General features: G+C 67.0%; 42 protein-coding genes (1 of these 42 cut by a window edge). 19 read left to right on the forward strand and 23 right to left on the reverse strand.

The features are described from left to right. Both ACZ9YD_RS00530 and ACZ9YD_RS00535 read right to left on the reverse strand, forming a co-directional pair. Positions 1-931: the 5' portion of a M16 family metallopeptidase gene (locus ACZ9YD_RS00530; RefSeq protein WP_465073181.1), read on the reverse strand. 491 nt of this gene lie to the left of the window's left edge; the window shows 931 of its 1,422 coding nt (coding positions 1-931); the start codon lies at positions 929-931; its stop codon lies beyond the left edge, outside the window. Between the two features lie 141 nt (positions 932-1,072). Continuing rightward, positions 1,073-2,368 carry a dicarboxylate/amino acid:cation symporter gene (locus tag ACZ9YD_RS00535; protein ID WP_465073182.1) on the reverse strand — a complete coding sequence of 432 codons (1,296 nt, stop codon included), beginning with the start codon at positions 2,366-2,368 and terminating at the stop codon, positions 1,073-1,075. Between the two features lie 219 nt (positions 2,369-2,587). Between ACZ9YD_RS00535 and ACZ9YD_RS00540 the strand changes: the two genes are divergently transcribed. From ACZ9YD_RS00540 to ACZ9YD_RS00555, 4 genes are all read left to right on the forward strand, one after another. Next, the gene (locus ACZ9YD_RS00540; protein ID WP_465073183.1) at positions 2,588-4,288 is read left to right on the forward strand and encodes an alkaline phosphatase; all 1,701 of its coding nucleotides are present in this window, start codon (positions 2,588-2,590) and stop codon (positions 4,286-4,288) included. Between the two features lie 152 nt (positions 4,289-4,440). After that, a complete protein-coding gene (locus tag ACZ9YD_RS00545; RefSeq protein ID WP_465073184.1) occupies positions 4,441-5,226 on the forward strand; it encodes a 3-hydroxybutyrate dehydrogenase in 786 nt (261 codons plus the stop codon). Further along, a complete protein-coding gene (locus ACZ9YD_RS00550; protein ID WP_465073185.1) occupies positions 5,223-6,404 on the forward strand; it encodes a patatin-like phospholipase family protein in 1,182 nt (393 codons plus the stop codon). The genes ACZ9YD_RS00545 and ACZ9YD_RS00550 overlap by 4 nt, the downstream gene beginning before the upstream one ends. 165 nt (positions 6,405-6,569) lie before the next feature. After that, positions 6,570-8,243 carry a LysM peptidoglycan-binding domain-containing protein gene (locus ACZ9YD_RS00555; protein ID WP_465073186.1) on the forward strand — a complete coding sequence of 558 codons (1,674 nt, stop codon included), beginning with the start codon at positions 6,570-6,572 and terminating at the stop codon, positions 8,241-8,243. A 472-nt stretch (positions 8,244-8,715) separates the two neighbouring features. On the opposite strand, the gene ACZ9YD_RS00560 is transcribed toward ACZ9YD_RS00555, so the two are convergent. Next, the gene (locus tag ACZ9YD_RS00560) at positions 8,716-9,174 is read right to left on the reverse strand and encodes a CopD family protein (RefSeq protein WP_465073187.1); all 459 of its coding nucleotides are present in this window, start codon (positions 9,172-9,174) and stop codon (positions 8,716-8,718) included. 135 nt (positions 9,175-9,309) lie between these two features. Between ACZ9YD_RS00560 and ACZ9YD_RS00565 the strand changes: the two genes are divergently transcribed. Next, positions 9,310-9,900 carry a class I SAM-dependent DNA methyltransferase gene (locus ACZ9YD_RS00565; RefSeq protein ID WP_465073188.1) on the forward strand — a complete coding sequence of 197 codons (591 nt, stop codon included), beginning with the start codon at positions 9,310-9,312 and terminating at the stop codon, positions 9,898-9,900. A gap of 95 nt (positions 9,901-9,995) precedes the next feature. Continuing rightward, complete coding sequence (locus ACZ9YD_RS00570) at positions 9,996-11,336, forward strand: polyhydroxyalkanoate depolymerase (protein ID WP_465073189.1); 1,341 nt, start codon at positions 9,996-9,998, stop codon at positions 11,334-11,336. Between the two features lie 91 nt (positions 11,337-11,427). Here the strand turns inward: ACZ9YD_RS00570 and ACZ9YD_RS00575 are convergent, their stop codons facing one another. Both ACZ9YD_RS00575 and ACZ9YD_RS00580 read right to left on the reverse strand, forming a co-directional pair. Continuing rightward, a complete protein-coding gene (locus ACZ9YD_RS00575) occupies positions 11,428-12,384 on the reverse strand; it encodes a sensor domain-containing protein (protein ID WP_465073190.1) in 957 nt (318 codons plus the stop codon). Further along, a complete protein-coding gene (locus ACZ9YD_RS00580; protein WP_465073191.1) occupies positions 12,381-12,755 on the reverse strand; it encodes a PadR family transcriptional regulator in 375 nt (124 codons plus the stop codon). Before ACZ9YD_RS00580 ends, ACZ9YD_RS00575 begins: the two co-directional genes overlap by 4 nt. A 91-nt stretch (positions 12,756-12,846) precedes the next feature. Here ACZ9YD_RS00580 and ACZ9YD_RS00585 point away from each other — a divergent pair, with 91 nt between their 5' ends. Together ACZ9YD_RS00585 and ACZ9YD_RS00590 are read left to right on the forward strand one after the other, a co-directional pair. Continuing rightward, entirely contained in the window at positions 12,847-13,815 is a 969-nt protein-coding gene (locus tag ACZ9YD_RS00585; RefSeq protein ID WP_465073227.1) for a peptidylprolyl isomerase, read from the forward strand. Between the two features lie 5 nt (positions 13,816-13,820). Then, entirely contained in the window at positions 13,821-14,342 is a 522-nt protein-coding gene (locus ACZ9YD_RS00590) for a GNAT family N-acetyltransferase (protein WP_465073192.1), read from the forward strand. Here the strand turns inward: ACZ9YD_RS00590 and speG are convergent, their stop codons facing one another. Then, positions 14,343-14,915, reverse strand: a complete 573-nt coding sequence (gene speG, locus ACZ9YD_RS00595; protein ID WP_465073193.1) for a spermidine N1-acetyltransferase — start codon at positions 14,913-14,915, stop codon at positions 14,343-14,345. A gap of 107 nt (positions 14,916-15,022) precedes the next feature. On the opposite strand from speG, the gene ACZ9YD_RS00600 reads away from it, so the two are divergent. Continuing rightward, entirely contained in the window at positions 15,023-15,319 is a 297-nt protein-coding gene (locus tag ACZ9YD_RS00600) for a hypothetical protein (protein WP_232137791.1), read from the forward strand. 36 nt (positions 15,320-15,355) lie between these two features. Here ACZ9YD_RS00600 and ACZ9YD_RS00605 read toward each other — a convergent pair whose 3' ends face one another. From ACZ9YD_RS00605 to ACZ9YD_RS00660, 12 genes are all read right to left on the reverse strand, one after another. Beyond that, complete coding sequence (locus tag ACZ9YD_RS00605) at positions 15,356-16,306, reverse strand: aldo/keto reductase (protein WP_465073194.1); 951 nt, start codon at positions 16,304-16,306, stop codon at positions 15,356-15,358. Between the two features lie 156 nt (positions 16,307-16,462). Continuing rightward, positions 16,463-17,230 carry a DUF4349 domain-containing protein gene (locus tag ACZ9YD_RS00610; protein WP_465073195.1) on the reverse strand — a complete coding sequence of 256 codons (768 nt, stop codon included), beginning with the start codon at positions 17,228-17,230 and terminating at the stop codon, positions 16,463-16,465. Between the two features lie 26 nt (positions 17,231-17,256). Beyond that, positions 17,257-17,601, reverse strand: a complete 345-nt coding sequence (locus ACZ9YD_RS00615; protein ID WP_465073196.1) for a GFA family protein — start codon at positions 17,599-17,601, stop codon at positions 17,257-17,259. Between the two features lie 28 nt (positions 17,602-17,629). Next, positions 17,630-19,444, reverse strand: a complete 1,815-nt coding sequence (locus ACZ9YD_RS00620) for a carboxypeptidase regulatory-like domain-containing protein (RefSeq protein ID WP_465073197.1) — start codon at positions 19,442-19,444, stop codon at positions 17,630-17,632. Then, positions 19,441-21,672, reverse strand: a complete 2,232-nt coding sequence (locus ACZ9YD_RS00625) for a hypothetical protein (RefSeq protein ID WP_465073198.1) — start codon at positions 21,670-21,672, stop codon at positions 19,441-19,443. Before ACZ9YD_RS00625 ends, ACZ9YD_RS00620 begins: the two co-directional genes overlap by 4 nt. Beyond that, positions 21,669-22,817, reverse strand: a complete 1,149-nt coding sequence (locus tag ACZ9YD_RS00630) for a BatA domain-containing protein (protein WP_465073199.1) — start codon at positions 22,815-22,817, stop codon at positions 21,669-21,671. The genes ACZ9YD_RS00625 and ACZ9YD_RS00630 overlap by 4 nt, the downstream gene beginning before the upstream one ends. Next, positions 22,814-23,743, reverse strand: a complete 930-nt coding sequence (locus tag ACZ9YD_RS00635; protein WP_465073200.1) for a DUF58 domain-containing protein — start codon at positions 23,741-23,743, stop codon at positions 22,814-22,816. The genes ACZ9YD_RS00630 and ACZ9YD_RS00635 overlap by 4 nt, the downstream gene beginning before the upstream one ends. An 8-nt stretch (positions 23,744-23,751) precedes the next feature. Continuing rightward, positions 23,752-24,753, reverse strand: coding sequence for an AAA family ATPase (locus ACZ9YD_RS00640; RefSeq protein WP_465073201.1), 1,002 nt, complete (start codon positions 24,751-24,753; stop codon positions 23,752-23,754). A 118-nt stretch (positions 24,754-24,871) separates the two neighbouring features. Continuing rightward, the gene (locus ACZ9YD_RS00645) at positions 24,872-25,570 is read right to left on the reverse strand and encodes a DUF4159 domain-containing protein (RefSeq protein ID WP_465073202.1); all 699 of its coding nucleotides are present in this window, start codon (positions 25,568-25,570) and stop codon (positions 24,872-24,874) included. Positions 25,571-26,140: 570 nt separating this feature from the next. After that, positions 26,141-27,475, reverse strand: a complete 1,335-nt coding sequence (locus ACZ9YD_RS00650; protein WP_465073203.1) for a TldD/PmbA family protein — start codon at positions 27,473-27,475, stop codon at positions 26,141-26,143. Between the two features lie 12 nt (positions 27,476-27,487). Continuing rightward, on the reverse strand, positions 27,488-29,122 hold the full coding sequence (locus ACZ9YD_RS00655) for a TldD/PmbA family protein (protein ID WP_465073204.1): 1,635 nt from the start codon (positions 29,120-29,122) through the stop codon (positions 27,488-27,490). A 797-nt stretch (positions 29,123-29,919) separates the two neighbouring features. Beyond that, positions 29,920-31,551: a TldD/PmbA family protein gene (locus tag ACZ9YD_RS00660; protein WP_465073205.1), complete on the reverse strand. Its 1,632-nt coding sequence runs from the start codon at positions 31,549-31,551 to the stop codon at positions 29,920-29,922. A gap of 204 nt (positions 31,552-31,755) precedes the next feature. Between ACZ9YD_RS00660 and ACZ9YD_RS00665 the strand changes: the two genes are divergently transcribed. The 3 genes from ACZ9YD_RS00665 to ACZ9YD_RS00675 all read left to right on the forward strand — a co-directional run bounded on the left by ACZ9YD_RS00665 (position 31,756) and on the right by ACZ9YD_RS00675 (position 35,786). Further along, entirely contained in the window at positions 31,756-33,567 is a 1,812-nt protein-coding gene (locus ACZ9YD_RS00665; RefSeq protein WP_465073206.1) for a DUF885 domain-containing protein, read from the forward strand. 390 nt (positions 33,568-33,957) lie between these two features. Further along, entirely contained in the window at positions 33,958-35,622 is a 1,665-nt protein-coding gene (locus tag ACZ9YD_RS00670) for an alpha/beta hydrolase (protein WP_465073207.1), read from the forward strand. A gap of 17 nt (positions 35,623-35,639) precedes the next feature. Next, complete coding sequence (locus tag ACZ9YD_RS00675; RefSeq protein WP_465073208.1) at positions 35,640-35,786, forward strand: hypothetical protein; 147 nt, start codon at positions 35,640-35,642, stop codon at positions 35,784-35,786. Positions 35,787-35,824: 38 nt separating this feature from the next. On the opposite strand, the gene ACZ9YD_RS00680 is transcribed toward ACZ9YD_RS00675, so the two are convergent. Then, positions 35,825-36,901: a substrate-binding domain-containing protein gene (locus ACZ9YD_RS00680; protein WP_465073209.1), complete on the reverse strand. Its 1,077-nt coding sequence runs from the start codon at positions 36,899-36,901 to the stop codon at positions 35,825-35,827. Positions 36,902-37,106: 205 nt separating this feature from the next. Here ACZ9YD_RS00680 and ACZ9YD_RS00685 point away from each other — a divergent pair, with 205 nt between their 5' ends. The 4 genes from ACZ9YD_RS00685 to ACZ9YD_RS00700 are packed head-to-tail and all read left to right on the forward strand — an operon-like array spanning position 37,107 to position 42,351. Further along, positions 37,107-38,792: an OFA family MFS transporter gene (locus ACZ9YD_RS00685; protein ID WP_465073210.1), complete on the forward strand. Its 1,686-nt coding sequence runs from the start codon at positions 37,107-37,109 to the stop codon at positions 38,790-38,792. Between the two features lie 52 nt (positions 38,793-38,844). Beyond that, positions 38,845-39,732 carry a formate dehydrogenase accessory sulfurtransferase FdhD gene (gene fdhD, locus ACZ9YD_RS00690; protein WP_465073211.1) on the forward strand — a complete coding sequence of 296 codons (888 nt, stop codon included), beginning with the start codon at positions 38,845-38,847 and terminating at the stop codon, positions 39,730-39,732. Next, positions 39,729-42,083 carry an FdhF/YdeP family oxidoreductase gene (locus ACZ9YD_RS00695; protein WP_465073212.1) on the forward strand — a complete coding sequence of 785 codons (2,355 nt, stop codon included), beginning with the start codon at positions 39,729-39,731 and terminating at the stop codon, positions 42,081-42,083. Before fdhD ends, ACZ9YD_RS00695 begins: the two co-directional genes overlap by 4 nt. Next, a complete protein-coding gene (locus tag ACZ9YD_RS00700) occupies positions 42,073-42,351 on the forward strand; it encodes a hypothetical protein (RefSeq protein ID WP_465073214.1) in 279 nt (92 codons plus the stop codon). The genes ACZ9YD_RS00695 and ACZ9YD_RS00700 overlap by 11 nt, the downstream gene beginning before the upstream one ends. Positions 42,352-42,493: 142 nt before the next feature. Here the strand turns inward: ACZ9YD_RS00700 and ACZ9YD_RS00705 are convergent, their stop codons facing one another. The 4 genes from ACZ9YD_RS00705 to ACZ9YD_RS00720 form a co-directional block, all read right to left on the reverse strand. Next, positions 42,494-43,459 (reverse strand): aldose epimerase family protein, encoded by a 966-nt coding sequence (locus ACZ9YD_RS00705; RefSeq protein ID WP_465073215.1) that lies wholly within the window; start codon positions 43,457-43,459, stop codon positions 42,494-42,496. Next, complete coding sequence (locus ACZ9YD_RS00710) at positions 43,449-44,501, reverse strand: glycoside hydrolase family 43 protein (protein WP_465073216.1); 1,053 nt, start codon at positions 44,499-44,501, stop codon at positions 43,449-43,451. Before ACZ9YD_RS00710 ends, ACZ9YD_RS00705 begins: the two co-directional genes overlap by 11 nt. After that, positions 44,498-45,997 (reverse strand): MFS transporter, encoded by a 1,500-nt coding sequence (locus ACZ9YD_RS00715; protein WP_465073217.1) that lies wholly within the window; start codon positions 45,995-45,997, stop codon positions 44,498-44,500. Before ACZ9YD_RS00715 ends, ACZ9YD_RS00710 begins: the two co-directional genes overlap by 4 nt. Positions 45,998-46,208: 211 nt before the next feature. Next, the gene (locus tag ACZ9YD_RS00720; RefSeq protein ID WP_465073218.1) at positions 46,209-49,181 is read right to left on the reverse strand and encodes a TonB-dependent receptor; all 2,973 of its coding nucleotides are present in this window, start codon (positions 49,179-49,181) and stop codon (positions 46,209-46,211) included. Between the two features lie 378 nt (positions 49,182-49,559). Between ACZ9YD_RS00720 and ACZ9YD_RS00725 the strand changes: the two genes are divergently transcribed. From ACZ9YD_RS00725 to ACZ9YD_RS00735, 3 genes are all read left to right on the forward strand, one after another. Continuing rightward, positions 49,560-50,864, forward strand: coding sequence for an MFS transporter (locus ACZ9YD_RS00725; protein ID WP_465073219.1), 1,305 nt, complete (start codon positions 49,560-49,562; stop codon positions 50,862-50,864). Between the two features lie 194 nt (positions 50,865-51,058). Next, entirely contained in the window at positions 51,059-52,141 is a 1,083-nt protein-coding gene (locus tag ACZ9YD_RS00730) for an endo-1,4-beta-xylanase (RefSeq protein ID WP_465073220.1), read from the forward strand. Next, positions 52,138-55,017, forward strand: a complete 2,880-nt coding sequence (locus ACZ9YD_RS00735; protein WP_465073222.1) for a glycosyl hydrolase 115 family protein — start codon at positions 52,138-52,140, stop codon at positions 55,015-55,017. Before ACZ9YD_RS00730 ends, ACZ9YD_RS00735 begins: the two co-directional genes overlap by 4 nt. Positions 55,018-55,522 lie beyond the last annotated feature (505 nt).

The following is a 55,522-nucleotide window of genomic DNA, read 5'->3' on the forward strand; positions in this document are numbered from 1 at the left end:
CCAGCCCCTGATAGAGGCGCGAGGCATCGCCGCCGGCCAGCAGCTGCGACAGCACCGCCATCGGCGCGTGATCGGCGTGGCCGCGCGCGGGCATCTTCCAGCCCACCGCGAGTGCCGGCACCTGCGCCAGCGCATCGCCCTGTGCTTCGCGCTTGCCTTCGGTGTTCAGCGGTTCGGACACGTCCGGACGCGCAGGCGTCGCACGCGACGGGATGTCGCCGAAGTATTCCTCGACCAGTGCGAAGGCTTCTTCGGCCGAGATGTCGCCGGCGATGCCAATGACCGCATTATTCGGGCCGTAGTAATCGCGGTGGAACGATTCGACATCGGCGAGCGTCGCGCCTTCGAGATCCTTGAAGCTGCCGTAGCCGTCATGCGCGTTCGCCCACTTGGAGAACGCCAGCCGGTTGATGTCGAACACGAAGAACAGGCCGTAGGGCTGGTTCTGCACGTTGACGCGGATCTCTTCCTTGACCACATCCTGCTGGTTCTTGAGGTTCTGCTCGGAGAAATCCAGCGTCTTCATGCGGTCCGCTTCGAGCCACAGGATCGGCGCGAGCGCGGACACCGGCGCGGTCTCGATGTAGTTGGTGTAGTCGGGACGCGTGGAGCCATTGAGCCGGCCACCGCCGCCCTGGATCACGCGATCGAAGGTGCCCTTGGGCGCGACCGGCGTGCCCTGGAACATCAGGTGTTCGAACAGGTGCGCGAATCCGGTGCGGTTCTCTGGCTCCAGGCGCATGCCCACGTGATAGACCACGCTGACGCCGACGGTCGGCGAACTGCGGTCTTCGGACACGACGACGGTCAGGCCGTTGTCGAGCTTCCTGGTTTCGATCGGCAGACGCCAATCGGCCTGTTGCGCGGCCGCGGGCGCGGCCAGCATCGCGAGCAGCACGCATGTGCCACCCAGTCCTGCGAGTCGTTTCATGGTCGGTTCCCTGTCCGCCCCGCTCCCCGGGGCACGGACTCCGACTATAAGTCGCGGCGCGACGGCTGCGCGTGCCGCTGGTCACGCGCAACGCGACATCGGGATCCACGTTGCCGCGCCATTGCAGCGGGCAGACGCGCCCTACTGCTTGCGCGCGTCGACGTCCGCGTCCACGTCGTCGAGTCCGACATTGCTGCGCGCCGACTCGTAGATCTCGCGGTCCAGCAATCCGGTCTCGCGTGCGACGAGTACCGGCACTAGCATCTGCCCGGTGACGTTGGTCATCGTGCGCATCATGTCGAGGATGCGGTCGATCGCCAGCAACAGGCCCAGGCCTTCGAGCGGCAGGCCGGCCGCAGACAGCACCACCGTCGCCATGACCACCGCCGTACCCGGCACGCCCGCGGTGCCGAAGCTGCCGAGCACCGAGGCCAGCAGGATCGCCGCGTACTGGGCGAAGCTCAGTTCGATGCCGAAATACTGCGCGATGAACACCGACGCGAGCGTGGGATAGATCGCGCCGCAGCCGTCCATCTTGATCGTCGCGCCCAGCGGCACGGCGAACGCGGCGTAGTCGCGATTGACGCCGAGGTTGTGGGTCACGCTGCGCAGCGCGACCGGCATCGACGCCAGGCTCGACGAACTGACGAACGCGACCTGCATGCCGGGCGCGGCGCCGCGGAAGAACTTAAGCGGGTTGAGCCCGTGCGCCAGCAGCAAGCCGCCGTAGACGAACACGATGTGGATCGCGCAGGCGACGTAGAGGGCGATGACGAAACTGCCGAGCGGCAGCAACTTTTCAAAACCGTAGGTACCGACCAGCGCGGCGATCAGGCCGAAGGTGCCGATCGGGGTGATCTCGAGTACGAAGCGCGTGACCTGGATCATGGCGTCACTCGCCTGTCCGACCAGCGCGCGCAGCGCGGCGACCCGTTCGCCCAGCTTCACCAGCGCGAAGCCGAGCAGGCCGGCGAAGAAGATCACCTGCAGGATATTGCCGTTCGACAACGCCGCAAACGGATTGGTCGGCACCACGTTGAGCAGCACCTCGACCGGCGTCGGCACTTCGCGCACCATGTAATCCGCGGCCGGCATCAGCGAACCCGCCTCGATGCTCAGGCCCGGATTGAAGGTGTAGGCGACGGCGAAGCCCACGCCGACCGCGAGCACCGCGGTCGCGGCGAACCAGCCGAAGGTGCGTCCGCCGAGCGCAGCGATCGACTGCTGCCCGTGCAGCGCGGCGACCGCATTGATCACCGCGAAGAACACCAATGGCACCGCGATCATGCGGATCAGATTCACGTACAGCGTGCCCAGCGGCTGCAGCCATGTCCCGGCTGCCGGCCCCATCAGCCAGCCGACCAGCGCCCCGAGCACGAATGCGCCCAGCACCCGCTGCCAGAACGGGATCCGGAACCACCAGGCCAGAGCATTCATTCGAGGGTTGTCCGCGACATCAACAGGCGACGATACGTGACGCCATCCATGTTGGCGATGCCGGCGCCAGGACGCCAGCGTCCCAGATACAGAACGATGGGCGCGGTGTCGTCGCACCGCGCGTGCAGTCATCGAAGCGCCGCGACCGTGGCGCCGCCGTGAAGCTGACATGCACGATAGGCATAATTGCGCGGCGTTTTTCCCGGAATCCTCTGCCCCATGCGCTTTCTCACTGCAGGCCTCGCCTGCTCGCTGACCCTGCTCTGCGCCGCGTGCGCGTCCTCCGGCACCTACACCGCCGGCCATGTCGGACCGATCGATGTGCCGCCGGCCGCATCCCGCGCCGACGAGACCGCGCAGTGGTGGTACCGCAGCGGCGCAGCGCGCGCGGCCGGTAACGGCGCGATGGGCGGCAACGCCAAGAACGTCATCGTCTTCCTCGGCGACGGCATGAGCCTGACCACGGTCGCCGCGGCGCGCATTCTCGAAGGCCAGCGGCTGGGCGGCAGCGGCGAGGAGCACGCGCTGAGCTGGGAGCAGTTCCCGGCCACCGGTCTGTCCAAGACCTACAACACCGATTCGCAGACCCCCGATTCGGCCGGCACGATGACCGCGGTCGCGACCGGGGTGAAATCGCATATGGGCGCGATCGGTGTCTCGTCCGGCAGGCGCTTCGATTGCGAAGACAGCCGCCAGGGCCACGTGCAGTCGTGGCTGCGCCTGGCCAGTGATGCCGGCCTCGACACCGGTATCGTCACCACCGCGCGTCTGACCCACGCGACCCCGGCGGCAACCTACGCGCACGTGCCGGACCGCAACTGGGAGAACGATGTCGATCTGCCGGACGAGGCGCGCGCCCAGGGCTGCCGCGACATCGCCCAGCAGATCCTGGACTTCGCGCCGGGCCGCGCGCCGAAGGTGCTGATGGGCGGCGGCCGCGGCATGTTCCTGCCCGCCGGCGTGCGCGATCCGGAATACGACGACAAGGTCGGCCAGCGTCTCGACGGCCGCGATCTCACCACCGAGTGGCTGGCAGCCAATCCCGGCGGCGCCTTCGTCTGGAACACCGCGCAGCTGCGCGCGGCAGCGGATGCCGACGCGGTGTTCGGTCTGTTCGAACCCGACCACATGCAGTACGAGCACGACCGCAACCAGGGCGACGACGGCGAACCGGATCTGGCCGAAATGACCCGCTTCGCGATCGAGCGTCTGGCACGCGATGGCAAGGGCTACGTGCTGCTGGTGGAGAGCGGTCGTATCGACCACGCCAATCACGAGGGCAATGCCTTCCGCGCGCTCGACGAGACCGTGGCGATGTCGCGCGCGGTGCAGGCGGCCGCCGAGGCGACGTCTGCCGAGGACACGCTGATCCTCGTCACCGCCGACCACTCGCACACACTGAATTTCGTCGGTTATCCGACGCGCGGCAATCCGATCCTGGGCAAGGTGCGTGGCCGGGTCAGCGAGGACGACGATCCGAACGCCTATGCGCTCGACGCGACCGGGCTGCCCTACACCACGCTGGTCTACGCCAACGGACCCGGCTACACCGGCGCCAGCAACCAGCAGCCGGCCGGCCCGAAAACACACTTCCACAAGCCCAGCAGCTTCGAGCCGTCTGACGGCCGGCCGGACCTGCGCGAAATCGACACCGAACATCCGGATTTCATGCAGGAAGCGCTGGTGCCGATGAAGAGCGAATCGCACGGCGGTGACGATGTTGGCATCTGGGCGCGCGGGCCGGGCAGCGCGGCGGTACGTGGCACGGTCGAGCAGAACGTGATCTATCACCTGATCGTGCAGGCCACGCCCGCGCTGCGTGCGCAGCTGTGCGCGACCGGCCACTGCAATGCCGACGGCGTTCCGGTCGACCTGCCGGCGATGACGCCGGTGGATGCGCCGGTGCGCGCGGCCGACTGAAGCCGACGCCATTGATCCGTACGCGATCGGTCACCCCGATCGCGTACGGAGCGTTCCACGCACGGCATCCTGCCTCGCCCGAAAGTACAACGCGGCCTGCCACAACGACGGGATAAGCTGGCCGCATCCCCATTCGAAGCGGAGCGGCACCCATGAATCGACTCGACGGCAAGGTCTGCGTGGTCACCGGCGCGGCCAGCGGCATCGGCAAGCGCATCGCCGAGGTCTACGCCCAGGCGGGGGGCAAGGTCGTCATCGCCGATCTCAAGCTCGATGCGGCCGAAGCGACAGCCACCGAAATCCGCGACGCCGGCGGCGATGCGCTGGCCGTGGCGATGGACGTCACCGACGAGACGCAGGTGGTCGACGGCATCGCGAAGGCTGTCGCGCATTACGGGCAGGTCGACGTGCTGGTGTCGAACGCCGGCATCCAGATCGTCAACAAGATCACCGATTTCAGTCTCGCAGACTGGAAGAAGATGCTCGCCATCCATCTCGACGGCGCGTTCCTGACCACGCGCGAATGCCTGCGCGACATGGAAACCCGCAAGACCGGCGGCGCGATCATCTACATGGGCTCGGTGCATTCGCACGCCGCGTCCAAACTCAAGGCGCCCTACGTCACCGCCAAGCACGGCCTGCTGGGCCTGGCCCGCACGGTCGCCAAGGAAGCCGCCGCCTATGGCGTGCGCGCCAACGTGATCTGCCCGGGCTTCGTGCGCACGCCGCTGGTCGACAAGCAGATTCCCGAGCAGGCGAAGGAGCTGGGCATCAGCGAGGACGAGGTGATCCAGGACGTGATGCTCAAGGACACGGTGGACGGCGAGTTCACCACCGTCGATGACGTGGCCAACGTCGCGCTGATGCTGGCCGCGTTCGAGACCAATGCGTTGACCGGCCAGAGTCTCGTCGTCAGCCACGGCTGGTACATGCAGTGAGCGAGGCCGCGGTCCGCCGGCACGTCGCGCGCTATCCCACCGTCGCCCTGGTGCTGCAGGGCGGTGGTGCGCTCGGCGCCTACCAGTGCGGCGTCTACGAACGTCTGCATGAGGCTGGCATCGCGCCGAACTGGTTCGCCGGCATTTCGATCGGCGCGATCAACGCGGCGATCCTCGCCGGCAATGCGCCCGAAGACCGCATCGCGCAACTGCAGGCGTTCTGGCACACGATCACCGAGCCCGCCGGCCCGATGTCGTTGCCGGCATTGGCGATCCGCACCGCGATCGCCGGCCTGCCCGAGGATCCGATGCTGCTGTCGTGGGCGCGCGGCATGAGCGCGATGGGCGCACTGCTGCAGGGTCAGCGTGGTTTCTTCGAAGCGCGGCCGATCTCGCCGCTGCTGTTGCCCGGCGATGGCAGCGATGCGGCGACGAGTTTCTACGACACATCGCCCTTGCGCGAAACGCTGCTGCGCTTCGTCGATTTCGACCGCATCAACCGCGACCGCGCTGTGCGCCTGACCGTCGGCGCGACCAGCGTCACTCGCGGTAATTTCCGCTACTTCGACAGCGCGCTCGAGCCGATCCGCGTCGAGCACATTCTCGCCTCGGGCGCGTTGCCGCCGGCGTTTCCGGCCGTGGAAATCGACGGCGAGCCGTACTGGGACGGCGGCATCGTGTCCAACACGCCGTTGGAATACATCCTCGACTGCCGCCCGCACGAGGACACGCTCGCCTTCCAGGTCGACCTGTGGAGCGCGCGCGGTGTGGCGCCGGCGTCGATGCTCGATGTGCTCGAGCGGATGAAGGACATCCGCTTCTCCAGCCGCACGCGCCACGGCACGCGCATGGTCGAGATGGCACAGACACTGCGCACGTCGCTGAAGGAACTGATCGAGCATCTGCCGGATCGCGTGCTGCCGGCGCACCTCGAAGAAGCGCTGTCGCCCTATCTCGACGATCGCGTGTTCAACGTGATCCATCTGATCTATCAGACCAAGCCGCATGAGCAGCAGAACAAGGATTACGCCTTCGGTCACATCCCGCTCCGCGAACACTGGGACAGCGGCCGACGCGACATGGATCGCACGATGGCGCATCCGGATTATTTCGATCTGCCAGATCGCGCGCGCGGCGTGGCAACGCATGACGTCCATCGAGCGCGATCGAAGGGCTGAGCCGACGCGCTTCGAGCGCCGGTGCTCGCCTGTCTGAAAGTCGCGATCACGCATGCCGGCATCGGCCAGACACCGCACGCGATTGCACAACTGGGGACAACCCCAGCTGTCTGCGCAAGGCGCTCCAGATATCCTGAATAGGTTCTTTTACCGCACAGGATCTGCATGAGCATCGCCCCGACTGCATCGCACTCCGCGTCCAGCCTTCCGCCGCCGCCGACCAGTGAGCCCGCACGCCACACGGTGCAGCCAGCGGAAAGTCTGATCCAGATCGCGAACCAGTACGGTGTGTCGTCGCAGGATCTGCTCAAGGCGAATCCGCAGATCGCCAATCCGGAGATGATCTATCCCGGCGACGGCCTGGTGATCCCGGCGCGCGTCAGCGACAGCAGCAGCCAGGGTGTGTCGATCTCGAACAGCGGGGGCATCAGTGCCCAGCAGGGCACGCGCAGCGAGACGCGTACCACGACCACCAGCGATGCCGGCACCGTGCACCAGTCGACAACGTCGAGCAGCGCCAATGTGAGCGTCAACCCGAGCGCAGGCTCGGTCACCGCGTCGGGCGGCGTGGCGTTCAACGAATCGGTCAAGAGCGCGAACGGCTACGGCGTGAGCTTCGGCGGCGGCGCGAACGCGTCGATCAGCGGCGGCGTCAATACCGCCAACGGCGTGACCACGTACAAGGCATCGAGCGATGTCTCGGTGTTCCTCAAGGGCGGCGTCAACACGCCGCAGGCGGGCCTGGAGATCGGCCGCACCGACGGCATCCGTGCGTCCTACCAGGTGGCAATGCCGGCCGACGCCGGCGTGAATCCGCTGTCAGTGAATCCCTTCGACCCGCAGTCGATGCCGGTCGGCACCACAGTCACGATGAGCGGTTCCGATTACAGCACCAATGAATTCAAGGCGACGTTCCGCAACATCGCCACGCAGACCAAGGTGACCGACGAGACCGGCGTCAGTACGGTCGTCGCGCGTACCGGCGAAGACACCGTGCGCGTCACCGCCGGCCCGACCGAAGCGATCAAGGCCTACAACGGCGTCGGCGTGGAGTTCGGCGTCGGCAGCATCATGCTCGGCCGCAACGACAGCCTATCGGGCGCGATGCTGCGCACCGCCGAGTTCGATCTGTCGAATGCAGCCGGGCAAGCGGCCTACAACGACTTCCTCGCGGCCGGCACGCTGCCCGAGGCCAATGGCGGCGGCGTGGCGAATGTCGCGACCGTCGAACGCCTCGACTACAGCTCGCAGACCAACCTCAGCGCCAAGCTGGGACCGTTGAACCTGTCGCTGGACGGCGCGAAGAACACCGGCAACATGGTGCTCACCACGCATGCCGACGGCAGCATCGAACGCAATGTCGATCTGCAGTACGCGGGCAACGTGCCGATGAACATCAACCAGCGCTGGGACGCCGCCGGCAACGAGATCGCCGATGCACGCGTCTACAGCTACGACGTCAAGGTGGACGCCAGCAACGTGCAGCTGCTCAACGCCGCGCTGAGCGGCGGCCTCGATGGCGCGCCAGTCGCCGAAGGCCAGACGGTGACGCTGGGCTTCAGCGAGACGCAGATGAGCGCGCTTGCCGGGCAGACCTCCGCCGCCGTGGACAACGGCGCGCACATGAGCCTCGGCACCCTGCTCGGCTACATGAACACCGACGGCAGCTACCCGACGCCGGGTGCCTGGGACTTTGCGTTGTCGTTGGGCCGCAACCTGGGCAACAGCGACTACGGCCTATCCGAGCGGCTGTTCTCGATTTCCGATGGCAGCACGGCGGGCGGCTTCGGCGACCGTAGCTATGCGCGCATCGATGCGTCGGTAACAGCGCACGAGTGAGGATCGGCCGGCGCGTCGCAATGACGCGGCGGCGTGTGAATCAGAACGTCCCGTCGCTTTGCGGCGAGACGTTTTCGTTTTCCAGGTGGTGGTGGGACGTTCGCGATCCGTCGCCGCGCTGCGTGAGCATTTCCCCCGGCGCCCTCCCCAGCGAACAACAGCTGGAAACTCGTCCGGGCTGACCAACCCTGAAGTCCCGTCAGCCCGGCGAACGTCGGAAGCTTTTCAGAACAGCCGAATGGCTGGACGTCCAGCGCCTTGAGGCTTCATGCGCACTGACGACTCACTGCTGCAATGTTGTTGCAGCACGTGCGCGAATACATCCCTGCCAAAGACACTGGATCCCGGCGTTCGCCGGGATGACAATCAAAGACACTGGATGACCAGCCATCCAGCTGTTCCAAAGCACTTCCGGCTTTCGCGGCGAAGACAGCGAGCTGCAGCGCCGCGTTCCTGGAGACGGGACGTGCCCTCAGAACGGCTTCGCCAGCACCAGCCACACCACGCCGACCAGCAGCAGCACCGGAATTTCGTTGAACCAGCGCAATGCTTTCGTCGATGGCAACGCGCGTCCCTTGTCGACGCCTTTGAGCCAGCGCCCGGCGACGATGTAATGCACCACCAGCAGCACCACCAGTCCGAGCTTGGCGTGCAGCCAGCCGGCACCGCCGCCCATCGGCGCCATCGTCGGGAAGTCGGTGATGAACATGTAGCCCATCCACAGGACGAGCCCCAGCCCCAGCGCCAGACCGAGCATGACGTGGCCGAAGCGGTACAGACGGCGGCCCATCAGGACCAGGCGGGCGCGCACGTCGACGGTGTCGCCGGCCTCGACGAGATTGATCAGGATGCGCGGCAGATAGAACGCGGCGGCGATCCACGCCATCACGAACACAAGGTGGAAGGTCTTGACCCACAGATAGGCTTGCATCGCGCTGGCTCCCTCGGTTGACGCGCAAGGATCGCACGGCCGTGCGTGCCGTTCGCATTCTGGGCGGGGGCTTCGACGCTGCGTCGCGTCGCCGGCAGCCTAGAATGCGCATCCCCGCACCTGTCCGGCTCCTCGATGTCCAAGCAATACGACCGCGCCTATTTCGACCGCTGGTACCGCGCCGGCGACATCGGCGGCCGCGCACGCCTGGCGCGCAAGGTGGCGCTCGCGGTCGCGACGGCCGAGTACCACCTGGAACGCCCGCTGCGCACGGTGCTCGACATCGGCGCCGGCGAAGGTGCCTGGCGTGCGCCGCTGCTCAAGCTGCGTCCGAAAGTGCAGTACCTGGGCTTCGACGCCAGCGAATACGCGGTGTCGCGCTTCGGCCGCGCGCGCAATCTGCATCACGCACGCTTCGCCGACTTCGAGATGCTGCGGCCCTGCCCGCCGGTCGACCTGCTGATCTGCAGCGATGTGCTGCATTACCTCGAGACCCGCGAACTCGACCGCGGCCTGCCCGGCCTGGCCGACCTCACCGGCGGTGTCGCGTTCCTCGAATGCTTCACCCGCGAGGACGGCGCCGAAGGCGACGACCACGGTTTCAAGCAGCGCCCCGCGCGCTTCTACCGGGACCGTTTCGCCGCTGCCGGTTTCCGTGCGCTGGGCTCGCACTGCTGGCTGTCGCCGCAGCTGGTGGACGCCGCCACGGCGCTCGAATCGGCCTGATCACCCGCGCGCACGCGCCTGAATCGCGCAACAGCGCGGATCGGCCGTGCACGGACTATGCGCTATGCTGCGCCGCAGCAACCCCAACCACCGGAATGCCGATGCTGTTCTACCAACTGCACGAGATGGGCCGCGCCTGGATGAAACCGTGGACGCTGCTGGCCGACGCGAACGCCAAGGCGTTCGGTGCCGACAGCACCTGGCTGTCCAACCTGCCCGGATCCGAGCAGCTCTCTGCCGCCAACGAGCTGCTGTACCGCATCGGCAAGGATTACGAGAAGCCAGCGTTCGACATCCATGCCGTCGAGAACGACGACAACGCCCGCACCTATCCGGTCGTACAGCTCGACGCGCTGGTGAAGCCGTTTTGCAAGCTGCTGCGCTTCAAGCGCTACACCGATGATCCGGCGCATCTGGAAGTCATCAAGGCGCAGCCCACCGTGCTCGTCGTCGCCCCGCTGTCGGGCCACCATTCGACGCTGCTGCGCGACACCGTGCGCACGCTGCTGCGCGACCACAAGGTCTACGTCACCGACTGGATCGACGCGCGCATGGTGCCGGCCGACGCCGGTGCGTTCTCGCTCGACGACTACATCGCCTACATCGAGGACTTCATCCGCCACATCGGCGCCGAAGACCTCCACGTGGTCAGCGTGTGCCAGCCGACCGTGCCGGTGCTCGCGGCCGTGTCGCTGATGGCTGGGCGTGGCGAGACCACCCCGCGTTCGCTGGTGATGATGGGCGGTCCGATCGACACCCGGGAGTCGCCGACTGCGGTCAACAACCTCGCGACCGAGAAGCCGCACACCTGGTTCGAGCAGAACGTGATCCATCCGGTGCCGATGAACTATCCCGGCCGCGGTCGTCTGGTGTATCCGGGCTTCCTGCAACACATGGGCTTCATGGCGATGAATCCCGAACGCCATCTCGAATCGCACTGGGATTTCTACCGCGACCTGGTCAAGGGTGACGACGACGATGCGCAGTCGCACCGCCGCTTCTACGACGAGTACAACGCCGTGCTCGACATGCCGGCCGAGTACTACCTCGATACGATCCGCGTGGTGTTCCAGCAGCATTTGTTGCCGCGCGGCGAGTGGGTGGTCGCGGGCGAGCGCGTGGATCCGTCGAAGATCACGGGCACCGCACTGCTGACAATCGAAGGCGAGCTCGACGACATTTCCGGCGAAGGCCAGACCCGCGCCGCGCACACGCTGTGCACCGGTGTGTCGGAAGCCGACCGCGCGCATCTCACCGTCGAGGGCGCCGGCCATTACGGCATCTTCAGCGGCCGGCGCTGGCGCACCCAGGTGTATCCGCAGGTGCGGGCGTTCATCGCCTCGCACGCGCAGGGCGCAAGCCCGGCGAAATCGGCGCCAGTCGCGAAAACCGCGCGCAAGAAAGCAGCGAAGCAGACGACGAAGAAACCGACCTGATCATGCGCGCCACGCAGGCGCGGATCACGCAAACAAAAGGCGCGCCGGTCGAAACCGGCGCGCCTTTTTCGTTGATCGGAAAAACGAGTGCTCAGCTGTACTGCGCGGTCTTCACCAGCAGGTGCTTGGCGATGCTGCCGTGCATGCGGCCGATGCCGCGGAACAGGTGCAGGCTGGCGAACAGGGTCAGCACACCGGTGACCAGCAGCAACGGGGTCGCGATCAACGGGAAGGACGTCGACAGTCCCGCATCGTTCGACCAGTTCAACACCGACAAGCCGAAGTTGTTGACGCCCGGCGTCGCCATGCCCGTCCACACCAGCAGCGGCGCGGCGATCATGCTCAGCGACAGCGACAGCAGGGTCACGTTGATCGTGAAGTAGACGATGCCCAGCGGCAGCATCAGCAGCAGATAGAGCAGCGTGCTCCAGGTGCGTGCGTCGGTGAACATGTCGCCGATCCGCTGCAGCCAGTTGCGACCGCGCGCCGAGTACAGCGGCCGACGCGGCATGCGTTCGCCGAGCATGACCTCGACCAGTCGTCCTTCGACCAGCGACAGCAGCCGCACCGAGCCGAAGAACAGGATCAGCAGCGGAATGCCGATCAGCACGACGACCAGACTCAACGACACCGACAGGCCGGTGACGACCCAGGTGAAGTAGAAGATGCCCGTCGCCAGCGACAACACCATGTAGAACATCGACGCGTAGGTACGCGGGTCGGCGGCGACGCCGAAGAAGCGGCCGACCAGCGACGTGCGCGGCTTCGGCGCCGGCGGCCGCAGCGCGGTCTGCACCTTGACCTCGGTGTCGCGATAGATGTCGGCCACCTCGTCGGGCGCGCCGTAGCTCGACGCGACCGACGCGATGACCTCGGCTTCCGAACGGCCCGGCTGTTCGGCCAGTTCCGAGCGCAGGTATTCCTCGGCGTCGTAGAGCGCGTCCTGCACGAGTGCGGGATCCGCGCCGGTGAGCGCGACGCGCAGCTGTTCCAGGTACTCGGGGATGCTCTGCGGCGGACGGTGCATGTTCGTGTGGCTGCTGTTCATTGGCGCTCCCCCTCCAGGACGGCGTCGACGGAATCCCGTGTGGCCCGCCAGGCGGCGGTCCACTGCTGCAGGGTGATCCGCCCTGCCTCGGTGATGCGGTAGTAACGGCGCGGCGGTCCTGCCACCGACGGTTCGACGTGGCTGTCGAGCTGTCCGGCAGCACTGAGATTGCGCAGCACCGGATACAACGCGCTCTGTTTGCCGCTGAGCACGCCGTCGAGCGATTCGAGACGCTTGGCGATCTGGTAGCCGTACATCGGCTCGGCCGCGCTGCCCAGCACCGCCAGCAACGCCAGCGACACCGTGCCCGCGCTCAGTTCCTTCTGGAACTTGCGCAACTGCAGCTCGCTGTCATCAGGGGCGTCGGCCATGGGCCACCTCCGCTAGGTTGATCCAGATACTAGTACGGACTTCGCTATAGCGGATGTGCCGGTAGTCACGCAGAGCATCGACTCGGCCACAATCGGGTCTGTCTTTCCGGGGAATTCATCCATGCGCCAGCTGTCGCGCCACGCCTTGTCCGCCACCCTTGCCGCCTGCGTGCTCGCGCTGGCCGGCTGCGCCACGTCCGGCGCACCAGCGACCATCGAGACCCGTTCCACGCAGGAATTGCTGGACGCCTCGACACCTGCGGACTGGCGCACGCCTGATCCGGCCAATCTGCTGTACATGGAAGTCGACGGCGGCCGCGTGGTGATCGAGCTGGCACCGGCGTTCGCGCCCGAGCACGTCGCCAACATCCGGACCCTCGCCCGCGGCGGTTTCTGGAACGGACTCACCCTGTACCGCTCGCAGGACAACTTCGTCGTGCAGTTCGGCGACATCACCGAGGACGGCGCGCCCGGCAAGCCGATCGGCAGCGCGCGCGCGAAGTTGCCGGCCGAGTTCGATCGCGCGTCGGCCGGCCTCGCCTTCCACGCGCTGCCCGATCCCGACGGCTGGGCAACGCAGGCCGGCTTTGCCGACGGCTTCCCGGCCGCGCGCGACGACCGCAACGGCGCCGGCCGCGCGTGGCTCGCGCACTGTTACGGCACGCTGGGCGCGGGCCGCGACATGGCGCCCGACTCGAGCAACGGCACCGAGCTCTATATCGTCACCGGCCAGTCGCCGCGCCAGCTCGACCGCAACATCACCACCGTCGGCCGAGTGCTGCAGGGCATGGAACTGCTCAGCGTGCTGCCGCGCGGCACGGGGCCGCTGGGTTTCTACGAGGATCCGAAGCAGCGCACGCCGATCCGCCGTATCCGCCTCGCATCCGAAGTGCCAGCAAGCGAGCGCACGCCGCTGCAGGTGCTGCGCACCGATACGCCGCTGTTCGACGCTGTGGTGGAATCGCGCCGCAACCGTCGCGACGACTGGTACGTGCGCCCGGCCGGGCACATCGACCTGTGCAACATCAGCGTGCCGGTGCGCACGCCGCCGGCAGGCTGACCGCAATGCGCATCGAAACCGAGCGCCTGCTGCTGCGCCCACACGTCGTCGAAGACTTCGACGCACTGCGGGCGATGATCCGCGACCCCGAAGTGATGCGGCACATCACCCCGGTCGTGCCGAGTGACGAGGACATCTGGAACCGGCTGCTGCGTTACATCGGCCATTGGACCGCTTTCGGCTTCGGCATCTTCGCGGTGATCGAACGCGAGACCGGCCGCACCATCGGCGGCGCCGGCTTCGCGGATTTCCGTCGCGATCTCGGCGATGCGTTCTCCGCGTCGCCCGAAGGCGCCTGGGTGTTTGCGAAGGAAGCGCACGGTCGCGGCATCGCGTCGGAGGCCACGCAGGCGATGCACGCCTGGTTCGACGCACAGCCCTTCGGCGGGCGCAGCGTCTGCATCATCAATCCGGACAACGCGCCGTCGCGGACACTGGCCGGCAAGCTCGGCTATGTCGTGACGGGTCCGATGCAGTACCACGACCAGACCGTCCTGACGTTCGAGCGCCTGCCCCCGCGCGCCTGATCAGGCGTCGCGGCGGCTGTCGTCGCTGCCCAGCGCCTGGTGCTGGAACAGGCACATGCGGATCGCGCTGCGATAGCGGCCGTCGCTGAAGAACTCGTCGACCAGCACGCCTTCGCGCTGGAAATCCAGCGACTCGTACACGTGGATCGCCGCGGCATTGTCTACGTCGACCAGCAGGTAGAGCTTGTAGAGATTGAGCACGCGGAACGCATAGGCGATCGCCAGCGACGTTGCCGGTCGGGCGTAACCGCGGCCCTGATACGTGGGCGAAATCATGATCGCGAACTCGGCGCGCCGGTGCAGATGATCGATCTCGACCAGCTCCACCATGCCCACGCGCGCGTGGCTGCCGTCCTCGACGATGAAGCGCCGTTCGCTCTGGTCGTGGATGTGTTTGCGGAACAGTTCCTCGAGTTCGACGAAGGACTCGTAGGGCTCCTCGAACCAGTAGCTCATCACCGTACGGTTGTTGTTGAGCTCGTGGACGAAATGCAGGTCGCCGCGTTCGAGTGGACGCAGCAGGACCGGCGTTTGTTCGTCGGCAGTGGCGGGTGTGGACGCGGTCGCATTCATGGGCATGAGCCTACGCCCCGCCGGTGACAGATGCGTGGTCTCGTCACGTCGGCTTTCCGTTTCGCTGCCTAGCCTGCACGTCATCCCCCGCACCACAAGGAACCGACATGCCCATGCTCCGCATCCGCCTCACCGGCAGCGACGACACCGCACGCGCGGTGATCAATCTTCTGTCGAGCGTGGAGGGCATCGAGCACGTCGAGGAAATCGACGACCTGATGCCGCACATGGACGATGCCGATTCCAGCTCCGCCGGTCTCAGTGATGTCGCCGGACCGAAGATGCACGAGATCGAAGTCGAGGTCGGCAATCCCTCGACCGAGCGCAAAGTGCGTGAAGCGATCGAAGCGCTGGCCTTCGATCTCGATGCCGTCGTCGAGTTCGAGACCGAAGAAGAAGGCTGAGCCCGCGCGCCTGTCGTGGCGGCGGGCTCGCTGGACTCAGTTCGCCGCCGGCAATGCGTCGATCAGCTTGGCCATGCGTTCGCGCTGCGCCGTATCCGGCAGGCGACCGCGGCCCGCACCCAGATTGTCGATCAGGTTCGAGACGCGACTCGTCGCCGGCGTCGCGCACGTGACCGCTGGATGCGACAACACGAACTTCAGGAAGAACTGGCCCCACGTGGCCGCATCGAACTCCGCCGCCCACTCCGGCACCGGCGTCTCTTCGACGCGACGCCACAGCCGCGTCCGTCCGAACGGCGCGTAGACCAGCACACCGATACCGCGCTCGGCGGCCAGCGGCAGGATCGTCTCTTCGACGTCGCGGTTGTCGATCGCGTAATCCACGCCGATGAAATCCAGCGGCTCGTTGCGCATCGTCTCGATCAGCTTCGGATACGCCGGCTTGCTGGTCGACGTGACGCCGATGTAGCGCACGCGCTTGGCGTCCTTCAGTTCCTTGAGGATGCCGAGCTGGGTCGGCACGTCGCCGAGGTTGTGCACCTGGATCAGATCGATCGTGTCGCGGCCGAGGCGCGAGAACGAGGCTTCGATCTGCGCGCGTGCCGCGGCCGGGTCGGCCTTCGCATCCGCTTCGCGACCGGCGACATTGACCTTGGTCGCCCAGAACACGCGATCGGCGATGCCCAGTTCCTGCACCGCCTTGCCGGCGACTTCTTCCGAGGCGCCGTAGCTGGGCGCGGTGTCGAACACGGCGCCGCCCTGCTCGACCAGCGCACGCAGCACTTCATTGAGCGCGGATGCATCGTCGCGCGCGGTCGACGAGAACGTCGCCGAACTGCCGAGACCGACGACGGGAATACGCTGGCCGCTCGACGGAATCGGACGCGTCAGCAACGGCGCGGGCGTGGCGGCGAACAGGGTGCCGGGCAATGCCAGCGACAGGCCGGCACCGAGTGAGAGTTTCAGGGCATCGCGACGGGTGACCATGGCGTCCTCCTTGCATGGATGGCGCAGGCCGGGCCTACGTCGGAAACCGGCGCAGTGCTGAATCACGCGCTGCGCGCACGGAATGCCGGCTGAAATGCGGCGTCCCGAGTCTGCAGGACCCCACCGCGCCAGGCAACCGACAGTCGCTCGTGGCGATCAGCCGCGGCGACGTCGCCGCCACAGCGCACGCAGCAGGGCGAACAGCGCGGCACCGACGATCGCCAACGGGAACAGGAACGCAGTCGCGCGGATCGTCCAGGCAGTGCCGGTGGCGAGCGTGCCGCCGAACTCGCGGAACGCCATCGCGATCTCGCTGCGGCCCTGCTCGCCGTCGCGCGCGCGCAGTTGCACGGTCAGCAGTTGCGTATCGATGCGCCGCCGGTGCTGGGCGCCATCGCGACGCGCGGACTCGATCTGCGCTTCGGTCGCGGCGATGCGCTCCGACAAGGCGATCATGTCGGCGACCGAGAGATCGCGCCGCGCTTCGAACGCCTGCAGTCGCGTCATTTCCTTCGTCAGCCGATCCTGCTCGGTGGTGTTGTCACGCACGACGACGGCGAGATCTTCTGCACGCGTGCTGCGCTCGCCGGCCTCACCACCCTCGCCTGCCAGCGCGATCATCGGTTCGATGCCCGCAGGCGCCATACGCACCACCGCACGTGCCGACGGGCGATCGCCGGCCGACTGCTGCGCTTCGATCAGCGTGCACGCACCGAAGCGCGCATCGCGGCACGCGGCCTGGATCGCCTGCAGCCGCGGCACGATCATCGCCCCGTCCAGCTGCACGCCGACGCTGTGTTCGTAGGCCAGCAGGGTATCGGCGTTTTCTGCCTGCGCGGCGGCGCCCTCGGTATAGGCCATGCCGTCCGAGTATGCGTTTGGATTCGAGCAACCGGTGGTCAACGCGCCTGAGAGTGCGAGCACGCCGATCCAACACAATCGCGCACGACTCACAGGCTGGCGCCATCGATCTGCACGATCTTCAGCGCCGCGAGATCGATCCCGTCGACGCAGCGCACATTGATGCAGGCCATCTCCGCGCCGTCTGGACCGACGCCGCGGCTGTACGGCGCGATGCCGCAGGTGCCGCAGAAGTGATGCGCGATGTTGTGGGTATTGAAGCGATAGGTCTGCGGCGTACCGGTGCCGGTTTCGCGCAGTGCGTCGGCGGCCACGAATGCCAGCAGGCCGCCACGCCGGCGGCACATCGAGCAGTTGCAGTCGTAGGCCTCGGCGATCTCGCCGTCCAGTTCGAACGCCAGGCTGCCGCAGTGGCAGCGCCCCGTATGCGCCATCGTCGTCTCTCCAGTTTGTGCGGCGGGATTATGCGCCTGGTGCGGGCGCCGGCACCGGGATACGGCCGATGCGCGCACGGCCGAGCGCCCACAGCGCGGCGGTGAGGCACAGCCAGGCCAGCAGCCACGGCCAGGCGCGGCCCGGGCGTGTCGCCGTCATCGTGTCGGGCGTCGCGTCCGATGCGCGCACCAGCGTCTGCGTCGCGCTCTGCAACGCAGCGATATGAAGACCCGCGGCGGCACCGTCTGCGCGGACCAGAAACGGCCAGCTGCCGGCACCAGATTCAATGCGATGCCAGCCCGCCACGGTCGGCCAGATGCCAGCGCAGCCGTTCGCCGCGGGATCGGGGACCGGCGCGATCGTCGCACCGTCGGGCGCATGGACGCCTGCATCGGCATCCAGCCCGCAGACCATCGAACGCATGCCGACACGAAATTCGCCGTCGAAACGGGGCGGCTGCACGTCACCGGCGCGCGCGAGCGCGGCCGCCCAACCGCTCCACAACCCTGCGTGCAGATCCGCGCGCCCGGCCAGCGGCAGCTGCCAGCTGTCGGCCAGCGTGACCACACCGAGCCGTCCTTGCCCAACCGCCTGCCAGCGCATCATCCCGGACGGCCCATCGCCGTGCGCCGGTGCGCCACCCGACAGCGGCAGATACGTGAGCGTCGGTGCCGCTTCGCCGGCCAGCAATGGATCGAAGGGCGCGTCGTCACTGCCCGGACCCATCCACGCGCGCAAGCGCGCGACATCGTCAGGGCCGGTCTCTGCTAGCCAGTTCACGGCACGTCCGGTTTCGATCGACAGGCCTGCACCGCGGAGCCAGGCACGCAGCGCCGCCGACGGTGGTTGCGGCGCATGGATCAGGACACCCAGCCCCCCGCGCACGGCCGTCAGCAACGACGCACGCGCGCCGGCGCCCAGGCCGTCCCAGGCGCGCGCATCGAGCAGCACCAGATCCTGCCCGGCGAGCGATGCGGCATCGAACGCAGGCGCATCGCCCACGCCCGCGCCGCCGCCGAAGGTCGCGCGCCAGCGCAAGGCAAGGCCCGCGTCCTCGGCCCATCGACGCAGCGCGCGAACGTCCGGGTTCGGAGCCCCTGCCATCAGCAGCAGGCGCACCGGCGCTGCCGCGTCGACGATGACCGGCACCTGCACGCGCTCGATCTCGCGCGCGTCCGCGTCGTGCGCGACGACATCGAACACAGTGGCGCCTGCATCGCGCGCGGTCGCGTCCAACCGGAAACGTCCGGCATCGTCGGCCGCCGCGGTCGACATGACACGCCCCGCGGGATCCAGCAGCGACACGCGTGCCGCGTCGACTCCCGCAACGCGACCGCTCACGTCGAAGCGCGCGCCCGCGCCGATCGCCTCCGGCGCACCGAGTTCGACAAGTCCCGCAGGCGTTTCGGCAGGCACGAACGCGAGCGCGCGACCATCGACCGCGTCGCGATCACGCGCTTCCAGTCCATGCCCGACGACGACCAGTGCGCGCGCATCGGGATGCCGACGCAATGCGGTCGCGAGATCCGGCATGCGTTCTGCGCCCGGCGGCGCGGGTCCGGATTCGGGCAAGGCGACGACGACCTCGGCCGCCGGCACCGCTAGCCCATCTGCACCCGCGGTCAGCACGGCAAGCGTGCCGCGCTCGACCGCAACGGGTGGCGGCAACAGCCCGCGATACAGCAGGAATGTCGACGCCAGCGTCAGCGCGAGGAGCGCACACGTGCGCCACACGGCAGGCCGTGCACCGGTCGTCGCACGCAGATGTCCGACGACCAGTCGCAGTACCGCAAGTGCGGCACCGACGGCGAACACGATGAGCAGCCAGCGTTCCGGGCTCATGGGGCGTCTTCCTGCAATGCATCGAGATACCGCGCGCCCATCGCATCCGTCGCCGCACGCCGTGCGGGCGCCGGCAACGGTCGCTGCAGCACGCGCCACAGCTGTCCGCGCAGCGCCTGGCGGCAGTCGACGCAGGCCGCGTCGCGGCGCAACGCATCGACGGCGGCCAGCAATGCGAGCGGATCATCGACCTGGCGCGGATGCGCCTGCGCCCAGCTGATCAATGCATCGAGATCCGGCGCATCGTTCCAGGCGAGCGCGCGCCAGGCGTTTGCGGGTGCCGCGTCGGTGTCCACGTCCGGCGCCGGCACGGCGCGCGGCGCGATGCCGTCGCGATCGCCGCCGAGGCGTCGCGTAGGATCGACCGGCGGCAACGAGGAACCTACGCGGGCCCGGTAGATGCGATCGGCTTCCTGCACCTGTTTGATCAGTTCGAGCGCGCGGTTGGCATGCGGCAGCGCTTCGCGCGGCGCGGCCTGGCGAAGGTGCAGTTCCGACTGCCACATCGCCTGCAGCGCACCGCGCAGGATCTCGCGCGTCTTCGGGTCGAGCAGTGTCGCGGCCTCCGGCAGATCGTGGGTGTGGCCGAATGTCGCCAGCACATCGTCGGCGCGACCGAAGGTCATCGTGTCCTGCGGTGCATGGTCGTGGTCGTCGTGCGGGGCGGCGCCCTGTGCGGCCGGTGCATCGTCGTGCGCGTGATCGTCGTCATCGTGCGCGGCCACCGGCGGTGTATCGGTCTGGCCGAAATCGTCGATCGGCAGTGGTTTGCGCGGCGGCGATGGCGGGTCTTCCGCATCGTTGGTCGGCGGCGGCCGCGGTGCGCCCTCCGATTCCTCGCCGAGGAACTGGCCGTAGCGCAGGCGCAGGATGCGCTGGTCGACGCCGAGTGCATCGGAGCGTCCTTCGAAGGCGCTGCGCTCGATGCGCGGCTGTTCGGCGATCAGGGTTTCGGCATCGATGATGATCTGGCGCTGGCTGCGGAAGTACGCGGGCAGCACGTCACGCGCGAGCCCTTCCAGGCCATCTGCATCCACCGGTGCCGGCGGCGGCCAACGCAGGATCAGGCTGGCACTGCGGGCACGTTGCGGTTCCGGCGCCCGGGTGTCGCGCACCTCGAGTTGCGCGACGAGATCGCCGCCCTCTTCCAGTCCGAGCGCGACAGGATCCAGCGTGGCCTGGAATGTCATCGCGCGCGCATCGCCGCGTCCGCGCAGCGGCATCGTGCGGTCCTCGAACGTGATCGCCTCGCCGCTGCCACGCGTGACCGTGATCCGCAGCTGCGCGGACGGCGCGACGCCGTGATCATCGCTGGCCTCGAACGCCAGCGCCCAGGCGCGCTGTCCGCGCGTGTAGGTCGACAGCGTCTCCTCCGGCGTGCGCACGCGCACCTCGGGCGGCCGGTCCGGCACCGCATCCAGCCGCCAGGGCTGCGCGCGCGCCAGGATGTGGTCGGTGTCGCCATCGACGGCAATGCGGTACAGCCAGGACTGATCGAGCCGCAACGTGGCAACCCAGTCCTCGCCCTCGCGTACGAACGCGATCTCGCTGTCGTCGTGCAACCGCAGTGCGACACGCTGCGGCTGCGGGGCGAAGCGCAGCGTCCAGCGCAAGGTCGCGCCAGCCGGCGCCTGCGCGTCGAGTTCGGTCTGCGTGCGCACTGCCTGCCCGGTGTAGCCCGGTGCAGCAATTCGCAACGACTGCGACTGCAGCACAGGCGTTCCGTTCACCGCAGCGGATCGCGACGCAGGTCGTGTCTGCGCATCCGCATTCGGCGCGATGGGCGGCCACCACACTGCCGCTGCGATCAGGATCGCGCCGGACACCCATGCCGCCGCGATCGTACGCGTCGGAAACGGCGCGGGTGCAGGCGTCCAAGGCTTAGTCGCGAGTCGCGCCTGCAAACGCGACTGCTGCAGACGCTGCAGCGCACCGAGCGTATCCGCACGCGCGAACACCAGCGCGGCGCTGTCGTCCATGTCCGCGCGGTCCGCGTCCAGGCGGCGGATCAGCCATGTGCGATCTAAGCGCGCCATGCGACGCAACGCCAGCCACGCGACGACCGCCAGCCACGCCAGTACGACGCCTGTGGCGAACGGTATGCCCGCGAGTCGCCATGCCAGCGCTGCACTGCCCGCGATCAGCGGCAGTGCGCACAGCAGCACGCGCGCGACTGCGCGTCGGCGCGCGGCACCCAGGGTGCGGGTCAGCTGTGCAGTGACGCTCATGCCGTGCGGTTCCGACGCGGCGCCGCGGCCATCCAGCGCTCCAGCGCGAACGCCAGCGCGACGAGCAAGGCCCACCACGGCCGCAGGTCCCGCGGCGTCGTCGGCCAGGCATCAACCCCTGTCGATGGCGCCAGGTCCGTGGCGGCGATGCGCTGCGGTGCGGGCAGCGGCTGCAGCAGCACGCGCAGGCGCGACGGGAATTCGGGATCGAGCAGAACGGGCATCGTCGCCGGATCGACGGCCTGCGCGAAGCGTACGCAGGTCGCCTCGCCGCAGACGGCGCGTTCGAACACGGTCATGCCGTTTGCGTCCTGCTGGAGCGACTGCCAGTCGACCTCCTCGCGCGGTACGTCCGGCCCAAGCAGCAAAACGCGACCAGGCGCTTCAGTGCGCAACGCAGGGGGCGCCGCGGTGTCGCCCCACCACACGGCAATCGCCTCCGCGCGCGTCGCTTCGTCTGCGTTCGCGATGCGCAGCGCATCGGCATCATCGGGACGCCACGCGCGTGCGACAGCGCGCAGCACGCGCAACGCCGGATCGTCGGCGGCAATGCCGAAGACATCGAGACGCGGCGGCAGGACCGGCGAAGCCTCCGTGTCGGGTTCACTGCCGACCACGATCTGCCAGTCGACCGGCCGCGACAGCACGATGCGTCCACCGTCGGCACCGTCGATCGTCTCGGGCACCAGCACCGTCAACGCGGTGCCGCTCGGCGCGGTCATGTCCAGCTCGCGCAGCAGGCTGGCGACACTGGCGCCGTTGCGTGCCGGCGCGGATTCGCCACCCACTTCGGGAAATCCGGGCGCAAGCCAGCGCGGCGCCCGTGTGCCGTCTTTGAGGGGCGGCAGTGCATCGTCGGCAACGCCGGGCACGACGACGGTCCAGCGCGCCGGTGCGGTTTCACCGTGCAGCACCGGCCACGCCAGCCACAGCGCGATCAGTGCCAACAGCAGCAGCCGCACCAGCAGCAGCGGCCAGTCGTCGAAGCGCAGGCGACGCCGCGGCTTCGGACGTTCGCGCAGCCAGCGCAACGCGGCGAACGGTGTGGGCCGCGTTGCGTCGCGACGTGCCAAGTGCAGCAACAGCGGCAACAGCAGTGCGATCAGCGCCGCGAGCGCAGCCGGCGCGAGCAGACCGACACTCATGATGCGCGCTCGCCGAACAGGGCGCCAAGGACGGTGGCTGGCGGCGTATCGATCAGGTGGGTCGCGAAGCAGATGCCGGCCGCCGTGAATCGCGCAGCCAACGCACGTCGCGCTGTCTCGAAGCGTGCGAGGTAATCCAGGCGCAACGCAGGACCATCGCCGAGCAGCGATTCGCCGGCCTCGGGTTCCACGAAGCGGCGGCCGTCGCGGAACGGGAAATCGCGCTCGTCCGCGGTCAGCACCTGCAGCGCGGTCACGTCGCGGCCGGCGTTGGCGAGCTGGACCAGCTGCTCGACTGCGGCGTCGTCGAACCAGTCGCCGATCGCAACGACGAGATCGCCACGTGCGATGCGTCCCCACGCGGGCGCAAGCGCCTTCGCCTCCGGCCATTCGCCACCCGGACGCACCGCGGCCAGCGCGTGCCGCAGTCGGTCGCGCTGGCGCGGTCCAGTGCCCGGGGTCACCAGCGCGACGCCAGCGCCACCGCACAGCACCAGGCCGCAGGCATCGCCCTGACGCTGCGCGATCTCGTAGACGCAGGTCGTCAGCAACCGCGCGACATCGAAGCGCGTGCGCGTCGGCGCGGCCTCGTCGGCCTGGGTCATCGATGCCGTGGTGTCGAGCAACACCCACGCACGCACTGGGCTATCGCGCTCGGCCTCGCGGACGAAGAAACGATCGCTGCGCGCGTAGAGCTTCCAGTCGATCTGCCGCGGCTCGTCGCCGGATTCGTAGGCGCGGTACTGGGAGAACTCAAGCCCGCTGCCGCGGTTGCGGCTCGCGTGGTGGCCGATGCCCTGCCGTCCCGGTGCGTGACGCGGCCGCAGGTGCAGGGTCGCGAGCAGCGAGCGCAGCGCGGGCGACAGCACGTCGCCGACGGCTTCGGCCGAAGGCGTTCCGGATACGTCGGGTCCCGCAGTCGCCATCGCGGGGATCAGCGCGCCGGCGCGGGCAAGGCGCGCAGCAGGCCGGCAATCACCGCGTCGGCATCGATCTGCGCGGCTTCTGCCGCGAACGACAGCACCAGACGATGGCGCAGCACGGGCGCGAGCAAGGCTGCGACATCCTCGCGCGTTGCCGCGAGCCGGCCCTGCAGCAGCGCGCGCGCCTTCGCCGCGAGCACCAGCGACTGCCCGGCGCGCGGACCCGCGCCCCAGCGCACGTACTCGCGCACGACATCCGGAGCGCCCTCGCCCGGCCGCGTCGCGCGCACCAGCGCGGTGATCCACGCCAGCAGGTCCTCGCTCACGTGCACCTGGCGCACCAGCGCCTGCAGCGCGAGCACGGCGTCGGCGCCCATGACGCGCGGCACCTCGGCTTCGGCCGTCCCGGTGGTGCGCGCGAGGATCGCCTGCTCTTCGTCCGCATCGGGATAGCCGAGCGCGACGTGCAGCAGGAAGCGGTCGAGCTGCGCTTCGGGCAAGGGATAGGTGCCGGCCTGTTCGATCGGATTCTGCGTGGCCAGCACGAAGAACGGCCGCGGCAACGCGCGGGTGACACCGGCATGGCTGACGGTGTGCTCGGCCATCGCTTCCAGCAACGCGGCCTGGGTCTTGGGCGGCGTGCGGTTGAGCTCGTCGGCCAGCAGCAGCTGGGTGAACACCGGGCCTTCCTGGAACCGGAAGTGGCGCTTGCCGGTACCGTGATCTTCCTCGAGCAGTTCGGTGCCGAGCAGATCGCTGGGCATCAGGTCGGGCGTGAACTGCACGCGCCGGAAGCCGAGATCGAGCGCCTGTCCCAGCGTGCGCACCAGCAGCGTCTTGCCGAGACCGGGCACGCCTTCGAGCAGCACGTGACCACCCGCAAGCAGCGCGACCAGCAGTTGCTCGACCACATTGGCCTGCCCGACGACCGCGCGGCCGATCGCGGCACGTAAGGCATCGAGCTCGGCGAGACGGGCCTGCAGGTCGGCTTCGGTGGGAGCGGTGTGGGTCATGCAGAAATTCCTGTAGGAGCGCGCTCGCGCGCGATCAGGCTGTCCCGGTAGAGCGCCATCGCGCGTCCCCGAAAAGGGGATGCGAGCACAAGCGCCGCTCCTACAGGCAGGCTAGTGGTCATGCGCTCAAGGCATACATGACGATGTTGACCGCGAACTTCGTGTTGTCCTCGGCCAGGAAACGCTTGTTGCGCCAGTCGTAGTCCCACTCGCAGCCGTAATCCTTGTTGCTGTAGAGCACGGCCAGGCGTCCGTCGATCGTGATGCCCTTCAGATAGTCGTGCACCAGATCGTCGCCCCAGCCGTTGAGCTCGAAACTCGTTGCCGGCGGACCGTCTGGGAACTGGAAGAAACTGCGGTAGAGCGCATGATTGTTCGGCAGCTTCCGCATGGTCGACGCCCCGAAGATCGCCGCCATCTGCGCCTCGAACGATTTGGCGAACAGGCCGTCGATGTCGTGATTGCAGTCATCGACGAACACGAAGCCACCGCCGCGCACGTAGCGCTCGAAGTTGCGCCGCTCGGCCGGACTGAACTCGACCAGCTTGTGCCCGGCCATGTAGCAGAAGGGCGAGGCCAGCATCTTGGGATCCGACAGCGCGACGACGCGCTCCTCGGGATCGACCCGCAGGCCGGTGTAGTCGATCAGCGAGGTGATGACGTTGGACGGCATCCGCGCATCGACGTCCCAGTCGCCTGACTCGTAGCGCAGGCGAGTGAACCAAAAGTCGTAGCGGGCCGATTGGGCCGCGACGTGCGGCAGCGCGAGCGTTGCGGCGCTGGCGAGCAGCAATCGCAAAGACTGACGGCGATTCATCGCGCGCATGCCTCCGCGGTGCCGGGGTATTGGCTTTGGCTTTGGCTTTGGCTTTGCAGTGAATGGCCAATGCAGAACGCAGACCCGCAGGGCGCCGCACATGGATGTGCGGCGTTTTTCGACCGAGCCATGGATGGCGAGTCGAAAAATCCCGGAACGAGGGACTCACCGGATTTGCTTCCTCGGGGAGACGTTTTTCTTTGGTTCCGTTTCTTTTGGCGTCTACCAAAAGAAATGAACTCGGCCGCGTCAGCGGACGAAAGCGTTTGATCCTCGCCTCTATCGGCGCCTTCGGCGAGACGAGCAGAGTCCAAAGCTTCCACTCGCCTTGCGGCGAGCGGGTTCATTTCTTTTGCTGGCCCAAAAGAAACGGAACCAAAGAAAACGGCCTCCCCGACGGACCTCACCCGGCATGTCACTTGTTCCGGAATTTTTCGACTCGCCATCCTGGCTCGGTCGAAAAACGGCGGGCATCCATGCACGCCGCCCTCCGGGTTTGCGATCTGCATCGCGCGCGTCGCGGAAAGCGAGCACTTTCCACGACGAACGCAGAACCGCGAACCGAATGCCTCAGACCGCATCCGACAACGACGTAAACGTGAAATCCCTGAGCCGCATCGGCGGCAGCATCATCACCATCGACGACTCGTCGCCACCCACCCGCACCGGGCGACCCAGTTCGTCGATGTTGTTAAGCATGATCACCGGCGACTCGTTGAAGCGGAAGTTCTTGACCGGATGCTTGATCTCGCCGTTCTCGATGTAGAACGTGCCGTCGCGGGTCAGGCCGGTCAACAGCACGGTCTGCGGATCGACCATGCGGATGTACCAGGTGCGCGTGACCAGGATGCCGCGATCGGTGCCGCGGATCAGATCGGCGGTCGTGCCCTCGCCGCCCGACATCAGCAGGTTGCCCGGACGACCGACGGCGCGCTTGCCCTGCTGCTGCGCCCAGAAGCGCGAGTAGTCGAGGTTGGCGATCTTGCCGTTCTCGATGATCGGCATCTTCTCGCGCGGCAGACCCTCGCCGTCCCACGGCATCACCGCCGCTTCCGGGTGCCACGGGTCGGCGACGATGTTCACGCGCGGGTCGTAGACCTGTTCGCCGAGCTTGTTGCCGCCGCCGCGCTTGGACAGGAAGCTGCGGCCTTCATCGGCGGTGCGTGCATCGAAGAAGCGCATCATGAAGCTGATCAGGCCCGCGGCTGCGGCCGGCTCCAGGATCACCGTGTACTTGCCCGGCTCCAAGGCCTTGGCCTCGGCCGAATCGCTGGCCTTGCGCATCGCCACGCGCACGTCGCGGCCGGCGTCGAACGCGCTGGCGTCCTTGAGATTGCGGCCCACCCAGCCCGAGCCGCGTCCGTCTTCGGTGCGCACGGTGCAGGTGTAGTTGAAGTTCGTCGCCTGCTGGTAACCGAAGTTGCCGTTGCTGTTGGCGAAGGCGACGAAATTCTTGCCGTCATCGAGGAAGCCTGCGGCGATCAGTTGCTCGGCGCGACACGGGGTGATCGAACCGGCCGCGACCTGTGCGCGGAATTCCGGCGTGATCGCGGCCGTCGATTCGCTGAAGGTCGGGCTGGGGCGATATTCCTGCTTGCCGATCGCCGGCAGGAATTCCGGATTCTCCGGCGCCAGACGCGCGAGGTCTTCGGCGCGCTTGACCACACTGCGCAACGAGGCCTCGTCGAAGGCGTTGATGCTGGCGGTGCCGACGCGCTTGCCGAACGCGACCTGCACCGCGAGTTCGGCATTGCTGACGATGCCGCTGGTGGAGACATTGTTGAGTGCGAAGCGGATGTTGCCGTCGACGGAGCCGGACAGCGTGGCCGTGCATTCGTCGGCGGTGGACAGGGCGACGGTCTTTTCGAGGATCTCGCGCGCCTGGGCTTCGGTGAAGATGGTCATGTGGGAGTCTCCTTAGCCGAGCGAACGCGCGGTGTTGATCACGTTGATACCGTCGAAACGGGCGGTGGACGAACCGTGCGACACGGCCGACACCTGGCTCGGCTGGCCCTTGCCGTCGAAGAACGAACCGCCGAGGCGGTAATCGCTTTCGTCGCAGATCGCGGTGCAGGCGTTCCAGAACTCCGGGGTGCGGATCTGGTAGGCCACGTCCTCGATCATGCCGGTGATCGCACCGTCCTTGATCTCGTAGAACAGCTGCCCGCCGAACTGCGCGTTGTAGCGCTGCTGGTCGATCGAGAACGAACCGTCGCCGATGATGTAGATGCCGTTCTGGACATCCTTGATCATGTCCGCAACGCTCAGCTTGGCCTTGCCCGGCGCCAGCGAGACGTTGGGCATGCGCTGGAACTGCACGCTCGACCACGAATCGGCGTAGCAGCAGCCATCGGATTCGGTCTTGCCGAGGATGTGGGCCTGGTCGCGGATTGCCTGGTAATCGACCAGCTTGCCGTCGGTGATCATGTTCCAGCGCTTCGTCGCCACGCCTTCGTCATCAAAGCCCACGGCGCCGAGGCTGCCTGCCTGGGTCTTGTCGGCGAATACGGTGACGATGTCGCTGCCGTACTGGAAGCGCTGCTCGCGCTTGTCGAGCGTGGCGAAGCTGGTGCCGGCGTAGTTGGCTTCGTAGCCGAGCACGCGGTCGAGTTCGAGCGGATGGCCGATGGCTTCGTGGATCGTGAGCCAGGTATGCGACGGGTCGAGTACGAGATCGTAGCGACCCGGCTTGACCGACGGCGCCTTGAGCTTTTCCTGCGCCTGGCGGGCCGCGGCGATCGCGTCCTCACGCATGTCGTAGGACTTGCCGTAGTTGACGATGCCGTTGGGCGAGACGATCTTGCCCGACGCCGCGCCATCCAGATATTCGTAGCCCATGCCCATCGGTGCGGACAGGCCTTCGCGCGTGCGGAATTTGCCGCTGGCCTTGTCGATCGCAGTCACTGTCATTGGTGCCCAGATGCGGTGCACGTCCTGATCGATGTAGGAGCCGTCGGTGCTGGCGAAGTACTTCTGCTCGTTGACCAGGAACAGCGTGGAATTGACGAAGCTCGCGCCCGCACCCATAGCCGCGGCGTTGACGCCCAGCAGCAGTTCCACCTTCTCGGCCACCGGCACTTCCATGGCGTTCTTGGTGATCGGCGTGCGCCACGAGGCCTCGCCCACACCCTTGACCGGCGCGAGCTGCACGGGCGCGGTCTGCACCTTCGAATTCGCCATCGCGATCGCCGTCGCCTGACGTGCGGCTTCGGCCACGCCCTGCTCGGTCAGCGTATTGGTCGCCGCGAAGCCCCAGGCGCCGCCGGCGATCACGCGCACGCCGACACCGATCGATTCGGTGCTGACGACGTTCTGCACCTTGTCCTCGCGTGTCATCACGAACTGGCGCAGATAGCGGCCGACGCGGACATCGCAGTAGGTGGCGCCCGCGGACGTCGCGGCATTGAGGCCGGCATCGGCGAGCCGCTTTTTGAAACCGATGTCGAGCGTGGACACCAGCTGCTCGGCGGCGATGACCCGGCCGAAGACGGCAGGCAGCATCAGTCCGCCCGCGCCGACACCAGCGAGGGCGAGGAAGTCGCGTCTATGCAAGGGAGCTCTCCGGAGAACGTGCCTGCGACAGGTGGCCGCGGGCGGATTGGCAGTGGCGGCATCGCGTGCTGCGGAGCCACCCCGATTCTTGATGCGATCTGCACGCAGCGTCAAATGACTTTCGGCACGCGCGGATGATGCGAGGTCAGTTTTGGCCCCACCTTAACAGGCATCGCCAGGCGGAAAGGGCTCGCCGTGCCGGGTTACTCCGCGCAGCGTGGTCTCGCCCAATCGGCCGAGACTCATAGTTCGATCGGAACGATGGCTCGCAGCGAATCTTCCCTGTGCATGGACATAGCCACTGCTCAAGCACTCATGATTTAGATAGAAATCATCGCTCGATGGCTCGAGGAGCAACGCGTCTCTTCGCCCTACCCGTGCAACAAATTGCTCCTCGGACGCGTAGATCCAGTACCCGGTATCGTCACTGACCAGATAGCCCGAGATGGTGATCAGGTGTCCGTCGTAGTCCGCCTTCCTAGCGACGAGCTCCATGAAGCTGACCGCGCACACGCTCGTGCAATCGTCCAAGACCCCTTCTCGGGACACAGCAGCGTGCTGTGTCCTGTCGTCCACCCGGGAACAACTGCCCAGAAACAGCGTCATAGCGCAGAGTCCGAGCATCGCCCTGCCTGCACAGGTGCGCAGTTGCAGGCGATGACCTGTGCGCTTAGGTCGGAGAAGCCACGACACAGCGGCTACCCTAATTGCGAAGCAAAAACTTTTGCTCTTATGCATCAAAAGTGACCTTCAAGCCGCATTGCGCCAGAGCATTGGCAAACAGACTAGAGATATCGCTACAGGTTCCGCGCTGTATTGATGATGTTGATTCCGTCGAAGCGCGTCGTCGCCGATCCGTGCGACACCGCCGAGACCTGGCTCGGCTGGCCCTTGCCGTCGAAGAACGAGCCGCCGAGACGGAAATCGCGTTCATCGCAGATGGCCGAGCAGGCGTTCCAGAATTCCGGCGTGCGGATCTGGTAGGCCGCGTCCTCGACCATGCCGGCGATTTCGCCGTTCCTGATCTCGTAGTACAGCTGCCCACCGAATTGCGCGTTGTAGCGCTGCTGGTCGATCGAATACGAGCCGCGGCCGTGGATGTAGAGACCGCGTTCGACGCCGGCGATCATCTCCTTGACCGTCAGCGGCGTCCTGCCCGGCGCCAGCGAGACGTTGGGCATGCGCTGGAACTGCACGCTCGACCACGCATCGGCATAACTGCAGCCGTCCGACTCGGTCTTGCCGAGGATGTGGGCCTGGTCGCGCGTGGTCTGGTAGTCGACGAGGATGCCGTCCTTGACCAGATCCCAGCGCTTGCACTGCACGCCTTCGTCGTCGAAACCGACCGCGCCGAGACTGCCCGGCTGGGTCTTGTCGGCGAAGAAATTGACGATGTCGCTGCCCCAGCGGTAGCCCTCATCGCGCTTGTCGAGCGTGGCAAAACTGGTACCGGCGTAGTTGGCCTCGTAGCCGAGTACGCGGTCGAGTTCGAGCGGGTGGCCGACGTTCTCGTGGATGGTCAGGAACAGGTTAGAGGGATCGAGCACGAGGTCATAGCGGCCCGGCTGCACCGACGGCGCCGACAGCTTCTCGCGCGCCTGACGCGCCGCGGCTGCGGCATCGGCGCGCATGTCGTAGGCCTGCCCGTAGGCGATCACGCCGCCCGGCAGTTCGAAGCGCTGCGCGGGATCGGGCGAGAGGTATTCGTAGCCCAGACCCATCGGCGCCGACAGGCCATCACGAGTGCGGAACTTGCCACTGGCCTTGTCGACGGCGGTGACGGTGAACGGCGCCCAGATTCGGTGCACGTCCTGGTCGATGTAGGAACCGTCGGTGCTGGCGAAGTACTTCTGCTCGTTGACCAGAAACAATCGCGAACTCACGAAATCCGCGCCTTCGGCCGTGGCAGCCGCGTTGACGTCCATCAGCAACGCGACCTTTTCTTCCAACGGCACCGCCATGCCGTTGCGGCGCACCGGCGTCGCCCACGACGCCTCACCCACGCCGCGCACCGGGGCCAGCTGCACCGGCTCGGTCTGGATGCGTGCATTGGCCTTGGCGATCGCCAGCGCCTGCCGTGTGGCTTCGGCGATGCCGTCGGGATCGAGCGATCGCGTCGCCGCGAACCCCCACGCACCATTTGCGATCACGCGGATGCCGACGCCGGTCGATTCCTCGTTGACCACGTTCTCCACGCGCGTCTCGCGGGTCATCACGTACTGGCGCAGATAGCGTCCGATGCGCACGTCGCAATAGCTGCCGCCGCCATCGCGCGACGCCTGCAACGCCACATCAGCGAGCCGCTTCTTCAGCGCCGGATCGAGGGCGCTGATGAGGTCTTCGGCTGCGATCGCGCGGCCGATGCCGCCGGGCAACAACAGGCTGCCGAGCCCGATTCCACCGTAGGCCATGAAGTCACGACGCCGCATTCCACTCTCCCCGCGGCGATGGCCGCACACCGTCCGATTCTTCGTGCGCGAGGTGCATGCGTCAAATCAGGCGCCATCCGCATGCGTGCGGAACCACTCCGCACAGGTGCGCAGTTGAACCCGCGTTCCGCCACCATCGGCACATGCAGGGCTGCCGACGCGCCTCTATGCTTGCGCGCTGTCCAACTTCCGGAAATCCGCCGCATGCGTCGTTCCCTGCTCGCTGTCGCCGTGCTCACCGCCGCCCTCGCCGGCTGCAATCGTGAGGCGCCGACCACGCCCGCCACCGCGCAGGACGCGCCCGCTGCCACTGCACCGTCGCAGGCCGACGCTGCGTTCGCCGAACTGTCGAAGCGCTATCTCGACGAAGGCATGAAGTTCTCGCCGATCTCGGCCACGCAGATCGGTGACCACCGCTTCGATTCGGAGGTCGACGATCTCTCCGCGGCCGGCCGCCAGGCGGCGCTCGATTTCAACCGCCGTTACCTGACCGAACTCGAGGCGATCGATTTCGCCCAGCTCTCGCGCGACAACCACGTCGATGCGCTGATCCTGAAGAACACCCTCGAGTACGGCATCTGGGATACCGAGACGCTGCAGAGCTGGGCTTGGGATCCGCAGATGTACAGCGGCCTGGCCGGTGGCGCGATCTACAACCTGATGGCGCGCGAGTTCGCACCGATGCCCGAGCGCCTGAAGTCGGCGACTGCGCGCATGGAGAAGATCCCGGCGATCCTCGCCCAAGCGCGCGCGAACCTCGACCCGGCGCGCGTGCCCGCCACACACGCGCGCACCGTCGCCGCGCAGAACAAGGGCGTGCTGTCGCTGATCGACACCTTCATCACGCCCAACGCCGACCAGCTGCAGGGCGAGGACCGCACGCGTCTCGATGCCGCGGTGGAGACGCTGCGCGCCGCGGTCGACGAACACCAGACCTGGCTCGACGGCACGCTGGTGCCGAACGCCAAGGGCGAGTTCCGCGTCGGCGCCGAGATCTACGACCAGAAGCTCAAGTTCGCGCTCAATTCCTCGCTCAGCCGCCAGGACATCCGTCAGCGCGCCGAAGCCGAACTGGTGCGCATCCGCGACGAGATGTACGTCGTCGCCCAGGCCGTGCTCAAGGATCGCGAAGGCGCACCGGAGACGCCGGCGCAGCCGAGCGAGGACCAGCGCCAGACCGCGATCGAAGCGGCGATGGAAGTCGCCTACGCCGACAAGCCGGGCCGCAATGAAGTCGTCGATTTCGCCAAGCACACGCTGGACGTTGCGACCGAATTCACCCGCCAGCACGATCTGGTGACCGTGCCCGACGATCCGGTGAAGATCATCCTGATGCCGGAATTCCAGCGCGGCGTCGCGGTCGCCTACTGCGATTCGCCCGGCCCGCTCGACAAGGGTCTGGACACCTACTACGCGATCTCGCCGATCCCGGACGACTGGGACGATGGCCAGGTCGATTCGTTCCTGCGCGAATACAACAAGCACATGATCCACGTGCTGACGATCCACGAAGCGATGCCCGGTCATTACCTCGAAGGCGCGCATTCGGTGAACCACCCGTCGACGCTGCGCGCGGTGTTCCGCTCGGGTCCGTTCGCCGAAGGCTGGGCGGTCTACACCGAGCGGATGATGGCCGACGCCGGCTACGCCGACAACGATCCGCTGTTCCGCCTGATGCAGCTGAAGTTCTACGCGCGCGCAGTGGCCAACGCGATCCTCGACCAGGGCATCCACGTCGACAATTGGACCAAGGAACAGGCAATGGACCTGATGGTCCGCCAGACCTTCCAGCAGACCAGCGAAGCCGAAGGCAAGTGGATCCGCGCGCAGCTGTCGTCGACCCAGCTCGCCACGTATTTCGTCGGCGCGCAGGAGCATTTCGACGCACGCAAGGCGGCCGAAGCCAAGGCCGGCGAGGCGTTCAACCTCAAGCAGTACCACGACGACATGCTCGCCCAGGGTGCCCCGCCGGTGCGCTTCGCACGTCAGCTGATGCTGGACGAGGCGATCGAGTAAGCGACTGGTTTTCGATCCGTTGGTTGCAAGGTGACGTCGCCCCGGCGCAGGCCGGGGCCCAGCGACTTTTCGCCTGGAACTCGGTGACACGGACGATCGATGAAATCCGCATTTGCGGCGCCGCAATCAATGCAATCTAGCGCCTGTCCAACGAACTCTAGGACCGTCGCCCCAGCGGACGCTGGGGCCCATTTTGATTTCTCTGCAACGACAGCAAAATCAAAATGGATCCCAGCTTGACCAGACATGCGTCTGTTGAAAGCCGCTGGGATGACGGGGTCGGAAGATTCGCTGACTCTTGAGGGGCAGCAGGAAACTGTCTCGCGCCCTATGCCGTTGTTGGCATGAATGCTTTTCAAGTCGTAAAAGCACCCGCGATATCATCGCCGCATGCCCACACGCGCCTCACTCCGCCACGCCGCCGCGCGCCTGCTCGATCCGCTGTGCAGCATGGGCCTGTGGCTCGGGACGCTGTGCGTCGCGGCGTCGCTGACACCCAGCCTGATTCCGCGCGACGCGCTGCTGCAGGGCGTGCTGTCGGGCATCGCATTCGCGGCTGGCTATGGCATTGGTGTGCTGATGCGCTGGCTGTGGATCTTTCTCGGTCTGCCGCGTCTGCGCGATCTGGCGATTGGGCGTGTCGCGACTGGGCTCGCGGTCGTCGTATGCGCGTTGATGGTGATCGTGTTCCTCGCGCAGGCGTCCGGCTGGCAGAACGACATCCGCGCGCGCATGGGCATGGAGGCGGTCGCGAGTGCACGACCGGTGTTCGTTGGACTGGTGGCAGCCGGCGTCGCACTGGTGCTCCTGCTGCTCGGGCGGTTGTTCGGCGGCGTGGTGTACGTGCTGTCGCAGCGTCTGGGCCGGCATCTGCCGCGGCGCGTGTCGCTGATCATCAGCGTCGCGCTCGCCGGCCTGCTGTTCTGGTCGATCGGCAACGGCGTCGTGTTCGAAGCCGGCCTGCGTGCGCTGGATTCGTCGTACCGGCAACTCGATTCCTTGGTGGATACCGCGCTCGATCCGCCGTCCGATCCATTGAAGACGGGCAGCGAAGTGTCACTGCTCGGGTGGTCCGGCCTCGGTCGCATGGGCCGTGCCGCGGTCGCCGCCGGCCCGACGCAGGCCGAGATCGAAGCGCTGACCGGCCAGCCTGCGCAGGAGCCGTTGCGCATCTACGTCGGCCTCAATTCCGCGCCGGACATCCGGGCGCGCGCGGAACTCGCACTGGCGGAGATGATCCGCGTCGGCGCGTTCGAGCGTTCGACGCTGGTGATCAACACGCCGACCGGCACCGGCTGGCTTGATCCCGCGAGCCAGAAAGCGATGGAGTATCTGCAGCGCGGCGATGTCGCCACGGTCTCGATGCAGTACTCGTATCTCGCCAGTTGGCTGGCGTTGATGGTCGACCCGACCTACGGCGCGGATTCGGCGCGCGCATTGTTCGCCGCCGTGCACGGCCACTGGCGCACGCTACCGCGCGATCAGCGTCCACGCCTGTATCTGCACGGCCTGAGCCTCGGCGCGCTGAACTCCGATCTGTCGGTCGATCTGTTCGACATCATCGGCGAACCGTTCGATGGCGCGCTGTGGGCTGGCCCGCCGTTTCCGAGCCGCACCTGGCGTCACGCCACGCTCGGGCGCGATCCGCAAACACCTGCGTGGCGACCGCGCTACGGGGACGGCTCGGTCGTCCGCTTCATGACCCAGGACGGCGCGCCCGCAGGCGACGCGGCATGGGGCGGCACGCGCATCGTGTATCTGCAGTATCCGAGCGATCCGATCACGTTCTTCGAGGCCGGCTCGGCGTTGCGCCGGCCTGCATGGCTGTCCGGGCCACGCGCCGAGGACGTCTCCGACTCATTGCACTGGTTTCCGCTGGTGACATTCCTGCAGCTCGGCATGGACATGGCGGTCGCGACCTCGACGCCGACCGGATACGGGCATGTGTTCGCGGCGGAGGATTACGTCGATGCATGGATCGCGACGACGGGGGCGGAGTGGGATGCGGATTCGGTGGCCGCGTTGAAGGCGAAACTGGCGGCCGAGGGGTTGTAGGCGTTCCGGTTGCCTGCATGCTTTCGATCGTCGCCCCAGCGCAGGCGGGGGCCATTCTGATTTTCATCCCGAAGACCAGAATCAAAATGGATCCCGGCTTTCGCCGGGATGACGGCGGAATCCGGATCGCCGTCGCCCCAGCGCACGCTGTGGCCCATCTTTGAGTTCCCTTGCTGACGGGTGCTCGATTACCGGCACCGCCCTACCCCCGCGCCGCCTCGAACGCTTCCGGCAACGTCTGCACCTTGCCGCAGTAACTCGGGTCGTACCCCGGCAGCATCCCCAAGTCGCGCCGGAACCCATCACTGCACAGCAACGTCAGCAGTTCGGTCAGACGCCCGGACTCGAGCACGTCGTTGTGGCACAGGAAGAAATAGTGCTCGGTGATCAGCGGGAAGAAATCCAGTCCGTACTTGCGCGCCGGCGGCTCTAGGGCGAAGCCGACATCGGCGAGGCCGCTGGCGACATAGGCCGACACTGCGGCGTGCGTGAGTTCCTCGACGTCGCAGGCGCGGATGCTTTCGAAGGCGATGCCATGGCGCGCGAGCATCGCTTCGAGCAGCAGGCGCGTGCCCGAGCCGGGCTGGCGGTGGATCATGCGGATGTCGGGTCGTTCGAGATCCTGCAGCGTCTCGATGCCGCGCGGATTGCCCGGCGCGAGGACCAGGCCCTGCCGGCGCATGGCCAGATGGATCACTCGGTCGGCGTCAAGGTCGAGGCGGTCGCGGTAGTGCGCGAACAGCGCCGGTTCCAGCTCGCCGATCGGCAGATGCAGACCGGCGATATCGCAGGCACCGCTGCGCAGTGCGACCAGCGCATCGTCCGGACTGCGGTATTTGAGATCCAGCGCAAGATCGGCCTCGGCCATCGTGCGCCGCAGCGTTTCCACGCCGAAGCCGTGTGAGGCATGGATGCGCAGCGGCGTGGCGTGCGCGCTGACGGCGCGCTCGAGCTCGGCCTCGAGCTCCGTGGCCAGGCTGTCGAGCATCGGCGACAGACGCGCGGCAATGCGGTTGTCGGCCCAGACCAGGCGCTCGCCGATCGGGGTCAGCCGCGCGCCGCGGCCGCGGGTCATGCGTAGCAGCGGCTGGCCGAAGACTTCGCGCGCGTCCTGCAGTTGACCCCATGCGTAGCGGTAGGACAGCCCGACCTTGCGCGCCGCAGCCGCTAGCGAACCAGTCCCGCGGACCGCGATCAGCAGTTCGACCAGGTGCGAGGGCAGCTTGGCCCCGGCCGCGCTTTCCAGTTCCCAGCGTGGCTGGATGCGGACCTTGTACATGCGTCTCTCCCCGAAGCCTGCTGCAGCGCAGCGCGCATCGGCCGCAGGTTTAATATGTTATTGAAAGCCGGATGTTCGACCATTGGAGCTGGCGATACAAGCCGTGCAGCGGTACCGTTGCGGCGATTTGTCGCAGCCAATATGTATCCAAGAACATACGTGCGCGGCAAGGTCAGAAATCGGCACATCGACCCGGGGAGGATTCATGGCCACCAGTTCCGCAACGACACATCCCGCCAGCAGCGCCCGCGAAGGCAGCCTGCTCTCGAAAGAACGCATCATCGCCAAGCCCGGTTTCAACCGCTGGCTGGTCCCGCCCGCGGCGCTGGCGATCCATCTGTGCATCGGCATGGCCTACGGCTTCAGCGTGTTCTGGCTGCCGCTGTCGAAGGCGGTCGGCATCGATGCCGCCATCGCCTGCGGCGCCGACATGGGCTTCTTCGCCCGCATCACCTCGGCCAGCTGCGACTGGAACATCAGCGAGCTGCAGTGGATGTACACGCTGTTCTTCGTGTTGCTGGGTTGCTCGGCGGCGATCTGGGGCGGCTGGCTGGAACGTGTAGGCCCGCGCAAGGCCGGCTTCGTCGCCGCGCTGTGCTGGTGCGGCGGCCTGCTGATCTCCGCGCTCGGCGTGCATCTGCACCAGATCTGGATGCTGTGGCTGGGTTCGGGCGTGATCGGCGGTATCGGTCTGGGCCTGGGCTACATCTCGCCGGTGTCGACGCTGATCAAGTGGTTCCCGGACCGCCGCGGCATGGCGACCGGCATGGCGATCATGGGCTTCGGCGGCGGTGCGCTGATCGGCAGCCCGCTGGCCGACATGCTGATGCGCCACTTCGCGACCCCGACCTCGGTCGGCGTGAAGGAAACCTTCCTGGTGATGGCCGCGGCCTACTTCGTCTTCATGATGGCCGGCGCGTTCGGCTATCGCGTGCCGCCGACCGGCTGGAAGCCGAAGGGCTGGACGCCGCCGCCGGCGAAGGACAACGCGATGATTACCCAGGGCCACGTGCACGTGAAGCGCGTCTGGGGCATCCCGCAGTTCTGGCTCGTCTGGGGTGTGCTGTGCCTCAACGTGTCGGCCGGTATCGGCGTGCTGGGTCTGGCCTCGCCGATGCTGCAGGAGATGTTCGGTGGCCGTCTGATCGGTCTGGATGTCGGCTTCGGTGATCTGAGCACCGAGCAGCTGTCGGCCATCGCCGCGATCGCCGCGGGCTTCGTCGGCATGCTGAGCCTGGCCAACATCATCGGCCGGTTCTTCTGGGCCTCGATGTCGGACAAGTTCGGCCGCAAGGTCACCTACTCGATCTTCTTCGTGCTCGGCATCGCGCTGTACGCATCGGCGCCGACGCTCGGCAATGCGGGTTCGATCGCACTGTTCGTCGCGGCCTTCTGCGTGATCCTGTCGATGTATGGCGGCGGCTTCGCCACCGTGCCGGCGTATCTCGCCGACCTGTTCGGCACCCAGCACGTCGGCGCGATCCACGGCCGCCTGCTGACCGCATGGGCGACCGCCGGCATCCTCGGCCCGCTGGTGATCGGCTACATGCGCGAGCATCAGCTGAGCCTCGGCATGCCGCCGTCGCAGGTCTACAACACCACGATGTACATCCTCGCCGGCATGCTGGTCCTGGGCTTGATCTGCAACCTGCTGGTGCGCCCGGTCAATCCGAAGTACTTCATGTCGCCGGAAGAACTGGCGCACGAGAAGCAGCTGGCGCACGAGAAGGTCGATGCCAGCGGCAAGTCGCTGATCTCGCAGGACGAAATGGATCGCATCGGCGCGGGTGGCAACCCGGCACTGGTCGCGTTCTGCTGGGCCGCAGTCGGCATTCCGCTCGCCTTCGGCATCTGGAAAACGCTGGAAAAAGCCCTGGTGCTGTTCGCCTGAGGCCTGGCCAAGGACCGGCGGCCGCTCACGCGGTCGCCGGTACCCTCCCGACATGACACGTTCCCCCGACACAGATCTTCTTCAGAGCGACACGACGGCCGGCGCGGTGCGCCGTCCGGTCGAACGCTGGCGCGACGGCGCGGTGCGTCAGGTCAACGACCACGTGGCCGAAGAAGTGCCGGTGGCCTTCGTCTACAACGACGTGCCGTTCGCAGTGATGATGGCAACGCCTGCCGATCTCGAAGATTTCGCGCGCGGTTTCGCGATCAGCGAAGGCATCGTCGATGCGCCGGGCGATGTGGCCATCGAAGGCATCCAGCATTTCATCGAAGGCATCGAGATCCGCCTGCGGATTCCCGACGCGCGCGCCGAAGCCCTGGCCCTGCGTCGCCGCAGCATGAGCGGACGCAGTGGCTGCGGCGTCTGCGGCAGCGAACTGCTCGAAGCGGCGTTGCGCTATCCGCCGCCGGTCACGACCGATGTGCGCGTGTCACCCGAATCTCTCAGTCGCGCCTTGCGTGCGTTGCGAGAGGCGCAATCCATCGCCGCGCTCACCGGCGCCACGCATGCGGCTGGCTGGGCGTCGCTCGACGGCACGCTGCACCTCGCACGGGAGGATGTCGGTCGCCACAACGCGCTCGACAAGCTGATTGGCGCGCTGCACGCAACCGACTTCGATCCCGGCGACGGCTTTCTCGTCGTCACCAGCCGCGCCAGCTACGAAATGGCGATGAAGGCCGCGAGCGTCGGCATCGCACTGATGGCGGCCATTTCCGCGCCCACGGCCTTGGCGATTTCCCTGGCCGAGCGCGCCCATCTCACCCTGATCGGTTTCGCCCGCGACGACGGGCATGCCGTGTACACCCACGCGCAGCGGCTGCTGCCTCCCCCGGCGCCATCGCCGGCCGTCGCGCGCACAGGCAGGAGCCTTGCCCCATGAGCAACGACACGATCCGCAAATACGACGGTCCCGCCGGTGGCTGGGGCGCGCTCAAGAGTGTGGCCAAGCATCTGACCGAACAGAAGATCGCGGTCAGCGGCGCGAAGACCCTGCTCAAGGCCAACCAGCCCGACGGCTTCGACTGCCCCGGCTGTGCGTGGCCCGACCGCGACCACACCTCGACCTTCGAGTTCTGCGAAAACGGCGCCAAGGCCGTTGCCGCCGAGGCGACGAAGTTCCGCGCTGGTCCCGAGCTGTTCGCGAAATACACGGTCACGCAGCTCGCCGAATACAGCGATTACTGGCTCGAACAGCAGGGCCGCCTGACCACGCCGATGCGCTACGACGCCGCGACCGATCACTACGTGCCGGTGAGCTGGGACGAAGCACTGGACCTCGTCGCGACACACCTCAACGCCCTGCCCTCGCCCGACAACGCGATCTTCTACACGTCGGGGCGCACGTCCAACGAGGCTGCATTCCTCTACCAGCTGTTCGTGCGCGAATACGGCACCAACAATTTCCCCGACTGCTCGAACATGTGTCACGAGTCGTCCGGCACCGCGCTGAAGAAGCAGATCGGCGTCGGCAAGGGCACGGTGTCGTTACACGATTTCGAGCACGCCGACGGCATCTTCATCTTCGGACAGAACCCCGGCACCAACCATCCGCGCATGCTCGGCGAACTACGCGAGGCCGCCAAGCGCGGCGCGAAGATCGTCTCGTTCAATCCGCTGCGCGAGCGCGGCCTGGAACGCTTCGCCGATCCGCAGGACAAGCTGGAGATGGCGACGTACAGCTCGACGAAGATTTCGTCGGACTATTTCCAGCTCAAGATCGGCGGCGACCTCGCAGCCGTGAAGGGCATGATCAAGCACGTGCTGGAACGCGACATCGAGGTCACCGGCAACGGTGGCGCCACGCTGCTCGACCAGGCGTTCATCGCCGAGCACACCACCGGCTTCGAGGACTTCGTAGCGGACGTGCTGGCCGAGCCGTGGGACGTGATCATCGAGGAATCCGGCCTCGACGAGGCGCAGATCCGCCGCGCCGGCGAGCTGTATCTCTCATGCAAGCGCGTCATCGCGTGCTGGGGCATGGGCATCACCCAGCACAAGCATTCGGTCGCGACCATCAATGTGCTGATGAACCTGCTGCTGCTGCGCGGCAATATCGGCCGCGAAGGTGCAGGCCCCTGCCCGGTGCGCGGGCACAGCAACGTGCAGGGCGACCGCACGATGATGATCTACGAGAAGCCGCCGGTCGCGTTTCTCGACCGCATCCGCGACGTGTTCGGATTCGAACCGCCGCGCGAGGAGGGCTTCGATACCGTGGGCGCGATCGAAGCCATGATCGACGGCCGCGGCCAGGTGTTCTTCGGCATGGGCGGCAACTTCGCCATCGCCACGCCGGATTCGGACGCGACCGCGCGCGGCCTGCGCAGCTGCGCACTGACCGCACACGTCACCACCAAGCTCAACCGCAGTCATCTGATCCACGGCAAGGATGCGCTGATCCTGCCGTGCCTGGGCCGCACCGAGATCGACATCCAGGCCGCCGGCCCACAGGGCGTGACCGTCGAGGATTCGATGAGCATGGTGCACCTGTCATCGGGCATCAATCCGCCGGCGTCGGACACGCTGCTGTCGGAACCGGCGATCGTCGCGCGCCTGGCGCATGCCACGCTCGGCACGCGCTCGAAGATCGACTGGCTGGGCGTGGTCGAGGATTACGACCGTATTCGCGACCTGATCGCGATGACGTTCGAGGACTTCCAGGACTTCAACAGCCGCGTGCGTGTGCCCGGCGGTTTCCGCCTGTCGAACACGGCGCGCGATCGCAAGTGGGCGAATCCGGCCGGCAAGGCGGTGTTCTTCGCCTGCCCGGTGCCGACCGACAATCCGATCCACCGCGCGCGTCGCATGCACGGCACGCAACCGGTGTTCACGCTGGCGACCACGCGCTCGCACGACCAGTACAACACCACGATCTACGGCCTCGACGACCGCTACCGCGGCGTGTTCGGCGAGCGTCGCGTGCTGTTCGCGAACGCGGACGATATCGCCGCGCTGGACATGAAAGCCGGCGACTGGGTGGATCTGGAAAGCCTGTGCGAGGACAACGTGCGCCGACAGGCGCTGCGCTTCCTGCTGGTGGAATACAACATCCCGCGCGGGTGTCTGGCGGCGTACTACCCGGAAACCAATCCACTCGTCCCGCTGTCGAGCTTCGCCGACGAATCACGCACGCCCACCTCGAAGTCGGTGCCGGTGATCGTGACCCCGCACGTCGCCGACGTCGGCGCGCACATGCCGCGCCAGCGCGACATCCCCGCCGCCGTTGTCCGCTGACGAAGCCCTGCTGCAGGCGCTGCTGACCGAACTGGCGGCAGCGCCGGACGGCATGTCGCTGCCGCGACTGAGCAAACGCCTGCGCATCCGCATGAGCGTGCTGTTGCGGACCCTCTCCTACCTGGGCGATGCGCGCATTGGCGACGCGCAGGGACCGGGATGGGTGCGCACGGTCGAAGACGGCGGGCGGACACTCGCGCAGTTGACTGATTCCGGTCGCGCGGTCGCGGCGTCACTGCTGGAACCAGGCGACAGCGCGCACGTTTGAGCAGGTTCGGCTTCGACGCCGCTTGACCGCATCGCGCCAACCACTTCCGCGCACGTTGTCCACATCGCATGTGGATGGTCTGATGACAAAGGTGTGGATAAGCATCGCCAGCCCGCTGCGCAGGCGGCCCGGTTTCAGGCGGTCAAATTTTCACCACCGCGCCGATGCTGACTGATCGTCCCGCTTGATCCGCGCATTCGGATGTGCAGGCGGCTGCCGAGCGACGCGATGCGCGCGGTTGGTCATGCCTGCGCATAGCCCCGTGCGATGTCTCCTGCGGTGTGCCGTCCCAGGTCATCTCGAACCAACGACGCATCACGGCCCCGGCCTCCAGTCGCAGCGGCGCAAGATTGAATGCATCCGGCGGACCACTCTGCGGTTCGATGCAGGTCGCATGGGAGGGCTCGTCGAAGACCACCCAGTGGTCGCAGTCCGATCGCAACGACAGGCGTTGTCCATTGCGATGGATCACGGCGCCGTCGGCGCCGACGAAACAGTCGTCCCACGGCGGCGCTGCCGGCTGCAGGAGCGGCAGCGTCGCAAGGCCTTGGCCATCGCGTGGATACATGCGCGTCGGTGCGAACTCGACACCCTCGGGCTTGCGGAACCAGGGATGCCAGCCGATCACGACCGGCATCGCGTGGTCGTCTGCTTGCAGGCACAGGGTCAATCGCAGGCAACGCGGCATGACCCGGATGGTCTGGCGCGCGACGCCCCCGAAAGGCCAGCGCGCGTCGCGTGGCAGCTGCAACGACAGGGCGATGCAGTCCGCCGTATGCAGGTCCACCTGCCATGGCAGCGCGAAACCGACACCGTGGATCGCATGGGAACCGAGATTCGGCGCCAGCTGGTGGTCCTGACCATCGAAGCGGAACCGACCGTGTCGCACACGCCCCGCCCACGGCAGCATCGGATAGCAGCCCCAGGCGATCGTGGCGGGATGGCCCTCGTCGGGGCCGATCAGCTGCGGACGGCCGGCCTGCACGATCTGCGCGATGCGGCCGCCAGCCACCGGGGCCACACTGACCTGCAGCGCGCCGCATTCGATGTGCAGCAGTGGCTCCGGTGCGAGCGGCGCCTGCGCGGCGTCCGGAGGCTCATCCGCCATAGGGATCAATCGTACGGATCCGCCCGTCGGCATCATGGTGCAGTTCGGTGACCTTGGCCGTGCGCAGATGGGTCACGCCGCCGGACATCAGGGCGTCGTGGTAGTACAGCCACCAGCGGCCCTCGAACGCGACGATCGAGTGATGCGTGGTCCAGCCGACCACCGGCTTCAGGATCACGCCCTGATAGGTGAACGGTCCATACGGACTGACGCCCACGGCGTAGCACAGCAGATGCGTGTTGCCGGTGGAATACGAGAGGTAGTAACGCCCCGCGTGCTTGTGCACCCACGGGCCTTCGAAGAAGCGACGGTCATGGTCGTCGGCGCGCAAGGGGTGCCCGTCCGCGTCGAGCACCACGACCTCGCGCGTCGGCTCATCGAGTTCGAGCATGTCGTCGCGCAACCGTCCCACCCGTGCGCCCAGCGCGGGCGCATCGCCGAGCGGTTCCTCGTGCGCGGCATCGTGCACGTTGTCGCGGTACTTCTGCAGCTGCCCACCCCAGATGCCACCGAAGTAGAGGTAATGCGTGCCGTCGTCGTCGGCGTAGACCGCAGGGTCGATCGAATACGTGCCGGCGATCGCTTCGGGCTGGGCAGTGAACGGGCCTTCCGGCCGGTCGCCGACCGCGACACCGATGCGGAACACGTTGTCGGCATCCTTGGCCGGGAAGTAGAAGTAATAGCGCCCATTGCGAGACGCGGCATCGGGCGCCCACATCTGCCGCTTCGCCCAGGGCACGTCGCGGACATGCAGCGCGAGGCCGCAGTCCACCGCCTCGCCCTCGGGCGAGTCCATGCGCAGCACGTGGTAATCCACCATGCCGAAATGCCCGCCCTCGTCGTCGAACGGCATGCCTGCATCGATGTCGTGCGAGGGATAGATGTAGAGCCGCCCGTCGAACACGTGCGCCGACGGATCGGCGGTGTAGAGGTGCGTGACCAGCGGTTGCGAGATCGCCTTGCCGGCCAGCGTGTCCAGCTCGGCCGACAGCGCGGCATCGCCTTGCGTCTCCGTCGGGGGCGGCACGGAATGCGCGCTCATGCGCCCACCTCCGCCTGCAGACGGCGCTCGGCAAGTTCGCGCTCCAGGCGTGATTCCATGGCCTTGTCGATGCGGTAGAAGAACAGCAGCACCACCGCCAGCAGGAACGGCGTCGAGCACACCAGGCTGATCGCCACCCGGATGCCGTCGACGACCTGGGCCGACTGCGCACCACCGCCGGTCACGTAGCCGTAGTGCGCGAGGATGCCGGCCACCAGCGCGCCGCCGACGCTCAGGCCGACCTTCAGACCGCACAGCATCGCCGAGAAGATGATCGCGGTCGCGCGCCGGCGGTTCTTCCATTCCGAGTAATCGGCGACGTCGGCGATCATCGCCCACAGCAGCGGAATGGTGATGCCGTAGAAGAAGCCATGCAGGATCTGCGAGCCGAACACCAGCCAGATCGCGTCCGGCGGATACAGGTAGAACGCGAGTACGAACAGCGTGGACACGAACAGTGCGCCACCGAACACGTCGCGCTTGCCGAAGCGGTCGGCCAGCGGCCGCGACAGGCCGATGCCGAGGATCATGAAGACGATGCCGCCTGCGTTGAACAGACTGAAGGCCGAGGTGGGCGCGTCTTCCGGCCACTGGAAGCCGGCCAGGCCGGCGCCGGTCAACGTGGCATTGAGGCCGGCAATGAACCCGTCGAAGCCGGTGCCCTGGAGAAACGCGGCCAGCGCCGCGCCATCCAGGTAGTACTGGAAGTAGTAGATCGTCATGCCGCCCTTCAGCGCCAGGGTGACGAAGACCAGCACCGTGAGCGCGAGCATGATCAGCCACGGCCGGTTGCGCGACAGGTCGGTCAGGTCCTGCATCACGCCCGAAGACTGCGTCTGCGTGGGGACGATGCGCTCGCGCGTGGTGAAGAAGGTGATCAGGAAGAACACCGTGCCGACGATGGCGAAGATCGTCATCACCTGTTCGAAGCCACGTACCCGGTCACCGTCGCCGAGAATCAGCACCATCGGCAACAGCAGCACCTGGATCACGAACTGCGCAACCATCACCGCGACGAAGCGGTACGAGGACAGGCTGTTGCGCTGGTCCATGTTGCCGGTGAGCACGCCGCTGAGCGCTGCGTACGGCAGATTGTTCGCGCCGTACACCAGCACCAGCAGGGTGTAGGTGACCAGCGCATAGACGACCTTGCCGCGCTCACCGAAATCCGGCGTGCTGAAGGCAAGCAGCGACAACACGCCGAACGGCACCGCCGTCCACAGGATCCACGGCCGGAACTTGCCCCAGCGCGTGCGGGTGCGATCGGCCAGCAGGCCGATGATCGGCGTGAACACGAAGGCGCCGAGCAGGCCGACGACGACGATGATCGTCGCTGCGGTGGCTGCGGGCAACGCGTAGACGTCGGTGTAGAAGAACGCCAGGTACGTGACCAGCGTCTGGAAGATCAGGTTGGCGGCAAGATCACCGAGGCTGTAGCCCAGTTTCTCGCGGACGGACAGGACTTCGGTGGATCGTGAGGCGGGGACGGCGTTCATTGCGGAGGGGCACCCGTGGGAGGGCGGCGGCCGCGGAGGCGGACGCAGCGGGACGCACGTGGCGACCGGTGATCCGGCCGAGCTGCCCATGCCGCTGCGGCGTGGGCGGGCCCGGCGACGTTATCCGGACGCCGATGTTTAGAACACGGTCCACCCCGGCGTCGGAGCGCCGGGACAGACCGTGGGGAGAAAACCGCGTCGGCATTCGGGGTCAGAACGTGCCCCGGATACCGATGCTGTAGGTGCGGCCGGGATCGTACAGATCGTTGACGGCGTTCGAGTACCAGAAGTTCGAGCGCCGCTGTTCGCCGGTGATGTTGAGCACGTTGAAGGTGATCTGCGGCTTCGACGGCAGGTTGGCCAGGGTGTAGCCAGCCGACAGGTCCAACTGCCCGCGGTCCTCGCCGAAGATCTGCGCGTTCGGAATGCCCTGCTGGTTCGGGCCCGTGCCTGCTGCGCCCTCCTGCCAGGTGTAGGACAGCCGCAGCGACGCCACGCGGTTCTCCCAGTACGCGGTCGCGTTCCACATCGACGGCGCCACACCGTAGACGTTGCCGGCAAGCGCACCGGCGTCACGACCGGTCGTGGTGATGTCGAGCTTGGTGTAGTTGGCCATGAAACCCAGGCCCTCGAACACGAAGCTCAGCGGCTGTACCCAGATCGCTTCCCAGCCGCGTACGTTGAGCGCAGCGTCGGCATTGATCTGCTGGTTGACGTTGACCGTCGCCGTGCCCGGGCCACCGCGATCGTTGATCGCCTGCTGCTGGGTATCGGTGAGGTCATCGAACGGAATGCCGAGCGACAGGAACGGACGCGTGGTCACACCCTGGAAGGTGTAGCCCTCGACGCGCTTGTTGAACAGCGTGAGCCCGACGAAGCCTTCGTCACCGGTGTACCACTCACCGCCGAGATCGAAGTTGGTCGAAATGTAGGGGGTGAGCTCCGGATTGCCCTGACTGGCAACCTGCGCCGACTGATCGGTGAAGGTGGTGGCCGGCAGCATCGAACTCGGGTTGGGCCGGGTCAGCGTGCGTGACCCCGACATGCGCAGCACGACGCGGTCGGCGACATCCCAGGCCGCGCTGAAGGACGGCAGCCATTCGCTGTATTCGCCAGCCAGCGTCTGGTACTGGCGCACGCCGCCGATCGTCACCGGACCGGCGATGTCCTGGTCCGTGCTGACCCAGCGCATGCCCGCGTTGAAGCGGAGGTTGCGATCCCAGATCTCACTCTGGCCATTGAACTCGATATAGGCGGCTGTGGTGTCCTCGGAGAAGCCGCCTGTCGAGCCCCCGGTATTGGGGCCGGCGGATTCCGGCGCCGAATCGCGCAGGCGCGCGTAATCGGTGGCCTGGCGGAAGCGGTCCCAATCCACTGTGACGAAGCCTGCCGGTCCGGGCAGCAGATAGTCCGGCAGCGCCGAATTCGGGACCGCGGCCCCGGGGCCGCCGGCGCAGGCGGGACGTGGATCGGGCACGCTGCCATCCGGGTTCAGGCCGCGGCAGACGATGTCCTCCCACGCGCTGCTGTTGTCGAATCCGCGGATGGTGCGCTGGTTGCGGTCCCAGGCAACGCCGACGCGGACGTTGCGCGAGTCCTCGCCGAGCTGCAGATCGGCACGCAGGCCGCGGGTTTCGGTCACGCGCTTTTCGTTCTGCACGTTGACGCGGCCGCCACCCGTCCAGCGCCAACCGAGATTGGGATCGTTGAGATCGAGATCGGTGTCCCAGCCCGGCACGCTGCCGTCTTTGGTGTACTGCAATGTGGTGAACGGCGAATTGATCAGGACCGTCGGCGACTCGCGACGCATCCAGCTGCGGCTGAGGTTGGCTTCGACATCGAGCTTGATGTCGTCGGTGAACCAGAACGTGCCGCCCGGCGCCACCTGCCAGTACTGCACCTCCTCCTGGTAGGGGCGGTACTCGAGGAAGAACTGCGCGTTGGTGAACGTGGCACTGGTGACGACGTTGTTCGGGTCGAGCTGCATGTCCAACGGGATCATCTGCCCGTTGCGTCCGATCAGGTTGATGTCGATACGCTCGTTGGTTCGCTCGGCCGTGGTGTACAGCGCATCCAGCCAGAAGTTCAGGCGATCGCTCGGCCGCCATTCCAGTGATGCGATCACCGCGTCGCGGTCGCGATCGCCCGACATGTGCACGGGACGGCCGAGACGCGGGATCAGCGCTTCACCGATCTGCGCCGTCGTCAGCCCCGGATTGTTGGCGAGCAACCACGCGGCGTCGATCGGCTGGCCGGGCGTCAGGCCCGCGGCGATCGTCGACGGGTTGTCGGGAACGACATCGGGAATGCGCCAGCCGTTGCCGCCCGTGGTGTTGCAGGGCTGACCCAGCGCGGGAAACCCGCCTGCAGCGCCGCCGTTACCGCATTGCGCGTTGGTCAGGTTGGGATTGGTCCAGCCGATGGTCTCGTACCCTTCGACGCCGATCTTGCCGCGCGATGACGTCACGCCGACGAGCGTTCCGAAGGTGCCTTCGTCGTTGGTCCAGCTGAAGATCGACGAGCCACGCGGACTGAACGATTCGCTCATGTCGTTGTAATCGGCCTGCAGCTGATACGACACGTGCGTACCCGGACGATCGAACGGACGCGCACTGCGCATGTCGACCACGCCGGCCGCGCCGCCTTCGGGCAGGCTGGCCTGCGGCGATTTGTACACCGTGACCTGGCTGAAGAATTCGGTGGGGAAGATGTTGAGGTCGACCTCGCGGTTCTGGTTGGTCGCATCCAGACCGATCGACGCCGTGGCGACCGATGCGCCGTTGATCAGGGTCTTGGTGAAGCTGCTGCCCAGCCCGCGGATCGCGATGTTGAGGCCTTCGCCGTTGACGTCCCGATTCAACTGGATGCCCGGGATGCGGGTCAGCGATTCGGCGATGTTGGTATCCGGAAACTTGCCCAGATCCTCGGCGAAGATCGAATCGGTGAAGCCGGTGGAATCCCGCTTGGCCTCCGTGGCGAACTGCAGGCTCTGGCGGTAGCCGGTGACGGAGACCGTATCGAGCTGCGTGACTGCTTCGGATTCCGCGGCCTGCGGCGACGTCGCCGATGGTGCGGGCGGTGGCTCCGGCTGCTGGCTCTGCGCCAGCGTGGATGTGCTTGTCATTCCCAACAGCGCCAGACTCAACGCACGCGACAGCGCCGTTCTTGTAATTTGGATTTGCACCGTACTCCCCTCCCGTTTCTGGTGACGACTGCCCGGTCGCGAGGACGCGCCTGCAGTGTGGCTAGATTGTGTGGACAACCCCGACGTCGCAGGCCAACGAGCGCCGCTGTCTGACGTGATTTTTAAGGTAGCGCTATCATTCAGTGCACGCACGCTGCGTAGCAGCATGGCTTCCAACGTCGCGCATCCGGCGCTTCAAAACAGGCTTTTATCTGCAGAATAATGCGATGACCGGAGCGTCCATATGCAGTTTTGTGCGCTGCAAGAGGCGTCCACTTTGACGCTGTGATAATGATAGCGCTATCACTCTTGAGGCGCGCAGCGTCGGTGGACGGGGATGGCGGCGGCAGTCACGTGCACGACGGGGAATGCATCGCGATGAGCAGGATCGTCGACGGCGCCGTTACCGCAGTGGCCTCGCCGCACGGCGTCGTCAGCCGCTATCGCTGGGTCATCTGCGCGCTTCTGTTTTTCGCCACCACCATCAACTACGTCGATCGCGCCGTGCTTGGCGTGCTGGCGCCGACGCTCGTCGCCGACTTCGGTTGGAGCGAGCGCGACTACGGCGTCATCAGCGCATCGTTCACGCTCGCCTATGCGATCGGTTTTCTGTTCGCCGGGTGGTTCATCGACCGCGTCGGCACACGACTCGGTTATGGCGTGTACCTGACCGTTTGGTCGATCGCCGCGGCGCTGCACGCGCTGGTGAATTCGGTGGCCGGTTTCAGCATGATGCGGTTCGCGCTCGGCCTCGGTGAATCCGGCAATTTTCCTGCAGCGGTCAAGACCGTCGCCGAGTGGTTTCCGAAACGCGAGCGCGCCTTCGCCACCGGCGTCTTCAATGCCGGCTCCAACATCGGCGCGATCGTCGCGCCGCTCGTGGTGCCGTGGCTGGCACTGACCTGGGGATGGCGCACGGCGTTCGTGGCGACCGGTCTGGTGGGACTGGTCTGGTTGGCATTCTGGCTGCCGATGTACCGGCGGCCCGCCGAACACACCAAGGTGTCGCCGGCGGAACTGGCGCTGATCGACAGCGATCCGCCCGAGCCACCGGTCCGCGTCTCGTGGCTGCAGTTGCTGCGTTTCCGCCAGACCTGGGCGTTCACCGCCGGCAAGTTCCTCAGCGATTCCGTGTGGTGGTTCTACCTGTTCTGGTTTCCGATGTTCCTGGCCGACCGCTTCGGCGTCGACCTGCGCACGATCGGCCTGCCAATGGTCACGGTGTTCCTGCTGGCCGATGTCGGCTCGGTCAGCGGAGGCTGGTTTAGTTCGTTCCTGATGCAGCGCGGCTGGACCGCGAATGCCGCGCGCAAGACCGCGATGCTGCTGTGCGCGCTGTGCATCCTGCCGGTGGTGTTCGCGCCCCATGTCGAGGGGCAGTGGGTCGCCGTGTGGCTGATCGGCCTGGCAGCCGCTGCGCATCAGGGCTTCTCGGCCAACCTGTTCACGCTGACCTCGGACATGTTCCCGCGCGCCGCGGTGGCCTCCGTCGTCGGGATCGGCGGATTTGCCGGTGCGATGGGCGGTTTCTTCATGAATCTCGGGGCCGGCTGGCTGCGCCAGACCACAGGCAGCTACGCGGCACTGTTCCTGATGGCCGGCGGCGCCTATCTCGCCGCACTGTTGGTGATCCATCTGCTCGCGCCGCGACTCGAGCCGGCGCAGCTCGACCGTGCGGCGTGATGCAATCGGCATTACGCAGCGCGCTGCGTGCACGGGCCGCGGCCGGCATCGCGCAGGCTGCTGTCGGGCTCGCGAGCGTGCGCTCCGCACATGTCACGCCACGCGTCCGGCGCCGACGGCTGCATGACCCCGCAGACGCGGATCCACGCGCGGGATCGGCGGTACTCGATGTTTCGATCCAGGGAGAGAGATTGATGAAGAAGACCCGTCCGTTCCTGCTGGCCGCGCTGGCGCTGGCACTGACCGCCTGCGGCGACCGCAGCGTCGACACGCCTGTCGCGGCGGCGGCGAGCCCGCCCCCTTCGACCGCTCTCGCCGATGGACTCGAAAAATTCCTCGGCAGCGCGCATTCGCCGCTGCAGGACGCGGACTTTCTGGCGTACTGGAACAAGGTCACGCCCGAGAATGCCGGCAAGTGGGGCGAAGTCGAAGGCCAGCGTGACCTGATGGTCTGGGACCGGCTGGACGCCGCCTATCGGTTGGCAAAGGACAACGGCCTGCCGTTCCAGATGCACGTCATGGTGTGGGGCAATCAGCAGCCGGAATGGATCCGTCACCTGCCACCGGACGAACAACGCGCCGAGATCGAGGAATGGTTCGCGGCGGTCGCCGGTCGTTATCCCGACATCGACATCGTCGAGGTCGTCAACGAACCCCTGCACGATCCGCCGACGCAGGACGACGCGGACGGCGGCAATTACGCGCAGGCACTGGGCGGCGCCGGCGAGAGCGGCTGGGACTGGGTGCTCGCCTCTTTCCGGCTGGCGCGCACGCACTTCCCGCGCGCGCGTCTGATGCTCAACGACTACAGCATCACCAACACGCCCGACGACGCGAAGCGCTACCACGCGATCGTCCAGTTGCTGCAGGCCGAACACCTCATCGACGTGATCGGTGTGCAGGGCCACGCGTTCTCGACCACGACCGAGACCCCGATGTCGGTACACCGCGACAGCCTCGACCTGCTGGCCTCGACCGGCCTGCCGATCCACGTGACCGAACTCGACGTCGACGGCCCGACCGACGCGGTACAGCTCGACGCCATGCAGCGGATCTTCCCCACGTTCTGGGAACACCCGGCGGTCGAGGGCGTGACACTGTGGGGCTTCCGGCCGGGCGTGTGGCGCACCGAACAGCGCGCCTACCTGATCGATCGGGAAGGCCGCGAACGTCCGGCGCTGCAGTGGTTGCGCCGCTATGTCCGCGGCGAGGTGGTCGCCCCCTCCCCGGCGACCGGCGACACGGCGTCAGGTGCTGTAGCCGGAGCCCCGGAATGAGTGCGCGCGTCCGGATGGGGGTGGTGGCGATTGCCCTCGCCTGCCTGCTGCCCACGGCATCGGTATCAGCCTCGGCCCCGCCATCCGTGGACTGCGCCGCCCCGGCCACGGTCTGCGACACCGCCGCCGCCGGCAGCCTGGCGTTGATCGAAGCCGGCATGCCGCTCGCCGTACGCCTCGACGACGACGCATCTTCCGTCGTCGTCTACGCAGCGCGCGCCCTGCGCGAGGACCTCGCGGCCGTGTCCGGCACGCAGGGCGACACACCGACGCCACGCACCGCGATCATCGCCGGCACCCTCGGCGACAGCGCCGTGATCGATCGCCTGGTGGCCGAGCACGGCATCGACACCACCGGTGTCGCCGGCACCTGGGAGGCCTATCTGCTGCAGGTGGTCGAATCGCCCGAACCCGGCATCGATCGCGCACTGCTGGTCGTCGGCGCCGACCGGCGCGGCACGGCCTTCGGCCTTTACGAACTGTCGCGCCGCATCGGCGTCTCTCCATGGACCTGGTGGGCCGACGTCGCGCCGGCGCGGCAGACCGCGCTGTACATCGCGCCCGGCCGCTTCGTCGATGCACCGGCCGTGCGCTACCGCGGGCTCTTCATTAACGACGAGGATCCCGCGCTCGGTGGCTGGATGCAGGCCACCTACGGCGGGCCCAACCACCAGTTCTACGAACGGGTGTTCCAGCTGATCCTGCGCCACAAGGGCAATTACCTGTGGCCGGCGATGTGGGGCCGCGCCTTCGCCGACGACGATCCGGAAAACGCCGCGCTGGCCGACGCGATGGGCGTGGTGGTCGGCACCAGTCACCACGAGCCGATGATGCGCGCGCATGTCGAATGGTCGCGCTACGGCGAAGGACCATGGGACTACACGCGAAACCGCGACCGACTGCAGACGTTCTGGCGCGATGGCATCCGCCGCATGGGTGACCACGAAAGCGTGGTGACGCTGGGCATGCGCGGCGACGGCGACGAGCCGATGGCCGAAGGCACCGCGATCGACCTGCTCGAGGGCATCGTCACCGACCAGCGCCGCATCCTAGCCGAGGAAACCGGCAAGCCTGCGGCGGAGACGCCGCAGGTCTGGGCGCTCTACAAGGAGGTGCAGGATTATCTCGACGCCGGCATGCAGGTGCCCGACGACGTGACCCTGCTGTTCGCCGACGACAACTGGGGCAACATCCGCCGCCTGCCGAATTCGGACGCGACGCGCGCCGGTGGCTATGGCGTCTACTACCACTTCGATTACGTCGGCGGCCCGCGCAACTACAAGTGGATCAACACCACGCAGATCGAGCGCGTGTGGGAACAGATGCGCCTGGCGCATGCACAGGGCGCGGACCGGCTGTGGGTGGTCAACGTCGGCGACATCAAGCCGATGGAGTTTCCCATCAGCTTTTTCCTCGACTATGCCTGGGCACCGGATGCGTATCCCGTCGATGCGCTGACGGCCTATCCGCAGGCATTCGCGGCCGAACAGTTCGGCGATGCGTACGCGGCGGAGATCGGCGACATCCTCACCCGCTACACGCAGTACAACGCGCGCCGCAAACCCGAACTGCAGTCGCCGGATACCTGGAGCCTGGTGAATTTCGGCGAGGCCGACCGCGTGCTGGCGCAGTGGGATGCCCTGGTCGAACACACGCAACGCATCGGCGCGGCACTGGGTGATGCGCATCGCGACGCGTATTACCAGCTCGTGGAATACCCGGTGCTGGCCAGCGCGAATCTCGCGCACCTGTACGTAGCCGTCGCCCGCAACCGGCAGTACGCCGCCCAGGGACGCGCCACCGCGAACACCTGGGCCGACGAGGCCGAACGCCGCTTCGCCCGCGACGCCGAACTCGCGCGCGTCTATGAGCAGGACATCGCCGGCGGCAAGTGGATCCACATGATGTCGCAGCCACGCATCGGCTACACCCACTGGCAGCAACCGGAACGCAACGTGCTGCCGGCGCTGACGCGGGTGGACGTCCGCGAGCGCGGCACGATGGGCGTCGAAGTCGAGGGCGATGCACGCGGCTGGCCGCTGCCGACCACGTCGGCCCGCGTACCGCCGCTCGATGCCGATGGCGCACGCACGCGCGATCTCATGGTCTTCAACCGTGGGCGTGCGCCCTTCACCTTCACCGCGCAGGCCTCGCAGCACTGGCTGCGGGTGACGCCGGCATCGGGCGAAGTCGACATCGAAACGCCAGTGCGCATCGAGGTCGACTGGGACGCGGTGCCCGACGGCGATCATGTCGCCGAGGTCGACCTGCTTGGCAGCGACCGCACCGAGGTGCGCGTGGTGGTGCCCATTTCGAAGCCGGTATCACGGACGCCGGTCGTCGGCCACGTCGAAAGCGAAGGCTACATCGCGATCGAGGCCGCGCATCACGCCCGCGCGGTCGCGCCCGACGGTCTGGGCTGGGAAACGATTCCGAACCTGGGTCGCACGCTCTCATCCGTGACGTCGGTACCGGTGACCGCGGCCGCAACACCGGCCGATGCGTCCGGTGCGTGGCTCGAATATCCGGTGCACCTGCACGCGGCTGGCGAGGTCGAGGTCCGCGTCGTGCTGTCACCGACGCTCGACTACGCACACCGCGGCGGCCTGCGCTATGCCGTGTCGTTCGACGACATGCCGCCGCAAACCGTCACGATGCAGCTCGATCCCACGCCCGGCCACGCGCAGTTCCAGGCCTGGGAGCGCGCGGTCAGCGACAGCGTCCACGTCGCGACCTCGCGCCACCGGGTCGAAGCCGGCGCGCACACGCTGAAGCTGTGGCGGATCGACCCGGGCGTGGTGGTGCAGCGCATCGAGATCGTGAGGGACGGCGTGCGACCGAGTTATCTCGGGCCGCCGGAGAGTGTGCGGCGGTGATGTCGGCGTTGACGTTTCTGGCTGATCCCGATCGGGCTCCAGAGATGGCCGGACTTTCGGTTGTGGCGTCTGCTCCGGCTCCTGTCCTTGCTGCTGCTCCGGTTCTTGCTGCTGCTCCTGTTCTTGCTCCTGCTTTGGCAGTTGCCTTCGCTCTTGATTTCGAATCGAGCCGTAAAGCAAGCCGAGCACCGGAGCCTGGTGCGGCCGTAGAGGCGCCCATGTCTGAGCGCAGCGAGTTTGGGCGACGTGCCGCGTCAGGCGAGGCGCGCAGGGGACCGAAGCGGCTCCATCGCATCGGCTTGCGTCCGGCGAAGGGACCTTTTGGTTCCTTTTGGGTCCATCCAAAAGGGACTCGCACGCGCAGCGGGCGAAAGCCCTGCACTTGGCTTCGCTTCTCCGCTTTGGCGTTGGATTTCGATGCGCCGCCGGACGAAGTGCTCGCAAGGCGAAGATCAAGTACAGGGCTTCCGCGCTGTCGCGCGGCTTACTTTTGTCTTGGCAAAAG

This window comes from Luteimonas sp. AC640a (assembly GCF_979256585.1).

Coding starts and splice junctions, on each gene's coding strand:
- ACZ9YD_RS00600 (WP_232137791.1), top strand. CDS start 15,023: ATGCCCATGCTCCGCATCCGCCTCACCGGCAGCGACGACACCGCACGC.
- ACZ9YD_RS00545 (WP_465073184.1), top strand. CDS start 4,441: ATGAATCGACTCGACGGCAAGGTCTGCGTGGTCACCGGCGCGGCCAGC.
- ACZ9YD_RS00575 (WP_465073190.1), bottom strand. CDS start 12,384: ATGAACAGCAGCCACACGAACATGCACCGTCCGCCGCAGAGCATCCCC.
- ACZ9YD_RS00735 (WP_465073222.1), top strand. CDS start 52,138: ATGAGTGCGCGCGTCCGGATGGGGGTGGTGGCGATTGCCCTCGCCTGC.
- ACZ9YD_RS00660 (WP_465073205.1), bottom strand. CDS start 31,551: ATGCGGCGTCGTGACTTCATGGCCTACGGTGGAATCGGGCTCGGCAGC.
- fdhD (WP_465073211.1), top strand. CDS start 38,845: ATGACACGTTCCCCCGACACAGATCTTCTTCAGAGCGACACGACGGCC.
- ACZ9YD_RS00710 (WP_465073216.1), bottom strand. CDS start 44,501: ATGAGCGCGCATTCCGTGCCGCCCCCGACGGAGACGCAAGGCGATGCC.
- ACZ9YD_RS00650 (WP_465073203.1), bottom strand. CDS start 27,475: ATGACCATCTTCACCGAAGCCCAGGCGCGCGAGATCCTCGAAAAGACC.
- ACZ9YD_RS00555 (WP_465073186.1), top strand. CDS start 6,570: ATGAGCATCGCCCCGACTGCATCGCACTCCGCGTCCAGCCTTCCGCCG.
- ACZ9YD_RS00535 (WP_465073182.1), bottom strand. CDS start 2,368: ATGAATGCTCTGGCCTGGTGGTTCCGGATCCCGTTCTGGCAGCGGGTG.
- ACZ9YD_RS00635 (WP_465073200.1), bottom strand. CDS start 23,743: ATGGCGACTGCGGGACCCGACGTATCCGGAACGCCTTCGGCCGAAGCC.
- ACZ9YD_RS00685 (WP_465073210.1), top strand. CDS start 37,107: ATGGCCACCAGTTCCGCAACGACACATCCCGCCAGCAGCGCCCGCGAA.
- ACZ9YD_RS00560 (WP_465073187.1), bottom strand. CDS start 9,174: ATGCAAGCCTATCTGTGGGTCAAGACCTTCCACCTTGTGTTCGTGATG.
- ACZ9YD_RS00695 (WP_465073212.1), top strand. CDS start 39,729: ATGAGCAACGACACGATCCGCAAATACGACGGTCCCGCCGGTGGCTGG.
- ACZ9YD_RS00645 (WP_465073202.1), bottom strand. CDS start 25,570: ATGAATCGCCGTCAGTCTTTGCGATTGCTGCTCGCCAGCGCCGCAACG.
- ACZ9YD_RS00705 (WP_465073215.1), bottom strand. CDS start 43,459: ATGGCGGATGAGCCTCCGGACGCCGCGCAGGCGCCGCTCGCACCGGAG.
- ACZ9YD_RS00620 (WP_465073197.1), bottom strand. CDS start 19,444: ATGAGCCCGGAACGCTGGCTGCTCATCGTGTTCGCCGTCGGTGCCGCA.
- ACZ9YD_RS00625 (WP_465073198.1), bottom strand. CDS start 21,672: ATGAGCGTCACTGCACAGCTGACCCGCACCCTGGGTGCCGCGCGCCGA.
- ACZ9YD_RS00580 (WP_465073191.1), bottom strand. CDS start 12,755: ATGGCCGACGCCCCTGATGACAGCGAGCTGCAGTTGCGCAAGTTCCAG.
- ACZ9YD_RS00675 (WP_465073208.1), top strand. CDS start 35,640: ATGCTTTCGATCGTCGCCCCAGCGCAGGCGGGGGCCATTCTGATTTTC.
- ACZ9YD_RS00680 (WP_465073209.1), bottom strand. CDS start 36,901: ATGTACAAGGTCCGCATCCAGCCACGCTGGGAACTGGAAAGCGCGGCC.
- ACZ9YD_RS00640 (WP_465073201.1), bottom strand. CDS start 24,753: ATGACCCACACCGCTCCCACCGAAGCCGACCTGCAGGCCCGTCTCGCC.
- ACZ9YD_RS00615 (WP_465073196.1), bottom strand. CDS start 17,601: ATGGCGCATACGGGGCGCTGCCACTGCGGCAGCCTGGCGTTCGAACTG.
- ACZ9YD_RS00605 (WP_465073194.1), bottom strand. CDS start 16,306: ATGGTCACCCGTCGCGATGCCCTGAAACTCTCACTCGGTGCCGGCCTG.
- ACZ9YD_RS00590 (WP_465073192.1), top strand. CDS start 13,821: ATGCGCATCGAAACCGAGCGCCTGCTGCTGCGCCCACACGTCGTCGAA.
- ACZ9YD_RS00725 (WP_465073219.1), top strand. CDS start 49,560: ATGAGCAGGATCGTCGACGGCGCCGTTACCGCAGTGGCCTCGCCGCAC.
- speG (WP_465073193.1), bottom strand. CDS start 14,915: ATGAATGCGACCGCGTCCACACCCGCCACTGCCGACGAACAAACGCCG.
- ACZ9YD_RS00630 (WP_465073199.1), bottom strand. CDS start 22,817: ATGAGTGTCGGTCTGCTCGCGCCGGCTGCGCTCGCGGCGCTGATCGCA.
- ACZ9YD_RS00570 (WP_465073189.1), top strand. CDS start 9,996: ATGCCGATGCTGTTCTACCAACTGCACGAGATGGGCCGCGCCTGGATG.
- ACZ9YD_RS00715 (WP_465073217.1), bottom strand. CDS start 45,997: ATGAACGCCGTCCCCGCCTCACGATCCACCGAAGTCCTGTCCGTCCGC.
- ACZ9YD_RS00670 (WP_465073207.1), top strand. CDS start 33,958: ATGCCCACACGCGCCTCACTCCGCCACGCCGCCGCGCGCCTGCTCGAT.
- ACZ9YD_RS00730 (WP_465073220.1), top strand. CDS start 51,059: ATGAAGAAGACCCGTCCGTTCCTGCTGGCCGCGCTGGCGCTGGCACTG.
- ACZ9YD_RS00665 (WP_465073206.1), top strand. CDS start 31,756: ATGCGTCGTTCCCTGCTCGCTGTCGCCGTGCTCACCGCCGCCCTCGCC.
- ACZ9YD_RS00540 (WP_465073183.1), top strand. CDS start 2,588: ATGCGCTTTCTCACTGCAGGCCTCGCCTGCTCGCTGACCCTGCTCTGC.
- ACZ9YD_RS00565 (WP_465073188.1), top strand. CDS start 9,310: ATGTCCAAGCAATACGACCGCGCCTATTTCGACCGCTGGTACCGCGCC.